The sequence below is a fragment of the Lysinibacillus sp. NPDC047702 genome (assembly GCF_050272555.1).
Lineage (GTDB): Bacteria > Bacillota > Bacilli > Bacillales_A > Planococcaceae > Lysinibacillus.
Window position 1 is genome coordinate 1 of the sequence record NZ_JBNNMG010000041.1, and the last position, 48,298, is coordinate 48,298.

General features: G+C 37.1%; 72 protein-coding genes and 1 other RNA gene. 66 read left to right on the top strand and 7 right to left on the bottom strand.

Going from position 1 to position 48,298, the window contains the following annotated elements; genetic code table 11:
- Nucleotides 1-131: 131 nt before the first annotated feature.
- Nucleotides 132-605, top strand: a complete 474-nt coding sequence (locus ACQKIM_RS17760; protein WP_427546282.1) for a GNAT family N-acetyltransferase — start codon at nucleotides 132-134, stop codon at nucleotides 603-605.
- 522 nt (nucleotides 606-1,127) lie between these two features.
- On the opposite strand, the gene ACQKIM_RS17765 is transcribed toward ACQKIM_RS17760, so the two are convergent.
- The 3 genes from ACQKIM_RS17765 to ACQKIM_RS17775 form a co-directional block, all read right to left on the bottom strand.
- The gene (locus ACQKIM_RS17765; protein WP_427546284.1) at nucleotides 1,128-2,318 is read right to left on the bottom strand and encodes a tyrosine-type recombinase/integrase; all 1,191 of its coding nucleotides are present in this window, start codon (nucleotides 2,316-2,318) and stop codon (nucleotides 1,128-1,130) included.
- A 77-nt stretch (nucleotides 2,319-2,395) separates the two neighbouring features.
- Nucleotides 2,396-2,845, bottom strand: coding sequence for an ImmA/IrrE family metallo-endopeptidase (locus ACQKIM_RS17770; RefSeq protein WP_427546286.1), 450 nt, complete (start codon nucleotides 2,843-2,845; stop codon nucleotides 2,396-2,398).
- Nucleotides 2,846-2,862: 17 nt separating this feature from the next.
- Nucleotides 2,863-3,285 (bottom strand): helix-turn-helix domain-containing protein, encoded by a 423-nt coding sequence (locus tag ACQKIM_RS17775; RefSeq protein ID WP_427546288.1) that lies wholly within the window; start codon nucleotides 3,283-3,285, stop codon nucleotides 2,863-2,865.
- A gap of 388 nt (nucleotides 3,286-3,673) precedes the next feature.
- Here ACQKIM_RS17775 and ACQKIM_RS17780 point away from each other — a divergent pair, with 388 nt between their 5' ends.
- The 61 genes from ACQKIM_RS17780 to ACQKIM_RS18080 all read left to right on the top strand — a co-directional run bounded on the left by ACQKIM_RS17780 (nucleotide 3,674) and on the right by ACQKIM_RS18080 (nucleotide 43,749).
- Nucleotides 3,674-3,856 carry a helix-turn-helix domain-containing protein gene (locus tag ACQKIM_RS17780; RefSeq protein WP_427546290.1) on the top strand — a complete coding sequence of 61 codons (183 nt, stop codon included), beginning with the start codon at nucleotides 3,674-3,676 and terminating at the stop codon, nucleotides 3,854-3,856.
- Between the two features lie 15 nt (nucleotides 3,857-3,871).
- Nucleotides 3,872-4,057 carry a helix-turn-helix domain-containing protein gene (locus tag ACQKIM_RS17785; protein ID WP_427546292.1) on the top strand — a complete coding sequence of 62 codons (186 nt, stop codon included), beginning with the start codon at nucleotides 3,872-3,874 and terminating at the stop codon, nucleotides 4,055-4,057.
- Complete coding sequence (locus ACQKIM_RS17790) at nucleotides 4,054-4,191, top strand: hypothetical protein (RefSeq protein WP_427546294.1); 138 nt, start codon at nucleotides 4,054-4,056, stop codon at nucleotides 4,189-4,191. Before ACQKIM_RS17785 ends, ACQKIM_RS17790 begins: the two co-directional genes overlap by 4 nt.
- On the top strand, nucleotides 4,188-4,541 hold the full coding sequence (locus tag ACQKIM_RS17795; protein WP_427546295.1) for a hypothetical protein: 354 nt from the start codon (nucleotides 4,188-4,190) through the stop codon (nucleotides 4,539-4,541). Before ACQKIM_RS17790 ends, ACQKIM_RS17795 begins: the two co-directional genes overlap by 4 nt.
- Nucleotides 4,531-4,764, top strand: a complete 234-nt coding sequence (locus ACQKIM_RS17800) for a DUF6877 family protein (protein ID WP_427546297.1) — start codon at nucleotides 4,531-4,533, stop codon at nucleotides 4,762-4,764. Before ACQKIM_RS17795 ends, ACQKIM_RS17800 begins: the two co-directional genes overlap by 11 nt.
- On the top strand, nucleotides 4,765-4,956 hold the full coding sequence (locus tag ACQKIM_RS17805; protein ID WP_427546298.1) for a hypothetical protein: 192 nt from the start codon (nucleotides 4,765-4,767) through the stop codon (nucleotides 4,954-4,956).
- Nucleotides 4,953-6,011, top strand: a complete 1,059-nt coding sequence (locus tag ACQKIM_RS17810) for a hypothetical protein (protein WP_427546300.1) — start codon at nucleotides 4,953-4,955, stop codon at nucleotides 6,009-6,011. Before ACQKIM_RS17805 ends, ACQKIM_RS17810 begins: the two co-directional genes overlap by 4 nt.
- A gap of 13 nt (nucleotides 6,012-6,024) precedes the next feature.
- Nucleotides 6,025-6,375 carry a hypothetical protein gene (locus ACQKIM_RS17815; protein WP_427546302.1) on the top strand — a complete coding sequence of 117 codons (351 nt, stop codon included), beginning with the start codon at nucleotides 6,025-6,027 and terminating at the stop codon, nucleotides 6,373-6,375.
- Complete coding sequence (locus ACQKIM_RS17820) at nucleotides 6,376-6,606, top strand: hypothetical protein (protein ID WP_427546304.1); 231 nt, start codon at nucleotides 6,376-6,378, stop codon at nucleotides 6,604-6,606.
- On the top strand, nucleotides 6,603-7,217 hold the full coding sequence (locus ACQKIM_RS17825) for an HNH endonuclease signature motif containing protein (protein WP_427546306.1): 615 nt from the start codon (nucleotides 6,603-6,605) through the stop codon (nucleotides 7,215-7,217). The genes ACQKIM_RS17820 and ACQKIM_RS17825 overlap by 4 nt, the downstream gene beginning before the upstream one ends.
- A complete protein-coding gene (locus ACQKIM_RS17830; protein ID WP_427546308.1) occupies nucleotides 7,214-7,471 on the top strand; it encodes an AbrB/MazE/SpoVT family DNA-binding domain-containing protein in 258 nt (85 codons plus the stop codon). Before ACQKIM_RS17825 ends, ACQKIM_RS17830 begins: the two co-directional genes overlap by 4 nt.
- Before the next feature lie 143 nt (nucleotides 7,472-7,614).
- Nucleotides 7,615-8,166 (top strand): hypothetical protein, encoded by a 552-nt coding sequence (locus ACQKIM_RS17835; RefSeq protein WP_427546310.1) that lies wholly within the window; start codon nucleotides 7,615-7,617, stop codon nucleotides 8,164-8,166.
- A 35-nt stretch (nucleotides 8,167-8,201) separates the two neighbouring features.
- Nucleotides 8,202-8,390 carry a hypothetical protein gene (locus ACQKIM_RS17840; protein ID WP_427546312.1) on the top strand — a complete coding sequence of 63 codons (189 nt, stop codon included), beginning with the start codon at nucleotides 8,202-8,204 and terminating at the stop codon, nucleotides 8,388-8,390.
- Entirely contained in the window at nucleotides 8,374-9,696 is a 1,323-nt protein-coding gene (locus ACQKIM_RS17845; RefSeq protein WP_427546314.1) for an AAA family ATPase, read from the top strand. Before ACQKIM_RS17840 ends, ACQKIM_RS17845 begins: the two co-directional genes overlap by 17 nt.
- A 14-nt stretch (nucleotides 9,697-9,710) precedes the next feature.
- On the top strand, nucleotides 9,711-10,868 hold the full coding sequence (locus ACQKIM_RS17850; RefSeq protein WP_427546316.1) for an ATP-binding protein: 1,158 nt from the start codon (nucleotides 9,711-9,713) through the stop codon (nucleotides 10,866-10,868).
- 20 nt (nucleotides 10,869-10,888) lie between these two features.
- Nucleotides 10,889-11,509, top strand: coding sequence for a hypothetical protein (locus ACQKIM_RS17855; RefSeq protein ID WP_427546318.1), 621 nt, complete (start codon nucleotides 10,889-10,891; stop codon nucleotides 11,507-11,509).
- Between the two features lie 13 nt (nucleotides 11,510-11,522).
- The gene (locus ACQKIM_RS17860; RefSeq protein WP_427546320.1) at nucleotides 11,523-13,103 is read left to right on the top strand and encodes a DEAD/DEAH box helicase; all 1,581 of its coding nucleotides are present in this window, start codon (nucleotides 11,523-11,525) and stop codon (nucleotides 13,101-13,103) included.
- 3 nt (nucleotides 13,104-13,106) lie between these two features.
- The gene (locus ACQKIM_RS17865; protein WP_427546322.1) at nucleotides 13,107-13,508 is read left to right on the top strand and encodes a replication terminator protein; all 402 of its coding nucleotides are present in this window, start codon (nucleotides 13,107-13,109) and stop codon (nucleotides 13,506-13,508) included.
- 11 nt (nucleotides 13,509-13,519) lie between these two features.
- Nucleotides 13,520-14,239: a hypothetical protein gene (locus ACQKIM_RS17870; protein WP_427546324.1), complete on the top strand. Its 720-nt coding sequence runs from the start codon at nucleotides 13,520-13,522 to the stop codon at nucleotides 14,237-14,239.
- 77 nt (nucleotides 14,240-14,316) lie between these two features.
- Entirely contained in the window at nucleotides 14,317-14,871 is a 555-nt protein-coding gene (locus ACQKIM_RS17875) for a hypothetical protein (RefSeq protein ID WP_427546326.1), read from the top strand.
- Between the two features lie 125 nt (nucleotides 14,872-14,996).
- Complete coding sequence (locus tag ACQKIM_RS17880; RefSeq protein ID WP_427546328.1) at nucleotides 14,997-17,243, top strand: AAA family ATPase; 2,247 nt, start codon at nucleotides 14,997-14,999, stop codon at nucleotides 17,241-17,243.
- 314 nt (nucleotides 17,244-17,557) lie between these two features.
- Nucleotides 17,558-17,815: a hypothetical protein gene (locus ACQKIM_RS17885; RefSeq protein WP_427546330.1), complete on the top strand. Its 258-nt coding sequence runs from the start codon at nucleotides 17,558-17,560 to the stop codon at nucleotides 17,813-17,815.
- Entirely contained in the window at nucleotides 17,805-18,200 is a 396-nt protein-coding gene (locus ACQKIM_RS17890) for a RusA family crossover junction endodeoxyribonuclease (RefSeq protein ID WP_427546332.1), read from the top strand. Before ACQKIM_RS17885 ends, ACQKIM_RS17890 begins: the two co-directional genes overlap by 11 nt.
- A complete protein-coding gene (locus ACQKIM_RS17895) occupies nucleotides 18,200-18,424 on the top strand; it encodes a hypothetical protein (RefSeq protein ID WP_427546334.1) in 225 nt (74 codons plus the stop codon). The genes ACQKIM_RS17890 and ACQKIM_RS17895 overlap by 1 nt, the downstream gene beginning before the upstream one ends.
- Nucleotides 18,425-18,442: 18 nt before the next feature.
- Nucleotides 18,443-18,841, top strand: coding sequence for a hypothetical protein (locus ACQKIM_RS17900; RefSeq protein WP_427546336.1), 399 nt, complete (start codon nucleotides 18,443-18,445; stop codon nucleotides 18,839-18,841).
- A 204-nt stretch (nucleotides 18,842-19,045) separates the two neighbouring features.
- Nucleotides 19,046-19,195, top strand: a complete 150-nt coding sequence (locus ACQKIM_RS17905) for a hypothetical protein (protein ID WP_427546338.1) — start codon at nucleotides 19,046-19,048, stop codon at nucleotides 19,193-19,195.
- A 539-nt stretch (nucleotides 19,196-19,734) separates the two neighbouring features.
- Entirely contained in the window at nucleotides 19,735-20,244 is a 510-nt protein-coding gene (locus ACQKIM_RS17910; RefSeq protein ID WP_427546340.1) for a hypothetical protein, read from the top strand.
- Entirely contained in the window at nucleotides 20,237-22,036 is a 1,800-nt protein-coding gene (locus ACQKIM_RS17915; protein ID WP_427546342.1) for a phage terminase large subunit family protein, read from the top strand. The genes ACQKIM_RS17910 and ACQKIM_RS17915 overlap by 8 nt, the downstream gene beginning before the upstream one ends.
- A 5-nt stretch (nucleotides 22,037-22,041) precedes the next feature.
- Nucleotides 22,042-22,269 carry a DUF6148 family protein gene (locus ACQKIM_RS17920; RefSeq protein WP_427546425.1) on the top strand — a complete coding sequence of 76 codons (228 nt, stop codon included), beginning with the start codon at nucleotides 22,042-22,044 and terminating at the stop codon, nucleotides 22,267-22,269.
- A gap of 16 nt (nucleotides 22,270-22,285) precedes the next feature.
- Nucleotides 22,286-23,872, top strand: coding sequence for a phage portal protein (locus ACQKIM_RS17925; protein ID WP_427546344.1), 1,587 nt, complete (start codon nucleotides 22,286-22,288; stop codon nucleotides 23,870-23,872).
- A 34-nt stretch (nucleotides 23,873-23,906) separates the two neighbouring features.
- Nucleotides 23,907-24,968 (top strand): head maturation protease, ClpP-related, encoded by a 1,062-nt coding sequence (locus tag ACQKIM_RS17930; RefSeq protein WP_427546346.1) that lies wholly within the window; start codon nucleotides 23,907-23,909, stop codon nucleotides 24,966-24,968.
- Entirely contained in the window at nucleotides 24,968-25,339 is a 372-nt protein-coding gene (locus ACQKIM_RS17935; protein ID WP_427546348.1) for a head decoration protein, read from the top strand. The genes ACQKIM_RS17930 and ACQKIM_RS17935 overlap by 1 nt, the downstream gene beginning before the upstream one ends.
- 14 nt (nucleotides 25,340-25,353) lie before the next feature.
- A complete protein-coding gene (locus ACQKIM_RS17940) occupies nucleotides 25,354-26,391 on the top strand; it encodes a major capsid protein (RefSeq protein ID WP_427546350.1) in 1,038 nt (345 codons plus the stop codon).
- Between the two features lie 19 nt (nucleotides 26,392-26,410).
- Nucleotides 26,411-26,779 (top strand): hypothetical protein, encoded by a 369-nt coding sequence (locus ACQKIM_RS17945; RefSeq protein ID WP_427546351.1) that lies wholly within the window; start codon nucleotides 26,411-26,413, stop codon nucleotides 26,777-26,779.
- 12 nt (nucleotides 26,780-26,791) lie between these two features.
- Complete coding sequence (locus ACQKIM_RS17950; RefSeq protein ID WP_427546353.1) at nucleotides 26,792-27,106, top strand: hypothetical protein; 315 nt, start codon at nucleotides 26,792-26,794, stop codon at nucleotides 27,104-27,106.
- The gene (locus tag ACQKIM_RS17955; RefSeq protein ID WP_427546355.1) at nucleotides 27,103-27,660 is read left to right on the top strand and encodes a phage tail protein; all 558 of its coding nucleotides are present in this window, start codon (nucleotides 27,103-27,105) and stop codon (nucleotides 27,658-27,660) included. The genes ACQKIM_RS17950 and ACQKIM_RS17955 overlap by 4 nt, the downstream gene beginning before the upstream one ends.
- A 17-nt stretch (nucleotides 27,661-27,677) precedes the next feature.
- A complete protein-coding gene (locus tag ACQKIM_RS17960; RefSeq protein ID WP_427546357.1) occupies nucleotides 27,678-28,187 on the top strand; it encodes a hypothetical protein in 510 nt (169 codons plus the stop codon).
- Nucleotides 28,168-28,524: a hypothetical protein gene (locus ACQKIM_RS17965; protein ID WP_427546359.1), complete on the top strand. Its 357-nt coding sequence runs from the start codon at nucleotides 28,168-28,170 to the stop codon at nucleotides 28,522-28,524. The genes ACQKIM_RS17960 and ACQKIM_RS17965 overlap by 20 nt, the downstream gene beginning before the upstream one ends.
- Complete coding sequence (locus ACQKIM_RS17970) at nucleotides 28,524-29,945, top strand: phage tail sheath family protein (protein WP_427546361.1); 1,422 nt, start codon at nucleotides 28,524-28,526, stop codon at nucleotides 29,943-29,945. Before ACQKIM_RS17965 ends, ACQKIM_RS17970 begins: the two co-directional genes overlap by 1 nt.
- A gap of 15 nt (nucleotides 29,946-29,960) precedes the next feature.
- Nucleotides 29,961-30,479: a phage major tail tube protein gene (locus ACQKIM_RS17975; RefSeq protein WP_427546362.1), complete on the top strand. Its 519-nt coding sequence runs from the start codon at nucleotides 29,961-29,963 to the stop codon at nucleotides 30,477-30,479.
- 13 nt (nucleotides 30,480-30,492) lie between these two features.
- Complete coding sequence (locus tag ACQKIM_RS17980; RefSeq protein ID WP_427546364.1) at nucleotides 30,493-30,846, top strand: phage tail assembly protein; 354 nt, start codon at nucleotides 30,493-30,495, stop codon at nucleotides 30,844-30,846.
- A 163-nt stretch (nucleotides 30,847-31,009) separates the two neighbouring features.
- On the top strand, nucleotides 31,010-33,430 hold the full coding sequence (locus ACQKIM_RS17985) for a phage tail tape measure protein (RefSeq protein WP_427546366.1): 2,421 nt from the start codon (nucleotides 31,010-31,012) through the stop codon (nucleotides 33,428-33,430).
- A complete protein-coding gene (locus tag ACQKIM_RS17990) occupies nucleotides 33,423-33,641 on the top strand; it encodes a tail protein X (RefSeq protein ID WP_427546428.1) in 219 nt (72 codons plus the stop codon). Before ACQKIM_RS17985 ends, ACQKIM_RS17990 begins: the two co-directional genes overlap by 8 nt.
- A 5-nt stretch (nucleotides 33,642-33,646) precedes the next feature.
- On the top strand, nucleotides 33,647-34,657 hold the full coding sequence (locus ACQKIM_RS17995; RefSeq protein ID WP_427546368.1) for a phage late control D family protein: 1,011 nt from the start codon (nucleotides 33,647-33,649) through the stop codon (nucleotides 34,655-34,657).
- A complete protein-coding gene (locus ACQKIM_RS18000; protein ID WP_427546370.1) occupies nucleotides 34,654-35,100 on the top strand; it encodes a phage baseplate assembly protein V in 447 nt (148 codons plus the stop codon). The genes ACQKIM_RS17995 and ACQKIM_RS18000 overlap by 4 nt, the downstream gene beginning before the upstream one ends.
- Nucleotides 35,101-35,110: 10 nt before the next feature.
- Entirely contained in the window at nucleotides 35,111-35,404 is a 294-nt protein-coding gene (locus ACQKIM_RS18005; protein ID WP_427546372.1) for a PAAR domain-containing protein, read from the top strand.
- 13 nt (nucleotides 35,405-35,417) lie between these two features.
- Nucleotides 35,418-35,807 (top strand): phage tail protein, encoded by a 390-nt coding sequence (locus ACQKIM_RS18010; RefSeq protein ID WP_427546374.1) that lies wholly within the window; start codon nucleotides 35,418-35,420, stop codon nucleotides 35,805-35,807.
- On the top strand, nucleotides 35,804-36,127 hold the full coding sequence (locus ACQKIM_RS18015; RefSeq protein WP_427546376.1) for a hypothetical protein: 324 nt from the start codon (nucleotides 35,804-35,806) through the stop codon (nucleotides 36,125-36,127). The genes ACQKIM_RS18010 and ACQKIM_RS18015 overlap by 4 nt, the downstream gene beginning before the upstream one ends.
- Nucleotides 36,124-37,242 (top strand): baseplate assembly protein, encoded by a 1,119-nt coding sequence (locus tag ACQKIM_RS18020; RefSeq protein WP_427546378.1) that lies wholly within the window; start codon nucleotides 36,124-36,126, stop codon nucleotides 37,240-37,242. Before ACQKIM_RS18015 ends, ACQKIM_RS18020 begins: the two co-directional genes overlap by 4 nt.
- Nucleotides 37,235-37,936, top strand: coding sequence for a phage tail protein (locus ACQKIM_RS18025; protein WP_427546380.1), 702 nt, complete (start codon nucleotides 37,235-37,237; stop codon nucleotides 37,934-37,936). Before ACQKIM_RS18020 ends, ACQKIM_RS18025 begins: the two co-directional genes overlap by 8 nt.
- Nucleotides 37,930-38,232 carry a hypothetical protein gene (locus ACQKIM_RS18030; protein WP_427546382.1) on the top strand — a complete coding sequence of 101 codons (303 nt, stop codon included), beginning with the start codon at nucleotides 37,930-37,932 and terminating at the stop codon, nucleotides 38,230-38,232. Before ACQKIM_RS18025 ends, ACQKIM_RS18030 begins: the two co-directional genes overlap by 7 nt.
- Nucleotides 38,229-38,873: an integrase gene (locus ACQKIM_RS18035; RefSeq protein WP_427546384.1), complete on the top strand. Its 645-nt coding sequence runs from the start codon at nucleotides 38,229-38,231 to the stop codon at nucleotides 38,871-38,873. Before ACQKIM_RS18030 ends, ACQKIM_RS18035 begins: the two co-directional genes overlap by 4 nt.
- Nucleotide 38,874: 1 nt before the next feature.
- Complete coding sequence (locus ACQKIM_RS18040) at nucleotides 38,875-40,533, top strand: hypothetical protein (RefSeq protein WP_427546386.1); 1,659 nt, start codon at nucleotides 38,875-38,877, stop codon at nucleotides 40,531-40,533.
- Nucleotides 40,533-40,736: a hypothetical protein gene (locus ACQKIM_RS18045; RefSeq protein ID WP_427546388.1), complete on the top strand. Its 204-nt coding sequence runs from the start codon at nucleotides 40,533-40,535 to the stop codon at nucleotides 40,734-40,736. The genes ACQKIM_RS18040 and ACQKIM_RS18045 overlap by 1 nt, the downstream gene beginning before the upstream one ends.
- Nucleotides 40,737-40,783: 47 nt before the next feature.
- Nucleotides 40,784-40,912: a hypothetical protein gene (locus ACQKIM_RS18050; RefSeq protein WP_427546390.1), complete on the top strand. Its 129-nt coding sequence runs from the start codon at nucleotides 40,784-40,786 to the stop codon at nucleotides 40,910-40,912.
- A gap of 21 nt (nucleotides 40,913-40,933) precedes the next feature.
- The gene (locus tag ACQKIM_RS18055; RefSeq protein ID WP_427546392.1) at nucleotides 40,934-41,119 is read left to right on the top strand and encodes a hypothetical protein; all 186 of its coding nucleotides are present in this window, start codon (nucleotides 40,934-40,936) and stop codon (nucleotides 41,117-41,119) included.
- 64 nt (nucleotides 41,120-41,183) lie between these two features.
- The gene (locus ACQKIM_RS18060) at nucleotides 41,184-41,957 is read left to right on the top strand and encodes a DNA-methyltransferase (protein WP_427546395.1); all 774 of its coding nucleotides are present in this window, start codon (nucleotides 41,184-41,186) and stop codon (nucleotides 41,955-41,957) included.
- A gap of 56 nt (nucleotides 41,958-42,013) precedes the next feature.
- Nucleotides 42,014-42,400, top strand: a complete 387-nt coding sequence (locus tag ACQKIM_RS18065; protein WP_427546398.1) for a phage holin family protein — start codon at nucleotides 42,014-42,016, stop codon at nucleotides 42,398-42,400.
- The gene (locus tag ACQKIM_RS18070; protein WP_427546401.1) at nucleotides 42,397-43,059 is read left to right on the top strand and encodes a M15 family metallopeptidase; all 663 of its coding nucleotides are present in this window, start codon (nucleotides 42,397-42,399) and stop codon (nucleotides 43,057-43,059) included. Before ACQKIM_RS18065 ends, ACQKIM_RS18070 begins: the two co-directional genes overlap by 4 nt.
- 130 nt (nucleotides 43,060-43,189) lie before the next feature.
- On the top strand, nucleotides 43,190-43,414 hold the full coding sequence (locus ACQKIM_RS18075; RefSeq protein ID WP_427546403.1) for a transcriptional regulator: 225 nt from the start codon (nucleotides 43,190-43,192) through the stop codon (nucleotides 43,412-43,414).
- Nucleotides 43,408-43,749, top strand: a complete 342-nt coding sequence (locus ACQKIM_RS18080) for an aconitate hydratase (protein WP_427546405.1) — start codon at nucleotides 43,408-43,410, stop codon at nucleotides 43,747-43,749. Before ACQKIM_RS18075 ends, ACQKIM_RS18080 begins: the two co-directional genes overlap by 7 nt.
- Before the next feature lie 491 nt (nucleotides 43,750-44,240).
- Here the strand turns inward: ACQKIM_RS18080 and ACQKIM_RS18085 are convergent, their stop codons facing one another.
- From ACQKIM_RS18085 to ACQKIM_RS18095, 3 genes are all read right to left on the bottom strand, one after another.
- Nucleotides 44,241-44,456 (bottom strand): hypothetical protein, encoded by a 216-nt coding sequence (locus ACQKIM_RS18085; protein WP_403008393.1) that lies wholly within the window; start codon nucleotides 44,454-44,456, stop codon nucleotides 44,241-44,243.
- A 105-nt stretch (nucleotides 44,457-44,561) separates the two neighbouring features.
- Nucleotides 44,562-45,185 (bottom strand): hypothetical protein, encoded by a 624-nt coding sequence (locus ACQKIM_RS18090; protein WP_427546408.1) that lies wholly within the window; start codon nucleotides 45,183-45,185, stop codon nucleotides 44,562-44,564.
- A 78-nt stretch (nucleotides 45,186-45,263) separates the two neighbouring features.
- A complete protein-coding gene (locus tag ACQKIM_RS18095; protein WP_427546411.1) occupies nucleotides 45,264-45,506 on the bottom strand; it encodes a helix-turn-helix domain-containing protein in 243 nt (80 codons plus the stop codon).
- 172 nt (nucleotides 45,507-45,678) lie between these two features.
- On the opposite strand from ACQKIM_RS18095, the gene ACQKIM_RS18100 reads away from it, so the two are divergent.
- The 4 genes from ACQKIM_RS18100 to ACQKIM_RS18115 all read left to right on the top strand — a co-directional run bounded on the left by ACQKIM_RS18100 (nucleotide 45,679) and on the right by ACQKIM_RS18115 (nucleotide 47,648).
- Nucleotides 45,679-45,870, top strand: coding sequence for a hypothetical protein (locus ACQKIM_RS18100; RefSeq protein WP_427546414.1), 192 nt, complete (start codon nucleotides 45,679-45,681; stop codon nucleotides 45,868-45,870).
- Nucleotides 45,871-45,937: 67 nt separating this feature from the next.
- Nucleotides 45,938-46,138 (top strand): hypothetical protein, encoded by a 201-nt coding sequence (locus tag ACQKIM_RS18105; protein WP_427546417.1) that lies wholly within the window; start codon nucleotides 45,938-45,940, stop codon nucleotides 46,136-46,138.
- 34 nt (nucleotides 46,139-46,172) lie between these two features.
- Complete coding sequence (locus ACQKIM_RS18110) at nucleotides 46,173-47,054, top strand: helix-turn-helix domain-containing protein (RefSeq protein WP_427546420.1); 882 nt, start codon at nucleotides 46,173-46,175, stop codon at nucleotides 47,052-47,054.
- Nucleotides 47,055-47,177: 123 nt separating this feature from the next.
- Nucleotides 47,178-47,648, top strand: a complete 471-nt coding sequence (locus tag ACQKIM_RS18115) for a hypothetical protein (protein WP_427546423.1) — start codon at nucleotides 47,178-47,180, stop codon at nucleotides 47,646-47,648.
- Nucleotides 47,649-47,922: 274 nt separating this feature from the next.
- Here the strand turns inward: ACQKIM_RS18115 and ssrS are convergent.
- Nucleotides 47,923-48,115, bottom strand: a non-coding RNA gene (gene ssrS, locus ACQKIM_RS18120) — 6S RNA.
- Nucleotides 48,116-48,298 lie beyond the last annotated feature (183 nt).

The window sequence follows — 48,298 nt, forward strand, 5'->3', positions numbered from 1 at the left end:
CGCAGCACTATAAAGAGACAATTTTACTAGAATGCAATGCCGAATGGATTCAGTATGGCTCTTAGTCAAGCACATGTTTTGGTGAAGAGCCATTAGTTTAGTTAAATTTTTACATAAATAGGGGGATTAAAATGAAAATTCGTTCAGTTAAAGGCTCAGACTACTATGTAATATCACCTCTAATTAATGAGTGGTGGGATGGCAGGAATGTGTCTCATCTGTTACCAAAATTATTCTTCGATCATTTTACACAGACAAGTTTCATTGCAGAAAAGGATGGTAAACTCGTGGGTTTTCTAATAGGATTCCTTTCTCAAACTCATTCAGAAGAGGCGTATATTCATTTTGTTGGAGTTCATCCTGAATACAGAAAGCATAATATTGGAAAACATTTATACCATAAATTTTTTAATGTAGTAAAGCGGAATAATCGAAGTATTGTTCGTTGTATAACGTCACCTGTCAATAAAGTTTCGATTGCCTATCATACCAAGTTGGGTTTTGAAATTGAAAATAGAGATAGAATTATTGATGGACTATCATTAAATACAGACTACAACGGACCAAATCAAGACAGAGTTTTATTTGTAAAAAAATTAGATTAAATTCTAGTTACTCACTGAACTAAAAGGTCTTAACTGAATAAACTAAGCGACCACTCTGTGATGGGTGGTCTTTTTTATGTTCATTAACAAATTTGTTTTGGGAAACAAGATAGATGGAAACTCCTCCACAACTATAAAAAAACTGTGGATAAAAAGAAGTATAGATTGTAGTGTGTTAATTCTTATCATTAATTATCAACAATTTTTGCAACAGTTTTGCAACAACGCTTATTTTGATATAAAAAATCACCCTCCAATAATGAAGAGTGACTCGCTCAAAAGCCTAGTGGCTGTATGATTAATTTCAAAAGCCGCGTATGCCGTAGTTATTATAGAAAGTTTTAAACCACCACTCCTCAAATGAGTTGTTACACGAAAATTATTTATAAATAATAGCAATAAATGCCGTTAATAAAAGCTTTCTAAAAAGTATTTATCATTAATTATTGTTGATTACAATTATTTATAAACAATTTTAACACCAGTTTAACACCAATATAGCACCAGTTATTTTAACTGATATTAAGATTGTTTTTTTACTTTAAAGAAGTTATCTAATTTGTCAGCAGCTGCACGATCAGCAGATTTAAAAGCATGTCCATACGTGTTCATTGTCACTGAAATATCAGCGTGCCCCAAACGTTCACTAATAATTTTAGCATGCACACCCTGTGCGATTAATAATGATGCTGAAGTATGTCTCAAATCATGTAACCGAATGTACTTAAATTTATGTCCATCGATAAAATTTTTCCAATGTTTAGAAGGGCTTGTTGGATACAAGTGAGTACCATCAAATGAATGGAATAGCCATTCTCTATCTTGTTCGATCCATTTACCACCTTTTTTCAATTTTTCTTTTGCCCAATGTATACGATATGCTTTTAATTCTTCCATAACTGACTCAGGTAATGTCACATAACGTTTAGATTTTTTTGTTTTAGTCGTTTTGATATGTGGACCTTGTTTAGTCAAAACGATAGATTGGTGAATATATATTTGTTGATTATCAAAATCTACGTCCTTCCACTCTAAACCCAACAATTCTCCTTTTCGCAATCCAGCAGCCAATGCTAAAGTGAACATCATTTTCCACAGTTCAGGTTCACTTTGTAGCATATACAACAATGTTTCAATCTCATCTTCTTCATAAATTTGCATTTCTTTACCTACATCATCGGTATCACTTGGACGAGGCTTTTCTACTCCATCCATAGGGTTGTTAGATAAAACATTCCACTTCACGGCATACTTAAATATGCTTTTTAGTGTTCTATACACATCTTGTTTACTGTGATAAGTGACAGGCTCATCTTTACCATCATATCGCTTCATGTCTCGAACAACGGACATAAGATGAAATGCATTGATTTGATCCATAGGCATATGACCTATGATAGGATTTATATGCAATTCTAATTTACGCTGATGATTTCCATACGTAGTTAAAGCAAGTGTAGAAGCAAAATCTTTCTCCCATTGTTCTGCAAAATCTTTAAAAATGATTTTTTCTACTTTTATATAATTTCCTGATAAAACTTCGTTTTTAAATTTTAGATACTCTCGATCTAAAAACTCCTTCAACTGTTTAGGCGTCATTTTTTCTTCAATAGTGATTGTTTTTGTCTCGCGTGGATATTTACCTCTAGCGTCTTTTGGTAAATAAACAGTGAAACGATACGAATTATCTCCGCGTTTTACGATACTTGCCATTTAAAATTTCTCCTTTCGATTTAACTTTCAGATATGCTTTAACTAATCACCACCTTTAATGGGAATATGTGTTCTTTTTAAGGTAAAATTTTTTTACCATCAACGACTTTTAAAGAAAGTAGCTCAATTGGAACTCCTTTTTCTTCTATAGCATCGTAGATGGTAAAACCTGAACAACATTGTTCATTAAATAATTCGTCTGGTAACAAAAACTCAACAGCAAATGTATTAGCCTCTATTTCAATTTTGTCAGTAGAAAATAAAGTATTCTTTTTTAAAAACGCCGTATTTATTTCTGGGTGTAATATAGAGTGTCCTAATTCATGAGCACACGTTAAAAATTGTATATTGTATGGTAAATTCTCATTGATATGAATTACTTTTGCCCGGTGAGATTTACTATAATAGCCGTAAATTGACCCTAATGGCTCAAAAACAACGACTATACCTAGTAAATTCGCCAACTCAAAAGGATTTATCGTACCATATTTTTTAATTAATTGACCAACAAGTTTTTTAATACCCATCAAAACATCACCGCACTTTAATTTCTATATTTCTTTGGTGTAAACTTCTGTTTTGCCATACGCTTAGTTAAACGTAAAGTGTTTTCCCAAGAAGCTATTAACAATTCTCTATCCTCTTCATCTAATTCATCTAAAATTCTTCCGTCAAAGGCTGCGAATGCGTTGTCTACGTCCTCGCCATCAATTATTTTTTTGAGTTCTCTTTGAATAGCAAGTTCATCTTTTTCAGTTAAATCGAAGTAACGCTTCTTGTCAGTGCGACCTAGTAGGTAGTCAACAGATACATCAAAGTAGTCTGCAGTCTTCTCCAAAGTTTCTGATTTAGGACTTTGTGTTTTCCATTTATAAAAAGCATTTTCGCTAAATCCAAGTTTTTGAGCAACTATTTTCAAATTTTCTCCGCGTTCTTCTGCTAATTCTTTTACTCTATCAAATAGCATAGTATCAACCTTTCTGGATACTTAGAGAAAATAAATAATACAATTGGATATTTTGTGGTTGACTAAAGTATCCAATTGTATTATCATGTTCACATAAGCTAAGTTATTAGCTAAAAGACAATAGAAAAGACGACCTATAAAAAACACGTTATTTCGTTGGGGAACGGTTTAAGTGTTGAGTTCAAAGGCTTTTTAAAGTCTTATTTAGCTATGTCTAAATAGTATACTATTGGATACTTCAAGTCAATACAATTAGCTAATAATTTAGCTCTAATATTTTCCAATTCATATGAGCGCTGTTATACCGAGCCAATGACGGTATAAAACATACGTACTTATAGCTTACATGACGGTAGCAACGTCAATTGATTCAAAAGGAGGTTCCTATATGCCAGAAGATTTAGGGGTTCAAGTAAGAAATGAACTTTTCAAACGCAATATGAGCCAAAAGAAATTGGCAGAAATGGTCGGCATTTCGAGTGTTTATTTATCAGACATCATTCGTGGTAAAAGAAATGGTCCAAAGGTTCAGGAACATATCAAGCATATTCGTAAGATTTTAGATATTTAAAGTGAGGTGAAACATATGGTAAAACTCACTATGTCAGTAGAGGAAGTTGCAAGTGAATTAGGTGTCAGTAAAACAACCATTTACACCATGGCGCGTGAAAAAGAGATTCCTCATACAAAAGTGAGAGGAAGGATTTTATTTCACAGACCTACAATTGAGCATTGGTTAATCACTAATACAGAGGGCGGTGAAACCAAATGAACACAACCAACCTAGAGTGGCGGGCTGAAAAATCTGATGATAACAGAACTGAAAAATTGCGTGAGGCAATTATGAAAACTGTTGCTATGTGGTCAGCAAGATGGGCTCAGGTAAAGGCAGGTGAAACAAAATGAAGGGTAGTTTCCATCAATCTCGTAGACAATCAAATTTTTACAATGGTATGAAACCTGATCAACAGGAAAGCTACGCTAAACAATGGGTAGCTGCTATTAATAACAAATTACTAGAGCCATTCATAAAAATAACAGGGGCTACAAAGCATAATCGTGAAGTTTTTTACGAAATTGACATTGAAAGATTATTGAAAGTCGAGGAAGAAAATCAGCGATTACGTGAAGCACTTGAAAATGTTCAAAACAAACTAATTTCGATTAGAGGTATTAATAACATTCACGATAACGAAATTTCTGGTTTATGTATTGAGATCAGAGAAGCATTGGCAGGTGAATCAGATGAACATTAAACCAGTATCGGTTGAATTAGTCAGTGAAGCACTAACAAGTGTTGTTAGTCCACTATTTGAATTACATCAAATTGCTTTATATCTTCCATTAAACGTTTTATCAGATGTGAAACAGCGTATAGGTGACTGGCTTGCCAGTGGTGGTAAAGAAACAGATCCATACATTAGGCAGCAAGTCGATTATGCGAAGAAAGTTTATGCAGCTTTGAGGGGAGGTGATTGATTGCGTATAGGTTATTCACACGCAGAAGAATATGATCGTGAATCAGAATACTGGCAAGACATCGAGGATGCACAGAATGCCCAAATTGAGGCGCAAAAAAGCTTATCAAAGGCGGCAACCGATGATAAGCAGAATAAAAATTTAAAACAATCAAATATCACTGGTATTTTACCACAGGAGGATGCGAAATGACAAAGTTTAATGTAGGCAGTATTGGGGATAAGGTTCGTATTTTAGATGGACAGGCGTTGATAGGTAATCACCGATACAAAGTAACTACTGGAAAGGAATATGAAATCCTTTCGTTTCATGAAAAAACGGAAACTGCAGTAGAACATATAAAAATTTTTGATAATCACTCTAATCCATTCTCTATTTGTGATTATGAATATAAATACATCGAGTTAGTTGAAAAGAAACTTACAAAAAATGAACGCATCACAGTATTAGAAGATACAGTTGCAAAACAATCAGAAGAAATTAGTGAATTAAAGCTAATTGTTCATGAATTACGTGGCAAAAAACCGATGGAGCCTTCCACAACTGTTGGGGACATCATCGAATTTGAAGGTGATAAATATCGCAAGGTTGATCGTGAAGCGCAAGTTGGAGATGTGGTGATTTTTAGAAATCAAACAAATAACCATATTCCAAAAAACAATACACCTTATCTAATGGATATTGATGATGATGAATGTATTGTGATAGGTACCGACGAATGTTGTGTTTATAGTGAAATTCATAACCGCACTTTGGAAACAGTTGATGTCTATGAATTAATCGAATCCAAGTCACTAACACCAAATCAACAACGTGCTGAAATTATTGAGAAGGCTAAGAAGTTCGTTGATGAACATAAATCTAAATATCGTACTGAATGGAATATTGTTGGTCATACCGTTCAAATTTTAATTTATGACAGTAACGGAATGTTAATGATGTTCAGACAAGCAAATTGCAATCCAAATGACGTATTCAACGAACACATTGGAAAAGCCATTGCATTAGGACGAGCGCTTGGTCTTGACGTTAGTGAGTTTGAACAGGCGGTGCAGCCGAATGAAATTGTCCTAGGACATATTATTGTTTGGAATGAAGTTCTTGACGAACCTCACAAGGTTGTTGAAAGGAATGGAGATTGGTTTGATTTCGTCAATCTAAAAAACAATAAAAATTACAACAACTTTGAATACTGTGAGATTGAAGAAGTTACTACAATCATCAACGACACTAACGCTAAATATTAAATGGGGTGATTGAATGGACAAGGTACAAGTCACACAAGAAATAGCAGATGCTGTAAAGGCATGTGAAGTGCTTAATAAAGCCTTCTTAATACGTGAAATTGGAAATGTATTTTATGGAATATCTGCTTCTAGTGTTCATGCAGGTAATCTCGCAGATTTATTAAAAGCACATTATAGCCTAGAAGAAGCCGTTCAAATTTGTTTCGGTGAGTATGTGGTCATAAAAACACCCGAAGAAGAAGTTGCTGAAATATATAACTTAAAGGTAAGTAACTTTTGGAAGCCTCATCAGGAAGGTGTAAGGCAAGGAATTCGTTACGTAGCTGCAGCATTCAACATAAAAATCAAAGGAGTGAATTGTTAATTGCGAAACACATTAGGCGATTTAAACAACCATTTATTTGCACAGTTAGAGCGCTTAAGTGATGAGGATTTGAAAGGACAAAAATTAACTGAAGAAATCGATCGTGCTCGAGCAATAACAAGTGTTGCTAATCAAATAGTATCGAATGGAAGTTTGGTGTTACAAGCACAAAAATTTCACACGGAATTCGCATCTAAAGAATTACAAAAACCAAAAATGTTGGAAGGGTGAGGTTATTGCGACATACCTGGACACATGAGCAAAAAGAGTTTTTACGTAAGTATTATGCATCAAATAGTCAACGTGATTTGTTGGTTTTATTCAATCAACAATTTCAGTTAAATATCAATCTGAGACAATTAAAAGCTTGCCTAAAAAATCACAATATCACTTGTGGACGTACAGGATATTTCAAAAAGGGTAGCACGCCTGTTAATAAGGGTAAAAAGTTCCCTGGCCAAGTAAATAAAACATCATTTAAAAAAGGTGACAAGCCTAAGAACTATAAACCTGTTGGCTATGAACGTGTGGACCGTGATGGTTATGTACTAATTAAAGTATCTGACACAGGTGCTTGGCATGAACGTTGGAGACACAAGCACAAAGTTATTTGGGAAAAAGCAAATGGTCCAATACCAAAAGGTCATGTTCTGATTTTCCTTGATAGGGATAAACAAAATATCTTGTTAGAGAATTTACAGTTAATTTCTCAAGCGCAGCTGGCGAGGATGAATCAAAATAAATTATTTAATAGTGATCCTGAGCTCACTAAATCTGGATTAATTATTGCTGAAATTTACGGCAAAGTTGGAGCTCTTAAACGAAAGGAGAAAACAAAATGAAATCAACAGGTATTGTTCGTAAAGTAGACGAGTTAGGTCGTGTGGTACTTCCAAAAGAATTACGCCGCACATTAGGAATCGAGGAAAAGGATCCAGTAGAAATCTACATCGATGGCGACAAAATCATCTTGAAAAAATACCAGCCAAATACTGAAAAGGCCGAAGTTATTGCTAATTTGCAGAAGATGGCTGATGGTGCTAAAAATCCAAATGTGCTCGAGACAATTGAACGCGCTATTAAATTAATACGGTAGGTGAAGAAAATGAATGATTGTCTTCTAGAAGTCCTGGGCGATTACTTTGTAGCTAACAACCTACTATACAAAGGTTGGGAGTTTCATGAGTTTGTAGTTGAATGGCAGCGCGGCACTATAGTAATGACGAAGGGGTGATATAAATGACTCGAAATCCTTATGACTACTACATTACGGATGAAGAGTATGAGTTTGCAGAAGCGAGAGGTATCTCACAAAAAACGCTTGATTACAGAATCCGAAGACTGGGTTGGAGTAAATCGAAAGCATTAAATACACCTGTCAAAAAACAACGTAAGTATCCAAAACACATCATGGATAAGGTAAAGGAAAATAATATTCACCCTAATACATTTCGTTGGAGAGTTCAATATGGATGGGATATAGAAAGGGCATGTACGGAACCAACCCTACCACCAAATCATCCATTGCGTAGGAGTGGAAATGTTGAAAAAAGAAGAAAGTATCCAATTGAACTGGTGCTTTTAGCAGAAAAAAATGGCATATCATATCAGACATTCCGAAGACGTGTAAAAAGTGGGATGGACATGCATACAGCTGCTGTCACTCCACTTATGTCCAAAGATGAGTCCTTGGCAAAAGCTCGACAAAAGAGTTCGTTTTATTTAGGAAACGAAATCTTTTGGAACATAAAAAAGTCACTCCGCAAAAGTGACCTAGTACAAACCAATTAGGAACCTATTATAACACGAATGGGGTGTTTATGGTAATGGCTGAAAAAGAAGTTACAACAGTAACAATCCCTGAAAAACGACTCAATGAAATGCTTAATTCTTTAAGAGAAATTGAATCGATTACTAGGGGATTAAATAGCTTCAATCCTACGTATGAAAAAATTCATGCTCTAGCACGTCAGGGGTTAAATATAAAGGAGGATAACGATGGCAATCAAAATTAATAAGCTTCAAATAGAAAATGTGAAGCGTGTAAAAGCAGTAAAAATTGAGCCAACACCTAACGGATTGACAATCGTTGGTGGTAATAATGGACAAGGTAAAACAAGTGTATTAGACGCGATAGCATGGGGATTAGGTGGTAATAAATATAAGCCTTCAAAAGCAACACGTGAAGGTTCAGTTGTCCCACCAAATCTACAATTAACTTTATCCAATGGACTTGTAGTCGAACGTAAAGGTAAAAATTCAGACCTTAAAGTAATTGATCCGAATGGTCAAAAAGCAGGCCAACGCCTACTGGATAGCTTTGTAGAAGAATTAGCTATTAATTTACCAAAATTCATGAATTCGACTAGCCAAGAAAAGGCGAATATCTTACTTCAAATTATTGGTGTAGGTCAGCAATTACATCAACTAGAACAACAGGAAAAAGAGCTGTATAACGAAAGACTTGCTATTGGTCGAATTGCAGATCAAAAGAAAAAGTTTGCAAAAGAGCAGCCATATTTTCCAGACGTCCCGAAAGAACCTGTTTCCATTTCTGAGTTGATTCAACAGCAACAATCAATTTTAGCAAGGAATGGAGAAAACCAACGTAAACGTGAGTCGCTTGCAAATTACGAGCGCCAATATACATTTCAGGCGCAAGAAGTCGAACGGATTAAGCAACAATTAGCCAATGCTGAGATGGCTCTAGCAAAAACGGCACAAGATTTAGAGATTGCTAAAAAGTCGGCACTCGATTTATTTGATGAATCGACAGAAGCGCTTGAGGCGAATATCCAAGAGATCGATGAACTCAATCGTCGTGTACGTGCAAATCTTGATAAAGATAAAGCTGAAATGGACGCGAATGAATGTGTCAATCAGTACAACCTATTGACTGCCAACATTGAAGATATTCGCCACCAAAAAACAGAGTTGTTAGGAAATGCGAATTTACCGTTACCTGGTCTATCGGTTGCTGAAGGTGAGCTACTTTATAACGGCCAACGTTGGGATAATATGTCGGGTGCTGAACAGTTAAAAGTATCTACAGCGATTGTGCGTAAGCTTAAACCGGATTGCGGATTTATATTACTCGATAAGCTTGAGCAAATGGATATGGCGACGCTACAAGAATTTGGACAGTGGCTTGAGCAAGAAGGTTTACAAGCAATTGCAACTCGAGTTAGCACAGGTAACGAATGCTCAATCATCATCGAGGATGGCTATGTAGCAGGTCAAGACAGCGCAGCATTTACTGAGCCAGTGCAACAACAGGCAACAGTTGCAGAATCACCTAAATGGACACCAGGTGAATTTTAAAAGGAGGATTATACATGAATATTACGCGAGGTAAAGTTGCTACTGCTCAAAAAGTTGTTTTATACGGACCAGAAGGTATTGGCAAATCTTCACTTGCAGCAAAATTTCCAGAACCAGGATTTATCGATACTGAAGGTAGTACAGGGAACATGGATGTTGCTCGCTTTGATAAGCCGACAAGCTGGACGTTTATGTTACAACAACTTGAATATGTAAAGCAAAATCGACCATTCAAAACATTGGTAATTGATACAGTCGATTGGGCGGAACGTATGGCAATTGAACATATTTGCAATATCAACCAAAAGGCAAGTATCGAGGACTTTGGCTATGGTTCGGGCTACATTAAATTAGAAGAAGAAATGGGTCGTTTCCTTAACTTATTACAAGACATCGTAGATCAAGGAATTAACCTTGTTTTAACTGCACATGCACAAATTCGTAAATTTGAGCAACCAGACGAGATGGGAGCCTATGATCGCTACGAATTGAAGCTCGGTAAAAAGACATCAGCTCGCACATCATCGCTTGTAAAAGAATGGGCGGATATGGTTCTCTTCATTAATTATAAAACGTACAGCGTTGCTACAGACGATAAGGGACGTAAACACAAAGCACAAGGTGGTACACGTACAATGTTTACCACACATCATCCAGCTTGGGACGCTAAAAACCGTCATGGGCTTCCTGATGAGCTTCCTTTAGATTATGCACATATCTCTCATATTTTTGAAAACAATGTTTCTCAGAAACAGCCAGTACAACAATATCAACAGTCACAGTCCGCAATGCCTATACAACAACCGACACAAGTAACAGAAACATGGTCGTCACAGCCGACTCCTGAACAACAAGCCCAATATCAACAACCAGTACAAGAAACAATGCAACAGCCTGAGCCACAACAACCGACACAACCAGTTCAGCAACAGGAGCCGGTACAACAACCTCAATTAAATCCTGCAATTCCTGCATCGTTACGAGACTTAATGATGCAGTCAAATGTTGCAGAGCATGAAATACAGGCGGTTGTTGGTCAAAAAGGGTATTATCCGCAAGACACACCAATGACCAATTATGATCCAGGTTTTATAGATGGCGTACTAGTAGGTGCATGGCAACAAGTATATGGAATGGTTTTAGATTTAAGAGAACAAAACCTACCATTCTAAAAAACTAGGAGGAACAAGAAATGAATCAAGAAAGAGAATTACAGTGGGATGACCAAATTGTTAAGGATGGACCAGAATTTATTTTACTACCTGAAGGTGACTACGATTTTACAGTAACAAAATTTGAACGTGGACGATTCCAAGGCAGTACGAAAATGCCGGCTTGTAATCAAGCTAAAATTGAATTAACGATTCACACACCGAGCAACGGTGACATTAAATTAGAGCATAGTTTATTGCTGCACACTCGTACAGAAGGATTCTTGTCAAACTTCTTTGGAGGTATTGGTCAGAAGAAAGAAGGCGAACCATTACGCATGAATTGGAATGCAGTAATTGGCGGAAAAGGTCGCTTGAAATTAAAAGTTGAAAATTACACTAAGAAAGATGGGTCGCAGGGGCAAAGCAATAAAGTTGATATGTTCTATACGCATGAAGAGCTTGCTAAAAAAGGCATTCAGGTACATTCAATGCAACCTTCACCACAACAACCAATGCAGCAAGCACCACAATATCAACAACAGCAACAGCCTGCATATCAGCCGCCACAACAGAATACGCAACCGCAGTATCAACAACAGCCTTTTCCTACCAATAATCCACCACAACAAGGCGGCGGATTTACACCAGGACAGTTTTAGGGGGTAGCTGATTATGCAATTAAGAGATTATCAAGAAGAAGCTAGACAGTCGATTCAACAACAATGGGCAGAGGGCGTCAAAAAGACGCTCCTTGTCCTACCAACTGGATGCGGTAAAACAATTGTATTTTCTAAAGTAATTGAAGATCGCGTGAAGTTAGGTGAACGTGTTCTTGTATTAGCTCATCGAGGAGAATTACTCGAGCAAGCTGCAGATAAATTAGAAAAGAGTACTGGCTTAAAAACAGCTACAGAAAAAGCACAAGAAACTTCAGTTGGTAGTTGGTACCGAGTAGTCGTGGGTAGCGTACAAACGATGATGCGTGAAAGTCGATTAGAGCGTTTCCCAAAAGATTTTTTTGACACAATCATCATTGATGAAGCCCATCATTGTATTTCTGACAGCTATCAACGCGTTCTGAAATATTTTGAAAGTGCCAATGTATTAGGTGTAACAGCTACACCTGATCGTGGAGATATGAAAAATTTAGGGACAGTATTTGAGAGCTTAGCTTTCGAGTACACGTTACCCAAAGCTATTAAAAATGGCTATTTAAGCAGTATTAAAGCTTTGACAATTCCATTAAAACTAGATTTATCAAAAGTCGGTCAACAGTCAGGCGACTTTAAGGTGAGTGATTTAGGCTCAGCATTAGATCCGTACTTAGAGTCAATTGCAGATGAAATGGTAAGGGTAGCAAAAGATCGGAAAATAGTTGTGTTCCTACCTTTGGTTGCGACGAGCCAAAAGTTTACAGAAATCTTAAACGCGAAAGGTTTCCGTGCTGCTGAAGTAAATGGAGAATCGAAGGATCGTGCTGAAGTATTGGCAGATTTTGAAAATGACAAATACAACGTACTCTGTAACTCCATGCTCCTAACAGAAGGTTGGGACTGTCCATCGGTTGATTGTGTAGTAGTTCTTCGACCGACAAAAGTACGAGCGTTATACAGTCAGATGGTTGGGCGTGGTACCCGATTACATCCTGGTAAAAATGAATTATTATTGCTTGATTTTTTATGGCATACAGAGCGACATGAGCTATGTCACCCGGCTCATTTAATTGCGCAAAACGATGAAGTGGCCAAGTTGATGACGCAGAAAATTGAAGAATCCGAAATTGCATTAGATTTAGAGGAAGTCGAGCAACAAGCAGCTGAGGATGCAGTTGAACAACGTGAGGAAGCATTAGCAAAACAATTAGCTGAAATGAAAAAACGTAAGCGTGCTTTAGTAGATCCATTGCAATTTGAAATGAGCATACAGGCAGAAGATTTAGCTAATTATGTTCCTTCATTTGGTTGGGAAATGGGACCAGCTAGTGATCAGCAAATTAAGAAGCTTGAAAAAATGGGTATCTTCCCTGACCAAATCGATAATGCCGGTAAAGCTAGCAAGCTATTAGACCGCATTGAAAAGCGACGCGAACAAGGGCTTACTACACCAAAACAAATTCGTTTCCTGGAAAGTCGTGGTTTCGACCATGTAGGAACGTGGTCATTTGATAATGCAAAACGATTAATTGACCGAATTGCTGCTAATGGATGGCGCATTCCAGATGGGATTAATCCAAAAGAATATACAGGAGGGTAAAACATGTCACAACATAGCATTGATTTAAACACATTTGCCGATGGTGCTGTTGCACAAAAGGTTGAGCGTGAATTAGAAAAGGTTATTGCAAACATTCACGACCCAAATACGGAGGCAGACAAAAAACGGAAAATTACAATCACACTAACACTTTCTTCAGATGATAAACGTGAGTACATCGACACAGAAGTTGAAGTGAAATCTACATTGGTTCCAACGAAAACAGCTTCATCAAAAATGATTATGGGTAAGCATAATGGAAAATTGACAGCGCGCGAATTAGTTAGTGGTAAAAAAGATCAAATGTTTTTTGACCCAACAGAAGGTGTTGTAAAAACAGACATTGGTGAAACAGTAACAGAAGATGGGAAAATTAAACCAGTAGCCTTTAAGGGCGCGAATTAGGAGGGCATTTTATGTTAACAGCAGCAATTGAAAAATTATTGAATTTGGCTAAACCAGAGTCCATTGAAATCGAGGGACGTTCTTTTTACGACCCATCTTATCGTGAATTATCAGCTGAGCAAGATGTAAATTCATTTACTGTAAATACGTTAACAGGTTTAGTAGATTATGTGAAATCAGAATTTGATACAGAGCGAAAAATGATGATTCACGTTGAATCGCCAACAAAAATCCGTTTATTCGATGCATTAAATACAACAAATGACCGCCGGACATATTTACGTGCAGAAGCATTATTGCCTGAAATTCATTTTGGAAATTGGGTTGAGCGTGAAATGTTCCAAATCGCTTTACAGGCTAATTTCTGTCTTAACGATGACAAAGCAGAGTTACTAAAGGTAGTTAGTCATATGACCGTGGGTGAAGGCGCAACGGTTAAAGATAGCGGGGTTACACAAGAAGTGACCGTTAAACAAGGTATCGAATTGGCACATGTTGATTTAAAAGAACGCTATACGCTTATGCCATACCGTACGTTTGTTGAAGTAGATCAGCCAGCAAGTGAATTTATTTTCCGAGTGAAGGATGATGGTCAGAAGAAAATTTACTGTAGCTTACACGAAGCTGATGGGGGCGCTTGGGAATTAAATGCGATGCATTCAATCAAATTATATTTATTTGAACAATTGAAAGATGCAATTGAAGCGAAACGAATTTATATCGTGAGCTAGTAAGTAGTACAGGCTGCATGGTTAATCGTGCAGCCGTATTTTTTCTAAATAAATTATAAACGAATGGGGATGTATTTATGAAAATAAAAATCAATTTATTGAATAGCAAAATTTCTGCTGAAGGTGTACAAAGTGAGCAAGTAAATAAAGTAATTGATGGTTTTTTTAATTTTTTAAATGGACCAACAACATCTGCAGTTAATCTACAATCAGTAGTTACAGTAGAATCACCAAAGACAATTTCAAAACCAATTCCAGCACCACCAAAATCTCAATCAATTGTTAAAAAAGAAGAATCAAAAGGCAACAGTATTCCAGTTTCAAAAGTATTACCAAAAATTAATGATCAGCGCACGTTAAATACGACGATTGGTGAGCTAGTAGCAATGACACCACATAATATTCGCGTAACAGACGATGGAACAAAATTATATCAAACACATTACACATGTGATTGTGGCCATACAGGTAAGCGTTATATCCGAGAAACAAATAATTATACGAAATGCCATAACTGCGGAGATAAATTATTAATTGAGCCAGCTACATTAGAAGATGATGTAAATGGCATTCCGAATCCTGATATAGATGGGAATTTCTTTATCGCACGTGAGTTGTATGAGGGGGAGTGATCTCCCTCATTTTTTATAACAATATTGAGCAAGTAAAGCATTTAAAAACACTCAGCATTATAGGTAGTGAACCAATGATGAGTAAGAAATCAGTTCAAAATTAAGAAACAAAGTAGGTGAGAACCTTGGAAAATAAAATGGATTTAATCCCTTTACTAAAATTCATAGATCCATCCAGTTTAGACTATCAGGAATGGCTCAATGTTGGAATGAGCTTAAAGCATGAAGGTTATACGGCTAGCGATTGGGATACTTGGAGCGCTAGAGATGGTGCAAGATATCATTCTGGTGAATGCTTCAAAAAGTGGACAAGTTTCGAAGGTTCCGGTATCACCGGTGCAACGATTACCCAAATGGCAAAAGATAACGGATGGCAACCGAAATATTTAAACGATGAAAATGCTCATGAGCTTGATTGGAATGATGAAATCAGTGCAGATGCAGATTATAAATTCATCGATAAAAACTGGATCGAAGGTAAAGAAATTCATGAACCTATCAATTGGAATCCAGTTCGTGAAATTACTCGCTACTTAGAAACACTTTTCCAATCAACTGAAAATGTCGGATATGTAACGCAAACATATGAAATTGATGATGAGAAGTCGGGAGAAAAAATATATAAGCCGACATCAGGAAATTACGATCGCACAGCTGGGCAATTAATAGAAGCACTAAACCAATGTAACGAAGATATAGGGGCCGTACTAGGTGACTATAAAGAAGAAGCTGGTGCTTGGATCCGTTTCAATCCGTTGGACGGAAAGGGCGTAAAAAATGAGAACGTATCAGATTACCGATATGCGTTAGTTGAGTCCGATAACATGGCCATTGATAAACAGAATGCTATATTACGAGAATTGGAGCTCCCTATTGCAGTACTTGTACACAGTGGAAAAAGAAGTGTGCATGCGATTGTACGTGTCGATGCAGCCAATTATGAAGAATATCGCAAGCGTGTTGATTACTTATATAACGTATGTAAAAAGAATGGCTTGAACATCGATAACCAAAATCGAAATCCGTCTCGATTAAGTAGATTACCAGGCATCATTCGTAATGGTAAGAAACAATTCATTATCGATACTAATATTGGTAAAGCCGACTGGGAAGAGTGGCACGAATGGATTGAGGACCTTAACGATGATCTTCCAGACATTGAAAGCTTAGAAGATGTATTCGATAATTTACCAGAGCTTTCGCCGCCAATCATTGAAGGCCTACTTCGACAGGGGCACAAGATGTTAATTGCAGGTCCATCAAAAGCAGGGAAGTCGTTTTCGCTGATTGCACTATCAATCGCAATTGCCGAGGGACACAAGTGGCTTGCTTGGCAATGTACGCAAGGAAAAGTATTGTATGTCAACCTTGAATTAGATCGGCCAAGTGCCTTGCATCGATTCAAGGATGTTTATAAGGCGATGGGCATTCGTCCAGATAACATTGCCAATATTGATATTTGGAACCTTCGCGGGAAGGTAGTACCGATGGACAAACTTGCACCAAAGTTAATACGTCGTGCTCAGAAAAAAGGCTTTACTGCCGTTATTATTGACCCGATTTATAAAGTCCTAACGGGTGACGAAAATAGCGCTGAACAAATGGCACACTTCACCAACCAATTCGATAAAGTAGCAACTGAGCTAGGTGTAAGTGTGATTTACTGTCACCATCACAGTAAGGGTGGACAAGGTGGGAAGAAGTCAATGGACCGTTCATCTGGTTCTGGTGTATTTGCTAGGGATCCAGATGCCATTATCGATTTAGTAGAGTTAGAGTTAAGTGAAGACGTAATGAAACACCAAATTGAAAAAGTGACGTGTAGCATCTATACCAATGCAATAAAACAGCTTGATTTCAACTATTTCGACCAATATGTTACTCAAGATGATGAGCAAAGTATATCTCAAATGTACTCACATGCAAAACGTGTGTTAACGGATCCGGTACATGCAGCAAAAGCCGAAACTGAGATTAGTAGAGCAGCTCAAATTATTAATATGCGTTCAGCTTGGCGTGTTGAGGGGACCCTTCGTGAATATCCAAAATTTGAGCCAGTCAATATGTGGTTCCAATACCCAATTCATCGTATTGATGAGACTGGCATTTTGAAAGATATTAAGTTAGATGAGCCGAACAAACCTAACTGGAAACAAAATTTTGATAAGAAGAAAACACCTGAGGAAGCAAAAAGAGCACGAATCGATGCAGTGGACGCTGCATTTGAAGTGTGCGGTATTGACGAAACGATTACATTAAAAGCAATGTCTGAATACATGGGGGTATCTGAAAAGACAGTTCGAAACCGCATTAAAGAACATCAAGGATTTACGATAGAGGACGGAAAAGTTACAAGGAAGGAAAAGAAATAATTTCGAGTTTTTCCTTCCCTAATAATAGAGGGAAAGGAAGGAAATTCTCGATTTCATTTCCGTTGAAATTCTCGGTGTTTTTCCCTCCCTTCCTTCTTTCCTGACAAGGTAGCTAAGGAAGGGAAATTCTCGGGAAATTCTCGACATTTTCCGAGGGAAACGGACCAATATTATCTCCAATAATATTGTGATTTCCCTTTCTGTCAAAAGGTCAAGAGAAAAAAGTGGTGGGCTTAGCATAGGCCCGCCACACACTTTTCTCTTTTCTTGACTAAGCGCGCGTAAAAAATAAAAAGTGAAGGGTGGGAATAAAAGTGGTCTTTAAGAAAACAAAAACCAAAACTAGAAATGCCAAATTGATGACTGCTGCAGGTATGCCACCGCTTTATCATACGTTACCAGGTGAGTCGTTCGATTATCGTAAGAGCGAAGTCTTAAAATGGTTTGCAGCACGACCTGCATTAATCGATTACTTGTTTGAGCAGGCAAAAAATAAAGGTGAGATTATTTACGATAAAGAAACCGGCAAATGGCAAGGCGCAGATTGGGAGGATGACGAAGATGACAACTGAATTTTTTATGCCGATGCAACCACCAACTACGACACATCAGCAGAAGCAAGTAACAGTGCGAAATGGAAAGCCAGTATTTTATGAACCAGAAGAGTTAAAGGCAGCACGTGCAAAATTAATGGCTCATCTTGGCCAACATGCTCCAGCATTGAAATATAAATCAACTTTACGCTTAATGGTGAAATGGTGTTTTCCTATTACAACAAATCATCATGACGGCGAGTACAAATATACAAAGCCTGATACAGATAACCTACAAAAACTACTAAAGGATTGTATGACTGATTGTGGTTTTTGGGAAGATGATGCCCTAGTCGCTTCTGAAATTGTAGAAAAATTTTGGGCAAAGATACCGGGCATCTATATTCGAATCGAGGCGATTTGATGGACTACAAAGCTTTTTATGCAGAAGTAGCAGATTGGATCATGCAAGTGAATCAGGTAGCTGTGCAGCATGGAATGGACAGTAATGAATTTTGGAATTGGGTTTCGAGTTCTATGGGGCAAATAGCAAACAAGTACAATAACAATAAATTAGTACAAAAACAAATGGTTATGCTTTTTTCCTGGTTAGAGGATGTTTATGCAGAAACGAAAAGTAAAGCGTAATAAAGGGCGGTGCTGCACATGTACGAATGGTTGAAGGATTATAGAAAACTTGAGGAACAAATTACTTACCTTGAATTTAATCTTAGTAAGACCAAACGTGAATTAAGACGTTGGGAAAATCCTTATGATTTAGGTAAGTATAAGCTTGAAGCCGAATCACTTGGTTCAAATGTAGAAGGAAAAATTGAAGCTATCGAATACGAATTAGCTCATAAATTAAATGACCTTTATGATTTAAAAAAACTCATTAGTACATTTGATGGGCTTGAATACAAAATACTTTATCGTAAGCATGTGGAAGGCAAGACGCTTGAAACAATTGCTAATGAATTAAATTACAGTACAAACTATATCAAGATTAAACATGCTAATGTTATGCGTATGATGGCGTATGCTGAAAAAGTTGCATCAAAGTAATGTATTAAAAAAGTACCTTACTAAGTAGTGGCTGAATCTATTGAAAATCCGTTATATTATGGTAGTGTAATAGTTTTCGGAGAGACTATTTCTAGGTTTGCCATAAAAGGTTACTCCATGTAGAGACTACTAAATTGGTAGTCTCTTTTTATAATGACAATACGTTCCATTTATCCTATGATGTAGGTAGATGGGGGTGAACATGTGAAAAGCAAAAATGAAATCTATAATTATGAACTCAGAAAAGAAGCTAGTGAGATGAAGATGTCATCTGAAGAATTGGGTAAGTTGAAGAGTTTAATGAGAGGCAGCAAAGAAAAAAGAACCAATCAGGTTGATAAGAATCCAAAATAATATATATACGTTTTCAAGTCACACTCTAAATGAGTTGTGGCTTTTTATTATGACTTGAGAGGTGGTGAGAAGAACGTGGTCACGATGGTATACATGACTATAGTGTTGGACTTAATCATACGTGCACTCATGATGTTGTTGTTGATTGCTGGCATCGTCTATACAGTCGTTGCTATAGACGAGAAAAAGAAAGCTGTTAATGAACTCACTGTTATATCTAAACGGTTGCACATCCTTATGGACATCCCTATTAAGAAAGCTAGAGAGTTTATGAGGGGTAATGATAATCATGAATAGGTTATAGAGTAGTGAGAGACCTATCATAAAACCAGTCATACCAAGGCTTTGGGTCCTTCCCAGGAGGGTAGGGCTATGCGGGGCTCGCGACGCCCATGGATCGTCTATTTTTTATTTAAAAATTTTACTTTCGCTTTCGCTTGTGGAGGCTGAAAGTTACGACTTCTAAAAAAATCCTTCATCTAATGCTCTGAAAAGTGAAGCAAGAATATAAGTGTAAAAGCGAAAGTGAGGTGTGAGATATGACAAAATCTAAAGCGAAAGTAGATGACCTTACTACTTTGGAAATGGGAACAAGCGAATTTGCAAAATTGGTAGGGAAAACGCCGCAATGGATTCGTCAGTTAACACGTGATGGTGTACTCACACAATGCGGTCGTGGTAGATATAATTTGGCAGAAAATATTCTTGCTTATATTGAACATGCTTCAGGTGGTAAAGAGGAAGACGGAAAACCACGTCACATTGATGTAAAAACTGAGCATGAAATTTTAAAGAAGGAAAAAACGGAGCTACAGCTTCAACATTTACGTGGACAGTTGCATGCTGCAGAAGATGTACGGCTAGTTATGGGTGATATGATTTTAAGCGCTAAATCGAAATTATTGACGTTACCTGTGCGGATGGCTGGGCAATTAGAAGGTGAGTCTACTAAAACGATTGAACAAATATTAAAAACAGAAATTGAAGATACTTTGACCGTTTTAGTAGATTATTCATCAAAACTTTTTGAGAAAGAAAGTAGTGAATAAGTTGGTTGCAGAAAAAACAATCAATTTATTTAAAGATTTAGCGCAACTGTGGTCCCCTCGTCCAAATTTAACAGTTTCAGAGTGGGCTGATAATTATCGTATTTTAACGTCTGATACATCTGCTGAAGCAGGTCCATGGCGTACAAGTCGTGCACCATACATGCGTGAAATTATGGATTGTATTACAGATTCAAATACTGAAGAAGTAGCGGTTATGGCGTCAGCTCAGGTTGGTAAAACAGAATTTATGTTAAATATGGTTGGCTATCATATCGACTATGATCCATGTCCAATAATGTTCATGTTGCCAAATAAAAAATTGATTCGTTATTTCTCTACAACAAGACTTTCAACGATGATTGAAGCAAGTGAGGCATTACGAGATAAAGTAGCCAAAAACGCTGGGAATACTATAGACGAAAAAACTTTCTTAGGTGGCTCGATTGCGATAGTCGGTGCAAATGCTGCAACTTCTCTATCCAGTAGACCGATTCGGATTTTATTATGTGATGAAGTAGACCGTTATCCAGTGTCAGCTGGTAAAGAAGGGGATCCGATTAATTTAGCTAAAATGCGTACAACAACCTATCCATCCAATCGGAAACTTGTCTATGTGTCAACGCCCCTAGATAAAGGTACATCTCGCATAGAGCAATTGTATGACGATAGCACAGCGGAACAGTGGTCAATGGCTTGCCCATCGTGCGATACCTTCCAGCCGATAAAATGGGGACAAATAAAATTCGAATATCACAAAACAGAAGATAACGAATTTATAATCGACGAAGTAAATCACGCTTGCCAAGAATGCGGCTGTTTACATAGCGAACGAGAGTGGAAACGTGCTAACGGGAAATGGATTGCACAAAAGAAGCACTCACACCGTCGGGGATTTCACTTAAATCAATTTGCGAGTCCTTGGGTTACGTGGGATAAAATTGTTCGTGATTTTTTGGAAGCGAAACGAGATGGGCAAGAAAAATTAAAAACATGGGTTAACACAGTTCTTGGCGAATCATGGGAAGAAAGCGGCACAAAAGTTGATGAGGAAATTTTATTCGAGCGTCGTGAAAAATATGATGCTGAAGTACCTGAACAAGTTAAAGTACTCACTGCAGCTGTGGATGTTCAAGATGATCGTTTTGAAATAGAAGTCATTGGTTGGGGAGCTGGCCGTGAATCATGGGGGATCGAATACAATGTTTTATATGGAGATTTAAATATTGAGCAAACATGGCTGCAACTTGATTTATGGCTTCAAAAACGATGGAGCAAGGCGAACGGGAAGCAGTTTGGTATTACCTGCACGTGCATCGACTCAGGCGGTCACTTTACACAGGAAGTTTATCGTTTCACGAAAGCTCGTGAAGCGCGGCATATTTATGCAATTAAGGGTGCGAACGCTACGAAAGGTGAATATGTGCCATTGCTTGCACGAACGTCTCGACCAAAACCATTGAAATCGTTACTGGTTACATTAGGTGTTAATGATGGTAAAGCTCGAGTAATGTCCAGCTTGCAAGTAAATGAAGTCGGGCCAAACTATTGTCACTTTCCCAAAGGTAATGGTTACGAGCTTAATTACTTTTTAGGCTTGACTGCTGAAAAATTAGAGATACGGCATGAAAAAGGTGTACCGTACCATATTTGGGTGAAGGTGCGTGCTCGAAATGAGCCATTCGATTTACGTGTTTATAATACTGCAGCAATTGAAATCGTAAACCCAAATTTTGAGAAAGAATATACAGGCGCAATTCCGAAGAAGAAAAAACGCGTACGGAAAGGACGATAGTAATAATTACATTAGAACGAGCACGAGTGCATTTACAATCATGGTTAGATGCAGAGTTAGCGATTAGTACAGCACAATCTTATAGTGTGGGAAGTCGCACATTAACTCGAGCGAATTTGTCAGAAGTGCGAAAGCAAATTGACTATTGGCGAAATAAAGTTGCTGAATTAGAAATTACTGAATCTGGGCGAAAAGTTCATCGAAGTAAACGTTTCATGCCACGAGATTTGTAGAAAGGAGGGAATGTGATTGAATTTTCTCGAAAAAGCAATTCAGATAATTAGTCCAAAAATTGCTTTGTCCCGTTCAATAGCGAGACAAAAAACAGATCTGATTAATAGTATGGGCAGCAGTGGTTACGGGAATCATGGAGCAAGTACAAAAAAGAAGAGTCTTGCCGGTTGGTTGGCATCTGGTGGATCTGCAATAGAAGATATTGAGCATAATATTCCAGCACTACGAAAACGCTCACGTGATTTATTTATGGGTGCTCCAATTGCAACCGGAGCATTAAAAAGTACAGTGACGAATGTTGTTGGTTCGGGTTTGAAATTAAATGCTCAAATCGATTATGAATATTTAGGTATGACACCTGAAGAAGCAGATGCATGGGAAACCAATACCGAGCGTGAATTTGAATTTTGGGCATCTAGTAAGGATTGTGATGTTACACGTATGAACAATTTTTATGAATTGCAACAGCTAGCTTTTTTATCAGAATTACAGAGTGGTGATGTATTCGCATTATTACCGCTTGTTAAACGTGTTACAACACCATATGAATTGACAGTGCAGTTAGTTGAAGCTGATCGTGTATGTAATTCATCAATTAATGCGATGTCATTGGATAATAAAATCGTGAATGGCGTTGAAATAGATTCAAAAGGTGAAGTTATTGCTTATCATATCGCTAATTATCATCCAGATTCAGCTATGGCTGTGCATAATAAATGGCAGCGTGTCGAAAAGTTTGGAGTGAAGACCGGACGCTTAAATGTACTTCATTTAATGGAAATGGAACGTCCTGAACAACGTAGAGGAGTTCCAGTTCTTGCTTCTGTATTTGAGCCGTTGAAACAATTAAATCGTTATAGCGAAGCAGAATTAATGGCATCTGTTATTTCTGGTATGTTTACGGTATTTGTAACGACGGAAGCACCACAGGGCGGAGATTTTGGTGGTATTAGTGCAGGCGATGAAATCGATCCGGATGATGATACAACTGTTGAGTTAGGAAATGGATTAGTCAATTATCTTAATGAAGGTGAAAAAGTCGAAACAACGAATCCAGGACGCCCTAATACAGCTTTTGATGGATTTGTTACTTCTATTTGTCGTCAAATTGGAGTTGCGTTAGAAGTTCCATACGAAGTGCTGATGAAACATTTTACTTCTTCATATTCAGCATCACGTGGTGCGTTATTAGAAGCATGGAAAATGTATAAACGCCGTCGTGATTGGTTGGCCAATGATTTTTGTCAGCCTATTTATGAGGAATTTCTAGCTGAAGCAATAGCAAAAGGTCGTATTCATGCACCAGGCTTCTTTGATGACCCGATTATTCGTAAAGCTTATGTAAAAGCTGAATGGAACGGACCGACACAAGGACAACTTGATCCAAAGAAAGAAGTTGAAGCTGCTGAATTACGCGTGCAAGGTGGATTTTCTACCCGTACTAAGGAAACTATTGAACTTACAGGTGGGGATTTCTTTGGGAATCATAATTTACGAGTAATAGAAGAAAAGTTACGTAGAGAAGCTGGATTAAATGTGACTAATCAATCATCACAACAAAATAATAAATCTGATAAAGAAGACGATGCTGACGATGAATAGCACCGTCTTTTTATATTGAGAGGAGGTGAGTGAAGTGAAAAAAATCGAAATTAAGGGGCATATTGTTCCAGATGATCACTTGATTGTTTATCAATGGTTTGGTTATACAGCTACAAGTCCAAATTTAGTTAAAAATGCAATTGCTGAAGCAGAAGCTTTAGGCGAAACTGAACTTTTAGTTGAAATTAATAGTGGTGGCGGTTCTGTTTGGGCAGGTGCTGAAATGTATTATGCATTGAAAAAGTTCAATGGAACTGTAAGAGGTGAAATTCCATCGATTGCTGCATCAGCTGCAACATTTCCAGCAATGGCATGTGACCATTTAGCAATGTCTCTTCTAGGTCAAATGATGATTCACCGAGCAAAAAATGGCATTGATGGCAATCAGCAAGATATGCGTAACAATGCTGATTTCTTGAAAAATATCGATGACAGTATTGTTAGTGCATATTTGACAAAAACATCATTATCCCGTGAAGAATTAAATGAAATGATGAAAAAAGATAGTTGGATGACCGCACAACAGGCGCATGAAAATAAATTTATCGATGAAATTTTGTTTGCTAACGAAGCTCCTGACGCTGTAGCAAGTGCTGCACCATTAGATAATAGTACGTTACTTCCACAAGATGTTATCGATAAAGTAAAAGCTGAAATTTTAGCAAGTAAACAAGCGACATCTGATCCATTAAACAGTGTAGAACCTCAAAATCAAACGAAGGAGGATTCACTCATGAATCTGGAAACATTACAAAATGAGCATCCCGAACTGTTCAATCAAGTAAAACAGTTGGGATATGACGAAGGGCAACAAGCTGAAAACGCACGTATTGCCGAGATTGAAGAATTAGCAACACCTGGTAACGAAGCATTAGTTACTGCGGCTAAACAAGATTTAACTCAAAATGCAGCAACATTAGCGGTGGCAATTGTCAAAGCCGAAAAAGCAAAGGGTGCAAATTTTTTAACTAATCGTGAAGCAGATGCTGAGACGGTTAATGCAGTACCTGCTACCCAAGAAGATCCGATTGATACTGCATCAGCTGATGCAAAATTAGCAGCTGAATTAAAAAATATTTGGGGAGGTAATCAATAATGCCAAACTTACGTTCAACAGCCGGTGAGTTTACACCAGACTCACTTATTCCAGATACTTCGTTTCCAGTACAAACGGGTGGCGTGAAATTAGCAAAAGGACAAGGCGTATTATTACGCGGCACCGTGGTTGGTAAAAATACTGATGGTGTATTCGTTCCAGCTAATTCAGCGTCATCTATCGCACCATATGGTGTGTTGGCTGATGATGTTGATACTGGTGGTGAAGATGCTACAACAGATATTGTTGCCGTTGTATATGTATCTGGTCCATTTAATCGTGAAGCGTTGATTTTTGGTGGTAGTGACACAGCTACAACACATGAAGAAACCTTGCGTGAAAAAGGTATTTACTTAAAGGCTGTACTATAAGGAGGAAAGCTTAGATGAATTTATATAAAACGTACACATTATTACAAGCAATCGTAAGTATGCCAAAAACGCATACTTTTTTACGTGACACGTTCTTCCCTAAAAACGAAACATTCGTGACGGAAGAAGTGTTAATCGATTACAAAAAAGGTAAACGTCGCATGGCTCCATTCGTTGCACCACGTGTTGGTGGTATTACGATTAAGCGTGATGGTTATAAAACAGAACGTTTGAAAGCGCCACGTTTAGCACCACAGCGTGCGATGACAATCGATGATGTGTCTACTCGTATGGTTGGGGAAAATATTTTCTCTAATAAAACACCTGCTCAGCGTCAAAACGAGCTTTTAGCCACTGATTTACAAGAGCTTGGTGAATCGATTGATCGCCGCGAAGAATTCATGGCTGCTCAAGTATTATTCACTGGTAAAGTCGATTTAGCTGGTTATGCTGATGATAAGTTAACTGAAAAAGTAGATCAAGAGCTTGATTATGATTTCACACAAAAAGAAACATTATCTGGTGATGATTTGTGGTCAAATTCAAATTCGAATCCATACAACTATTTAGCTGCTGGTCGTAAGCAAATCATCAAAGAGTCTGGGGTTTCACCAGACGTTGTAATTATGGGCGAAAAAGCGGCGGAAGTATTTGTTAATCATCCAAAAATTAAAGAGCTTTTTGACAAATTAAATATCAATTTAGGCTTAATCCAACCAACACTAAAGAATGAAGCTCTAACATTCATCGGTAAACTACCTGGGCTTGGTTTAGAAATTTACACATATGATGAATATTATGAGGATGAAGTGGGCGAGTTACAGCCAATGGTTCCTGTAAATGATATTTTAATCGCAAAAACAGCTCAAGGCGCAATCGCTTATGGTGCAATTACACAACTTGAAGATAAGCGATTCAATACGTATGAGGGCCGTTTAGTTCCGAAACAATGGGCAGATGCTGCAAATGAAACAATTATGCTTCGTTTATCGTCACGTCCTGTTCCAAAGCCAGGCGATGTAAATGGTTGGTTAGTAGCAACTGTACTTTAATCGATGAGGAGGACTTAATGTGAAAGGCTATGTAGTTAAATCAACTATTCGTCATAATGGTTTGCGTTACAAAAAAAGCGATTTTATTCCCGAAAGCACATTAGATGAGCAGTCAGCGAAAAGATTGCTCTTTTTAAATGCCGTTGAAAAGTCATACCAGGATGAAGAGGAGCGAGTTGTGACCAACAATGAAACTGTTTCCTTATCAAAAGTCGTAGAAGAAACTGTTGAGGAAACATTAGACTTAAATTTTGAACCGGAAGAATTGAAAGCTGGAGCAAAAAAGCTAGGGCTTGAGTTTGCAGGTAACATATCGAAGAAAAAATTAATTGCTCTAATTGTTGAAAATGATAAAACGGCATATTTCTTAGATCAATTAGAAGACTAGGAGATGGATCGAATGAATTCTTCATTTAAAGATTTCTTGATGCAAGATATTGATAATGTTTTCGTTAATCAGAATGAATTCTCTGAAAAAGCTATTATTAACTTTGAAGAAATGGAAATTGTATTTGATGATGATGAGGTCAACCCAGCAGATATGAGTAAAAAAGTTGCTACATATGATGTATTATTTCATGTAGCGAGTTCTTATTTTGAGTACATTCCTTTGCCTGGCAAAATGATGGACTTCAACGGAGAAGAATACTTCATTAAACGAGTTAGTGAAAACCTGGGTATGTTAACAATAGGCCTTTCAAGGAATGAATCATGACAATTCGTATCACTGTTGATGCTGCAGCTGTCAGAGAGGTTGAAAGAAAGCTAGGACCATTAGCAAGGAAGGCACCTAATGCAATTTCTAATGCACTTAATCGAGCTGTTACAAATATCAATTCCAATGTAAAAAAAGAAGTGCGTTCTAAATACCATATAAAGGCTGGGGATGTATCGGATACTTTAGATGTGCGCAGGGCAAATGCAGCGGACTTATCAGCCCATGTCATTTCTAAGGGTAAAGTTATTGGACTAGATAAATTCAAGGTTAGTCCAAAAACAGTAAATCCAAAAAGAAAAGGGCAGCTCAAGATTGCCGTAAAAAAAGAAGGAACAAAACAAATCCTCGGTGCATTTGTAGCGAATTTACACGGCATTAAATTATTTGAACGTGATGGTAAAAAACGATCACCAATATCACGTTTAATGGGTCCGTCTGTACCACAAATGATTGGTAATGAAGATATAGTGGCAAAAATAGAGCGTGAAGGGCAACTTACTTATAATAGGCGCTTGGAGCATGAGATTAACTATCTATTAAGTAAACTTTAAAGTTTGGAGAGATTAACATGACCATTTTAAACGTTATGGATGGCTTAGTGGAAAGGTTGGAGGAAGCTTTAAAGGACTTTCCTCTTAGGTTACCTGAGACTGACCAAGTACCATTTAAAATTTTTCGCCATAAAGTACCTGAGCGATTAAGTAAAAAAAATGACTATTCACAAAAGGATGCAGATAAAGAACTGTATCCTTTTGTTGTGATTAAGATTGATCGTGGAAAAAAAGATGCCAACGTTTCCAATCAAGATAACATTTTCAACTTAATTATCGGTTTACGAAATGATGGGAAAGATGGTGAAGGCTATGATGATGTAGCAACTTGCATTCAGACTATCTGGGATGACTTAAACGAAGATCCAATCATTGCGAAATTCCACAGATTAAAATACGAAGCAGAGTGGGCATTTTCAGATGATGACGAAAAACATCCATATTATTACGGTGTTATTCAGCTCATAATTGAATCCCCATCGATGCAATTTGTAGGAGGTTATGAAAGTGGCGAACGAAGGTATTAAAGAAAAAGCTATTGCTATTGGGGAACACACAAAAACTACTACTGAGCAGGTAAGTAAAGCATTAAAGGATGCTGTACCAGTGTACAAAGGAAAAGTGTCACAAAAAATTTATGTCGGTCCTAATTTGTTAGGATTACCTAAATATACGGTGGTTGAATCTATCAAGGTACCACATATTCAAACTTTTATAAAAGATTGCTCTGAGATTGAAAAACTTTTTGTAGCGATTGATGCAATGGCAGAAACTGAAGTACGTATTCAGCAAAAAGGTACACTGGAACATCGCTATTACAATAAAGTGTTTGATTTTTTTAGAATTGGAAAGGGTGATCAATAATGGCTGGATACAAACACGGAGTATATAGCTATGAATTGCCAACATCTATCATCCCTCCTGTCGTGTCTATGGCTGGTTTAACGGTGGTTTTTGGAACAGCTCCGATTCATCTATTAGATGAGCCACAAAAGGCTGTAAATCGAGCAGAAATGGCTTATACGTACAGTGAAGCAGTAAAAAAAATGGGATATAGTGCTGACTTTGATAAATATACAATTTGTGAGGCTATTAGCTCTCATTTTGCGTTATTTGCGGTAGCGCCACTTGTTATGGTTAATGTACTCGATCCTATTAAACATACTGTTACCGGTTCTGAAACTGTGAAAATTACAAAAGGTGAAGGCGTTTTGCAAGCAGATGGTGTACTAAAAGCAAAAGTTGTTGTGAAAAATGGCTCGAATGCTATTGATAAAAAAGATTACGAATTGGAGTTTGATGACGAAGGAAGGCTACACATTTATACAAGTAATGATGGTGAAGTGACTGTAGAATTTGAACGATTAGATCCTTCATTAGTTACAGCATCTGATATTGTAGGTGGGGTATCATTAGACGGATCATACAAGGGTATAGAATTAGTAAATACAGTATTCCCACGTTTCCGTGAAGTACCTGGTATTTTAATCGCACCAAAATTCTCGACGAATCCATTGGTTGCAGCTGTATTAAAGGCAAAATCAAAAAATATTAATGGTCTGTTTCAATGTATGGCGATTGTTGATGTTCCAACATCAGAAGTCACAGATTATACAGCGGTGCCTGAGTATAAAAATATGAAAAACTTAGATGACCCGAACATGATTGTTTGTTGGCCAAAAGTTTCAATCGGTGGCATACAATATCATAAATCGACACAAATGGCGAGTTTGGCCAATTTGATTGATGCTCAAAATGAAGGTTATCCTTACCATGAACCGTCTAATAATAATTTACAGATGGATGCAGCTGTCTTGGAAGATGGTACAGAGATTTTACTTGGCTTGGAACAAGCTAACTATTTAAATGGCCAAGGTATCGTTACTTCTCTTAATTTCATAGGTGGTTGGAAACTTTGGGGACATCGTACAAGTTGCTATCCAGGCAATACAGATCCGAAAGACGCGTTTATCTCTGTGAGACGTGTCTTTATTTATGAGCAAAATCAGTTCATTTTGACGTATTGGCAAAAGGTAGACAAGCCAGGTAATCGTAAATTAATCGATAACATTGTGGATAGTAAAAATATTGATTTAAACGGTAAAGCAGCACGTCAATTTATCTTGGGGGGCCGTATTGAATTTTTACGTGAAGAAAATCCATTAACGGACCTGATCGATGGCATTTACAAATTCCACATTTTCATCACACCTGCTACACCAGGGCGTGAACTTCGAGGATTATTTGAATTTGATCCAAACTATTTTGAAACATTATTCGCATAAAAAGGGGGATAAACGGTGAAAAAAACTGATCAAATTTTAACCAACTTCACGGTTTGGGAAGATGCGGTAAACTGGCTTGGTGCTGCAGATGTTGAGTTACCAAATTTTGAGGCACTGACAGAAACGCTTAAAGGTGCTGGTATCGCAGGTGAGTCTACTACACCAGTAATCGGACATTTTGGATCACAAACAACGAAATTAAATTGGCGCACACTTTCTCTTGATGCAGCAAAATTAGCAGAACCGAAAGTACATGCTCTAGATTTTCGTGGTAACCAACAAATTTTTGATCCATTGAGAGGGTATATCAATCAAGAAGTTGTTGTAAAAACACGTTGTGTACCTACCAACTTCACACCAGGTAAATTTGCCGTGGCAGCTTCTACAGAAACGGCCAATGAATTTGAAGTTCATTACATCAAAATAATGATTGATGGTAAGAGAACAATTGAATTTGATAAATTCAACTTTGTATATTTCGTCAACGGAAAAGATGTCATGGAAGAAGTACGAAAAAATTTAGGATTATCTTAGGGAGGCATTATAGATGACTAAAAATGAAATAGTTTTAAATAAAGATCAAAATGAAGTGCAAGAGGAAGGATTAGAAAATGTAATTACCCTAACCCGCCCAATCACTGTGGAAGATGTAACTTATACAGAGCTAGTTTTAGATTTTGAGAGTTTGACAGGTGCTGATATTGAAAAGGCAGAAATGCAATTCAATGCCGAGAATCCTCAAAATGCAATTACAATGGTGAAAGAAATGGCGAAGGGTTTTGTGGCGATTGTTGCAGCACAAGCAACAGGCGTACATGTAGGTGTTATTCGTAAATTATCAGCATCCGATTACTCAAAGGTGACAATGCGAACAACACTTTTTTTAATGGGTGGAAAATAAATAGTCAACCAACAAGGACCATTCAGCTGATTTGTTTGTACTGTGCTAATCACAGTCATTCATCAGCTGAATTTTTTTTAAATATGACGTTGCGACGTTTGTTTTCCTGGAAGGAAACCATTGAATTTGCACAAGAGATGGCAAAAGAAGGGGGCAAAAGTTAGTGAGCAAAGTTTTTGAATTAGCTTTTAAACTCGGTGCTGAGCTATCAAGTAGCTTTCAACGTTCTTTTGCAGATGCTCAAAGAAGCATGGCTGGTTTGCAAAAATCAGCAGATACATTAAATAGTGTAGGGAAAACTTTGTCTGTTGGTGTAACAGCTCCTGTTTTAGGTTTGGGGGCTGCTGCATTAAAAATCGGTTCAGAATTCGAGGCGTCCATGTCTGAAGTTGCCGCTATTTCAGGTGCTACGGGAAAAGATTTACAGGCATTGGAAGATAAAGCTAGGGAAATGGGTTCCACTACCAAATACAGCGCGAGTGAAGCCGCACAAGCATTAAAATTCATGTCGCTAGCAGGATGGGATAGCGAGAAATCTATCAGTGCTATCGGTGGAGTGCTTAACTTAGCCGCCGCATCGGGCATGGAACTAGCCGCCGCATCTGATTTGGTAACCGACTACATGAGTGCATTTGGTATTGAAGCTGAAAAAAGCGGATACTTTGCCGACGTCATGGCATACGCTCAGAAAAACGCGAATACTTCTGTTGTGCAATTAGGCGATGCCTTTAAAAATACAGCGGCTGTGATGAATGCAGGTGGTCAAGACGTTGAAACGACTACGGCATTTTTAGCAATGATGGCGAACCAAGGATTTAAAGGTGCTGAAGCAGGTACGGCTTTAACTGCAATCATGCGTGATATGACTGCTAAAATGAAAAACGGCGCGGTTGCTATTGGTAAAACAAATGTACAAGTAATGGATGCGCAAGGTAATTATCGAGATTTAACAGACATTTTAACTGATGTGTCAAAAGCGACGAACGGTATGGGTGATGCAGAACGTGCAACGGCTTTGTCCTCCACATTTACAGCCGACTCAATTAAAGGTTTAAACTTAATACTTAATGCTGGTGTAGATGAAGCTGCAAAGTTTGAAGATGGTTTGCGTGGGTCTGCAGGTACTGCCGATGAAATGGCAGCAGTAATGAATGACAACTTACAAGGTCGAATTAAGTCGATGCAATCTGCATTAGAAGAAGTTGCAATTGTGATATACCAAAACATTCAACCTGCGTTAGAAAAAGGCGTAGCATTCATTCAGAATTTAGCGGATAAGTTCAACGGGCTAACACCCGCTATGCAAAATACCATAATCGTATTAGGTGTTACTGCAGCTGCTATTGGTCCTGTATTAGTAGCAATGAGTGTATTAATTAAATCATTTATGACTGTACGTTCAGCTATTGCAGGTGTTAGAGGTGCTTTAGCAGGATTGAAATTAGTTATGATGGCTAATCCAATCCTACTCGTTGTAGGTGCATTAGCGGCTCTTGCAGCTGGGTTATATTTTGCGTATCAAAAATCAGAAACTTTTAGAAATGTTATAAATCCGCTATTAGATGTTTTAAAAAATGTATTCGTTTCAGGTGTATCACAGATTGGTTCGACTGTTTCGGAGATCTTGCCAAAAGTCATTGAAGCTTTTAAATCTTTGGCAACACCAATTAAAAATTTAGGAGCTATGGTTCTACCTCTATTAATTTCTGCAGCGGAAAAAGTTTTTCCAACACTTGTAATGATTGTTGAGACAGCAGCACCGATTATTAAATCGCTCATTTCTTCCCTTGCAGAGATTTTTACAAACGGTATCATTCCAGCTATAAAATCGTTACTTTCAATTGTTGAGGCAGTTTTTCCAATTATCCAATTTGTCATAGAAAATGCACTTACATTAATCACTGGCATTATTCAGGCAGCGATGGCACTTTTGCAGGGAGACTGGTCTGGAGCATGGGAAATCATAAAAGAAACAGCTACAACAATTATGGATAATATTGTTTCATTCTTCTCTAATATCAACCTTTATGATATAGGTGTAGCCGTTATTAATGGCTTGATTGAAGGCATCAAATCAATGGGTGGAGCTGTTTTAGGAGCGATTGGTAACTTAGTACCCGAACCTATAAAAGGAGTTGCTAGTAAACTCTTAAAGAATCTACCTGGCTTTGCTGAAGGTGGTATTGTGGGCAATCCAACATTAGCATGGATTGGTGAAGGTGGCGATACAGAGGCAGTAATACCATGGAATAATAGTCAACGTAGTAAAGATTTATGGTTACAAACAGGGCAGCAATTAGGCATGCTAAAAGATAATGGTGTATTTGACAACATGCAGCACCAGGTATCCATGCAGATGCAAGCAAATGAAAGTCCTGCTATAAGCCCTGGTCAAGTTGCACAATCTGTGCCAAATCAAAATAATTCAAATGTGATTCAACTAACTTATAATCCACAATACAACGTACAAAGACCTGAGGACCTAGAACAGGTGAAACAACATGCGGATAAGGACAAAGATGATTTAGAAGCACGTATAGCTGAGTTTGATCGTGATAAGAGGAGGAAGTCATTTGGTGACTAATACGTATACAACAATTTCTGGCGATGAGTGGGATGGTATTTGCCATAAGTATTATGGACCAAATGGTGAAATGCTAATGGATAAAGTTATGCATACGAATCCTACTTATATGAATATTGCAGTATTTCCAGCAGGTATCAAATTAATGATGCCTGTTTTTACTTTAGAAGAAACCCAAAATACAGATGATTTACCACCTTGGATGAGGTGATTCTAATGACAAATACAAGACGTGCCATTGCTAATATTACGTACATGGGTGTAAATATTACACAAGATATTGCACCATACTTGAAGTCCTTCACATTCAATGATAATGAGGGAGAAAGTGACGATATTTCAATTGAATTGGAAGATAGAGAACGAAAATGGCAAGGTCCTTGGTTGCCGCGCAAAGGCGATAAAATCAGTGCTTCAATTGAGTTACGCAATTGGTATAAAGAAGGTGCATCAGTCAAGTTAAATTGCGGAACGTTTTTTGTTGACGATGTCAGTTTTAAAGGACCACCAGATACAGTATCAATTAAAGCGTTGTCTGTACCATTTACAAAAGGGGGCAAAGACACAAAAAAAACAAAGGCTTGGGAGAATGCAACATTGCAAGGCATTTTAACAGAAGTTGCAAAAGAAGCAGGTTTGAAATTAGTGTATGATGCGCCCACATTTCTGTATGATCGTGTGGAACAAGATAAAAAAACACCACTTGCATTTGCAAAGTCTTTAGCAAAACGTGAAGGTCTAGCGACAAAAGTAACGAAAGAGCAACTCGTTGTTTATGATGAGTTGCGATACGAACAAAAAAGCACTGTAAGAACAATTACACGTGGCGAAGATGATGTGAAAAGTTATGATTTTAAAGAGACAGCTGCTGAAGAACAATATGCAAAAGTGGAATTGTCATATTTCGATAGTAAAACAAAAAAGAACATTAAATATGTTTACAATGTACCCGGCGTAAAAGATGGTCCGACATTAAAAATAAACAAGCGTGCTAAAAATTTAGAGGAAGCAAAACGTTGGGCACAAGCTGAAGCACGTAATAAAAACAAAGGTTCCAAGAGTGGGAAAATTACACTAATGGGGAATGAAAAGATGGTTCAAGGTGTAACTGTGAACATTAAAAATTTCGGAGCTTTTGACGGAAAATATTTCATTGAATCATCGAGCCATAATGTAACAGGCGGCTATACAACAGATATTAATTTGCGGGAGGTGCTTAGCTATTGAGTAAAGGCGGAATGGAAAATACACCATTTGAAACAATTCGAAAAGGGCTTGTTTCCTCCGTAAATCGCAAGAATTGCACTGTTAGAGTGTATTTTCCTGATTGGGATGAAAAAGTGTCAGATGAGTTACCAGTCATGCAAAAGAACACTCTTAATACCAAATATTATTGGATGCCAGAAGTTGACGAGCAAGTTATTTGTGCATTTTTCGCAAATGGCACAGAGGAAGGCGTAGTGCTTGGTGCAATTTATTCTGAGGCAGATAAAGTTCCACAAGAGTTTCTTGAATCTGATGATTGCGATGGCGTGCTTTTTTCGGATGGCACACTTATTCGTTACGATGCTACAAATCATATCTTACTGATTGATGTAAAAGGCGAAATTGAAATTAAAGCTGATAAAAATATTCGAGCAAAATCCGGAGAAAAAATTTATTTAAATTAGAGGTGATAGTATGCCCGAAGCAATACGTTTTGGAGATATATGTACAGGACATGATGATTGGGGACCTAGACCAAACGATGAAGCTTCAACAAACGTTTTAATCAATGATCTAGGGGCACATCGAAAAGGGGATCATTGGATTCCTCATTGTAATAGTGTACCTGAATGTCATGATTCCACAGCAGCGAATGGTAGTCCTGATGTATATGTGAATGGTAAGCCATTGTGTAGAGTTGGCGATCCAGTCGCATGTGGCTCATCCATGGGATCAACACATAGCCCAGACGTTATCGTAAATGGTTAGGAAGTGATGAATTATGATAGGTGTATGGGGTGATGTAGTATTTACAGTATCAGATCAAAAAATCAATACGTTTGATAATTTTAAACGCACTGAAACGGCACGCTGGTCAAAGCATGATATTCACGGTCAAAAACAGAAATCAGAATTCATTGGATTAGAAGCAGGAAATATTTCGTTTACAATGCATTTTTCAGCTTTCCACGGAGTAAACCCAATTGCGGAACTGGATAAATTCATTAAATATGCAAGAAGTGGTGTAGCCCATACTTTAATAATTGGAACAAAACGTGTGGGTGTTGGAAAATGGTACATGCCTGGGACGGATCAATCGTGGGATTATATTGATAATCGAGGGAACATTTTAACTGCAGGTTTAAATATAACAATGGAGGAGTATGTATGACGAAATATACATTAACTTATAATCCATCTAATATAAATTTTAGACCAGAGAATGTGCTCGAAGAAATATTTCAAAATATCAATACAATTTTAGGTACGTACAAATTTAGCGTTCCACTATTTCGAGATTTTGGTTTTGCAGCTGAATTCATCGATAGACCAATGAGCATTTTACATCCACTATTTGTACGCGAGGTTGTGGAAACTGTGGAAAAATACGAACCACGTGCCATTGTAGAAGAAGTAAAAATGACAGCTGAAATAGACGGTAAAGCTTATCCAATTATTATTTTTAGTTTGAAAAGTGGGGTGAAGGTATGACACAAGTTGTTTTGCCTGAAATAAATTTTTTAACCACTGATGCACAAGAATTAGTCAATGAAATTATTACATTATATGAACAAGAAGAAGGAAGAAAACTCAGTCAAGCAGATCCATTACGGCTCATTTTCTTATCGTTAGCATCAGTCATTACTAAGCAAAATGTTGCAATTAATGACGCTGCCAAACAGAATTTATTGTATTATGCACGCGATAAAGTGTTGGATCATAAAGGTGCTGAAATGACGACACCACGTTTGGAAGCAACAGCAGCTACGACAACATTACGTTTACATTTATCGGTACCTCTTACTTCATCAAGGATAATTGAACGAGGCGCACTGGCAACTTCCAACGAAGGGGCTATTTTTTTTGCAACGGTTGAAGAAACGGCTATTAGTCCAGGTGTAGATTATGTAGATGTGGAACTAGAATGCACAACAAAGGGTGAAATAGGAAATGGATTTACGATTGGTCAAATTAACACCTTGGTTAAGCCATTGCCATATGTTAGTCACGTTGAAAATATATCCGTATCTGAGGGTGGTGCAGAGCGCGAAGCTGATGAACCTTATCGTGAACGCATTTATTTAGCACCAGAAAGCCTCACAAATGCAGGAAGTGAAGGAGCATATATGTACTTTGCTAAAAGTGCTTCTGCATTAATTAGTGATGTTTATGTGTATATGCCAATGCCAGGTTATGTTGATATTAAAATTTTATTGAAAGACGGCCAGTTACCATCAGATGAAATGATTGATAAAGTATTAAAAGCTGTCAGTGGAAAAACTGTTCGCCCATTAACTGATAATGTAAGTGCTGGTGCACCAACCGTTATTTCATTTGATTTAGACATGACATATTTCATAGAAACAAATGCTGTAGATAAAACGCTAGTACATCAAAAAATACAAACGGCTGTAGCTGAGTGGCTAGTATGGCAGCAATCTAAAATCGGTCGAGATATTAACCCTTCAAAATTAATTTCATTGTGTATTAAAGCAGGAGCAAAACGGGTGGATATTAGAAATCCTGCATTTACGGTAGTTGAACAGGGAGAAGTAGCACAATTGGATATGTCAAATGTGCATTTTGGGGGTGTAGAAGATGATTGATTTAAAAAAGAATACTCTTTTACGCGAAATTCCCGATAACTTACTTCATGATAAAAAAGTTGTCAATCTAGCAAAAGCTTTACAAAATTCGTTAGATAAGATGCTTGGATGGACTGACAAAATCAATTATACGATGAATCTTGAAAACCTAGATGATGCTGTGTTAGACCATTTACTGTGGGAAAAGCATATTACCTGGTCAGAAGGGTTAGAGCTAGTAAAGACTCGCGATCAAAAAATTAAATTCATTGAAAAAGCGATTGCCTTACATCGTTTAAAAGGGACACCAGCTGCATTAGAGTTGGTGTTTTCTGTTTTAGATAAACCATGTGAACTGCAAGAATGGTTTGAATATGATGGAGAGCCCTATCATTTTAAAGTGGAAATCAATACGTTGACTATCACAAATGATGAATTGAAGTTGTTGCGAAAGTTAATTCATGAATATAAAAATGTTCGTTCCTGGCTTGATTTTGTCTCAATTAAAATGCCACAGACACACTATATCGAATTGGAATCAGACCAATATCAATACCCTATTTATTTACCAATCTGTGGAACCTTCCATTGCGAAGGGATGCCAGGGAAAATACAAGAAAAAACATTGGAGTTACAAAAGGTAAATTACACATACCCTGTCTATTTACCGATTTGTGGCGAGATATATCTGAATGAGGTGATGGACGAATGGTGACTCGTATAGTCATTGACCGTACCCTAGATTTTTTAAAAAATATGGCTAAGAAAGCAATTGTTACTATCGATGATCAACAAAAAGAAATAGAGTTCCATTCTCAATTAATTGAAAGTGACACGGTGAAGACATATGTGTATTTAAATGATGGGCATGGTGTAGTGACAGAAGCCAAATTGGTAGATGAGCATGGCATTGAATTAGATAAGTACGCTGTACAGATAGAGCAGAGTGAGGACGGTTTAATGATTGTATTTACCTTATCTGTTGTATTGAAAGGAGTGATACAAAATTGAGATTTTCATTTAAAAACGATTATGTCTTACTACATTGGAAAGACCGTATATGGAAGATTGGTCCTGGTGGTAAATTAATTCCCAAAAAAGATGATGTTGGCGAGGTTATGCTCAATCCATTAACCGGGCTACCCTTTTACGAAACAATTGAGGAAGGTACTCGTGTAGCAGCAAAGCGCCTGAATCACATGGATTTAGGTATTTATATGGCACATGAATTTTTAGTAGAATTAGCTTCTTTGGTCAGACGGATGCAAATACAGCTCGAACTTGATGGACGTGTACCAGGTAATTCGGGTACGTTTTCAGATACTTTGGACGGTAACACAAATAAAATCACGTTAGATAAAACATTGACTGATATAATCGAGCCCGTTGTTATTGGGACCACAGTATTAAAGGTTGCAAGTATTGATGGTTTTACACCATTTACGCAAGTAACTATTTTTGATGATCTGCATAGCGAGAACGTCATTATCACATCCGTTGGAACCAATACAATCACTGTCCAAGCACTGCAGCATAATTATAAAAAAGGTGCAAAAGTAGCTCGTAGTAATGTAGCCATCGATACAACATTGTCAGAGATGGGTATTGGTAATTGGCAGACATACAAGGTTGATTTAGTGGAGGTGGTTTAGGATGGCTTTATATTATTGGAATAGATATTTTGCTTCAGCAAAAAATACTTTTGCATTGCAGTATATTTCAGCAGACAATCTTATGGGTTTTAGATGGGAAGATGATTATTTGATAATATCTCCTCCATCAGAAAATATCAAATGGACAAATGATGGCGATATTTACAGTTCTTATGGTAGAAGTAGAAAAGTTACTCAATATGATGTGAATCAATTTGCTGTTTCAGGACGTACCGTATACTATCTGACAAATTATATACATTCCCAAAGTAGTAGGGAGTATTTCAACACTAATATATATGAACTGAAACTTACCCAAACCAACTACGAAAAAGGTTCGTTCATTTCAACATTTCAAGCGGACGCAAACGCCTATACAAACAACGCAAGAAACGCAGATGGATATTGGTATGAAAGAGGTGCAAAAGTAAACACTGCACCTACATCTACACAAATACCTACACAATCAACTAAAAAGGATTTAACTGTCACAATTAATCTAGCCAATTATTTTAGTGATCCGCAGGGAGATGCATTAACCTATTCTGTATCGTCAGGCAATCCAAGTGTAGCGACAGCAACAATCTCAGGTAGCACATTAACCTTGATTGGCAAAGAAATTGGTAGTGTATGGATTACAGTCGATGCAAATGATGGCGAATTTACTACTTCACAAGGCTTTGCATTAAATGTAACTAATACAGCGCCAACGGTATCTGTAACTTCTCCAACCGCAAATATGACACTGTATGAAAATGATGTATTTAACATCGCTGGATCAGCAGCTGATGTAAATGCCAATCAATCTGTGACGATATATGGCCAAGTTAATCTTGAGTCAAAATTTGTAATGGGAATAGGACTAAGTAATGCTGCCATTCCGTTTAGCAAACAGCTTAAATTTAAAGGTGGCAGGCTATTTGACGGTGATATAGGTGTTACAAGGAATTTAACCGATGGCATACCACATACGCTAAAAATATGGGCTCAGGATAGTGATGGTGGGCAATCTACAATAGTAGAGCATGCATTTTACGTAGTACCAAACCGTCCGCCAATCTTAACAGTAGATGCTGTGCAACCGTCAGGCATCATTAATACAGACAAGTTTTCAATATCAGGTACAGCGAGCGACCCAGACAAAAATCCTGTTACAGCTGCTTATCGATTAAATGGAGGCAATAGCGTAGAGTTGGAAATTGTAGAAGGTAAATGGGCTTTTGATATTACACTAGCTCAATTGCAAGTTGGTCAAAATACAATTGTTGTAGAGCTGATGGACAGTTACGATTTTAAGGTTTCTAAAACCATCAAATTAAATAAAAATGAAGTCAACACGCCTATTTTGCAATCTGTTGCTCGCTACAAAATCGAGCCACCAAAGGGATCTGCAAAGGGCGTTTTATTATTCCTGGAACGTGACGAAGATATGGAGCTTGAAGTCTCGTTATCAATGACGTTAGCTGGTGAGCAGGAGCAATATGTTATTTTAACACCTGAAAATACAGCACCTATGCCAAATCAAAATAATGTCGTAGAGGATACCTTTTACCATGAAGCAAACGAGCCGAAAAACAATATCATTCTCAAGCTTTCAACATCGCGTGAGACTGTAGACATCCATCACAAAATCCACTTAATATCGGGGGTTGTTGAGTAATGGCGTTAGAGTATAAAGAGCGTGATCCAAGTGGTGAATTAGGTGCACCAAAAAAGGCTGGAACCGATGAAACAACAGAAGAAAGAGCTGCACGTTTAGAGCAAGAAAATAAAATACTGAGGCTACAAAATCAAGCCAACACAGAGCGCATGGATTTCATGGAGGACCTGATTGCAGAAATTGCAACGAAGGTGTATGGATGATGCGCTTTTTACTATGGATTTTGTTGTATTTGAAGGGAGGTGAAACCATGATGGCTATGTTTTTCGCACAACGAGTAATCTTAGAAAAAACAAAATTCAGTGAAGTACCTTCATCTTTACAAGAGGGTGTTAAAGAAATCTTAGAGGAATCAGGAGTAGGTTTTTTAGCTGAATAAACAAATGCAGGAGGTGCGGTTATGATTGAGTTTTTTGCCGACTTGATTAAACTTACGCCAGTACAACATTTATTAAAACATTGGAGTTATTGGCTTATGTACCTAGTAATGCTATTTGGCATGTTAGCTATATCATCCAAATTCCCAAGCGTTTGGGAATTTACCTCAAACGTAAAAAAGAGGCTTGCTAAAAAGCGAGCCTCTTAAATACTTAATAAGAACGAATGTTCCTATCCGATATTCATTATTACATATCGGAGGGAAAAAGTATATGAACATTAACAAAAATACGATTTACAACATGGATTGCCTAGAAGGTATGAAATACATACCTGACAAATCGGTTGATATGATTCTATGTGATTTACCTTATGGAACTACAAATTGTAAGTGGGATTCTATCATTCCGTTTGAACTTTTGTGGGAACAGTATGAAAGAATAATTAAAGACAACGGAGCAATTGTATTAACAGCAAGCCAGCCATTTACAAGTAAATTAGTTATGTCTAATCCTAAACTTTTTAGATATGAATGGATTTGGAAGAAGGGTAATCACGTTACAGGGTTTCCAAATGCTAATAGGATGCCTTTAAAAAACCATGAAAATGTATGTATTTTTTATAAAAAGCTGCCGACTTACAATCCGCAAGGTGTAGAGTATGTTAAACCAAAAGTCGTTATTAAAAATTCTCCTAGAATGCAAGTGTTAGGAAAAAATAACGATACCTTGAATAAACCACATGTTATTAAGAAGAAAAACTATCCTAAGTCAGTTGTAGATTTTCCGCGTGACAGTGGTACTTGGCATCCAACACAAAAGCCTTTAGCATTATTTGAATACCTGATTCGTACTTATTCAAATGAAGGTGAAACGGTGTTAGACAATTGTATGGGTGGTTTTACAACTGCGGTAGCCTGTGACAGCACAGGACGTTCCTGGATTGGCTTTGAATTAGAACTTGGTTACTGTGAAAAAGGGCAAGAACGTATTAATGCAAATAGACAAAATTTAAATCTACATCAAGTAGAAATTATAAAAATATGAAGTCACAAGTCTATGGAGACTGTGACTTTTTATTATGTAAAAAAGGAAGGTATCTTATGGACATTACACAATTAATTCAACATCCGATTTTATCGTTAGTACCAAAGCCAATACTTTATATGTTTTTAGCTTATTTAGTGTTCAAAGTTCTAGATTTTACGACAGGTCTTTTAAAGACTTGGAAAAAGGTTGTCGGGTATAAATCAGCAATTATGCGTGACGGTATCATTAGATGGATTGGCGAGTTAGTAGGAATTGTTTTTGTGATTATTTTAGATTTAATGTTTGGTCTTAATTTTTATTTAACAGGTTTTACATTAGCTCTGTTCTTATATAAAGAGGGTGGCAGTATTGCAGAAAATCTTCAAACCATTGGAGTAGATATGCCTGGTATCGTTGATGAAACATTAGAAAAACTGAACAAGGAGAGTGAACGAAAATGACCAGCGTAACTACTACATGCCGAGATCTTGCCGAGTTATTACCCGTTTCGCAAACAGCTTGCCGATTACTATTTCAAGAGTGTTTTAAAGCTGGTATTAAAAACATTTTCATCACTGAAACATATCGCTCACAAGAACGCCAAAAATACCTATATGCTCAGGGTCGTACTAGACCTGGGCAGATTGTAACATGGACTTTAGATAGTAATCATAAGTCACGTCTAGCTTGGGATATTGCCGTAGGTCCTCCACAGTCTTTATATGATGTAACAACACTTGCTCGAGTAGGTGCCATTGCAAGAAAGTTAGGTATTACGTGGGGTGGTGATTGGGTTGGTAGTATTGACCGACCACACTTTGAAGTTAAATCATCATGGAAGATGCCTGCAGGTTATAAGTTAGGAAAAATAATCGTACCAAGCAACAGCAAAATGCAAGTACAACTAATCGTAGAGGATAAAAAGGAGGAAATAAAAGTGGCTCAAACATGGAACCCTGGTTCACCAGCTATGAAAACTGAAACAGAAAACTTTATTGCACAGGCGGTTAAAGACGGCATTATTCAGGAATCTCATTTGAAAGATTTACAGAATGGTACAATGACGACTGATCGTTTAATTGGGTTATTTATTACGATTCAACAGCGACGTAGCAAATAACTGCAAAGCCCAGGTACTCAATTAATTTTGAACCTGGGCTTTTTTTATTTCCAGAAATTACACTTGCTAAAATACAAACATTTGTTCTAAAATAATACAAACAAACGTTCTTGTAAGGGAGTGTAATGACATGAAAGAACAACTGATTAAATCAATGAAACATAATCAAATTGTAAGTATGATGTACATTGCTCAAGATGGGAAAGTGTCAAAACGTAGTATAAAGATTATTAAAATTATTGGTGACTCGTTTCAGGCATACTGTTTCAGCAGAAAAGCCAAGCGTACATTTACAATTAGTAATGTCTTGGCGGTTGTTCCAGTCATCCATAAAGAATGTGAAATCATATGTTAAAAGCAGAACAACGCAGTTTGTTACACAAATTTGTAATACATGATTTAGCTATTCAATCATTACAGCGTGACTTTGCTGTTATCGAAAATTTAAAAATGGTGAAAGTATATGCACCAATAATTGATAGTCTATTAAAGGCAATAACAAATGATTATTACAACACCAAAAGGCTATTGGCAAAGGAAAAAATAAAGTTTGTTAAGTGGGAAAAGGTAGGGGAGTATTTCAGTGATTTAACTGTTACCACACCTGGAGAGGATGAAGTATTACGCTATGCTAATCAAGCCTTGAAAACACAGGTTGAAGAATTACTTTTAAGCCATATAAACAAATGACCAGGACTCACTTCATAAATGAGTACCTGGTCTTTTTGTATTTATTCATCATATGGTCTAAACTTTTTATAAAGCTCAATTCCTTTTTAATGTGTGTTTCACAATAAATAATACTAACCATAACATGGAAACTGTAAAGCCTACCCACTTGATTACACTCATTGAATCAAAATCCAAGTCCACTAAAAAAATAGCAACTATGATGAATACTAACCAGTCAGTCGATGATATTCTTTTCATATAATTATGGAGGATGTTATAATTTCAATAGAGAGGGAGCTGTAACTCCCTCTGCTACTTTGCTTATTCCTCGTCCTCGTCTTTGCGTTTCATCCAGTCGATTATATCAAGTGAGCCCTTGATACTTGCGATGATTGCTGCAATTATAAGGATGAGGTTTTTTAATTCCTCCATCTTGTTCACCTCCTTTCTATACTTTAATTATACATCATTTGATATATAAATCAAGTGATTTATAAAAACTTTTTTATTTATTTTGCAAGATGATTGTCATAGTATTCACCAAGCTTTTCAGCTACACCTAATCCCATACGACTGATGTCACTAACACCATCTACATAGCGTTTAATTGCCCCCTGTGTAAGCCCACACTCTTTAAAGATTCGATACGATGTATGTTCACCCTCACCATTTTTAGCAGCCTGTGCAGCCTTAACAACTGCCTCAACTTTTTCTGTAAGTTTCATGCCTAACACTCCTTTTTTAAATTTAATTATAAATCATATGAAATATAAATCAAATGATTTCTATGCCAAAGAAAAAAGCCACTCACTTGAGTGACTAATTTATGTTTACCAAGAACCGATTGTTTTGCCGAAAATCTTCACATCGTCCGTCATAAATTCAATCTCAGAAGCCGCAATCACAGCATCAGACATCGGTTCATCATCATTGGGCACGAATTTATCTGTATAAACAGTGAACTGTGCAATTTTATTAGCGCCTTGTTTAACGTTTATTCCGATAGTTTTGGCGCCCTTTACATCGACTTGTTGTACGAAATCATACATTTGGTTCACGACGTGCTGTGTAGCTAAGCCAGGACTAATAGCTTCGCTCATACTGATAATCAGTGTAACATGATTGTTCAAGTCAATGGCATCTGTCACATCAACGGCTTGCGCGTATTCAAAAACAGATGTATCAATTATGTGATTCGATTTTTCAGCGGTAGTAGGCTCTTCCTTTACAACTTCCTCCTCTTTCGATTTTTGCTCAGCAATAGCCTTTTCCTCAGCTTCTTTAGCTTTTCGTTCTTCCTCTTCTTTCGCCTTTAACTCAGCATCTTTTTTAGCTTGTTCAGCCTCTTTTTCATCTAATTCTTCCTGAGCCGCATCTGTTTCTTCAGCTTTTTCCTCACTACAAGCAGCAAGCAATAATGCTGACATAGCTCCTATGTATAAAAATTTTTTCATTAGTGTATTCCTCCCTTTATATTTCCATTTTAGGAAATTGAGAGTGAAAAGTACATATAAAAAAACAGACAACCAATATTAGTTATCTGTTTCCTCAGTTTCTTCTACTTCAACAATTTTAAATAATTCATTCATATCAGTTATATCAAATGCATTCAACAATTCGTTAAGTGACGCCTTTGGATAGCTTTTTTGTTTACCATTTACCATTTCACTTACAGCGCGGTTTGTTAGATTCGTACGTTCCACTAAATCTTTTTGTTCCCAATCACGTTCCGCAAGTAACACACGTAATCGTAATTTCAACTCTTTTTTTCCCAAACAATCCACCTCTCCCTCAATATGTATTGCATAATCCAATTATAAATTAAATTAATCAATTACGCAATTTGTAATTGACTTATCTTTTTGTTTTATTTATTATGTAATTAAGTTATAAGATGCATAGTTTATTTACACATTTAAAAAATTAAATACGAAAGGCGGAATTGGAATGAAAAAATATTCAATTGAAGAAGCATTAAAAGCTTCTGGTTATACGTGGGTAGAAATTGAAGAAATGTCGGAACAGGAAATTCAACAAGCAATAGTCGAGAACAACTTCCGTTATTGCGAACGTTGTTGGAATTATGTACACACTGATGATTTTAACGGTGAGCAAGACCTATGTGATGGTTGCATTTAAAAACTGAACAGGGGGCATTCATTGAGTGCTCTCGATTGAGTTTTTAAATTTAAAGGAGGTTACCAATATGGTTATTTACGTAATCCATTTATATGGAAGCAAAGGAACAGCAACTGTTGTTGATACTGGTTATAAAAAGTTAGAACGTGCTCAAAACATTTTGAAAAATATTGGCTTTGAAATGGTAGATGAAACTAATTTTAGAAAGTCAATGGAATCTGGTAACGTGCAAAAGGCTCAAATTGTTGAAGTGCATTTTTATGATTAGTAGTAAGTGAAATGGGGAAGCGAGGTGAAAAACGATGGCATTCGAATACTTAGCACAATATACAACATTTAATAGTGTAATCGATATGGATCAGCATGTGGAAGAGCATATCCAGCAACATTTTTATGAGCTAACAGAATCAGAACGCGCCATCGTTTTCAAGCTTGCTAGTCATAGCCTTGAATATCCAGGTGCATGTCATCTTAAAGCGAGTACCATTGCTGCAGCATTGGAGATCAGTACAAAAACGGTTTATCGTAGCGTTAAAAAGTTAGAGGAATTAGGCATCATCGAAAAGGTACCAGGTACAAAGTTAAACGGCATTAAAGGGGCTAGTATTTATCGTATTTTACCTTATGTCCTATCGAGCGTGTCCCAACGAGAGACAGCCGATAAAGCTAGTAGTATCAAGGGTACCGGACATTTTTCAGAAAACCAACCATCTAGTTCTTTTAATCTTTTAACAAGCACTTTACAGCAAGTATATAATAACGCTCACGCTGAAAAAGAAGCTCGTAAGGAATACATGAATGAGTACCAAGTGATGCTATTTGATTTTATGCACTCACTGCCTTTACGTGATGATTTAAAGGACCAACTACATAAATGTGTACTGGCTACAAAAATGAACGATATACGTGATTTTGTGAACGCTAAAGACGTTTTAGCTAACATTATCCGTGATATTGTGAACGGTACATTAACGATTACTAGTACATTAAGAGCCGTATTTGTAGGGGCATATAGTAAAGCTGTGGAGCGTTTGAGTAGGAAGGTGAATAAATCTCCTTATATAGAAGAAACTCCTTATAAAGTGCGTCCGGTGCCTTTTTATAACTGGTTGAATGAACGTGATAACCTTTCACAATCAATGGTGCATAGTGAACCATCGTTAGATAATTGGCTAGAGTGGTAAGGTGGGGAAATAAATCTAAATGAAGGTAACACAGGGTATTATTAAACTTACGTAGCAGGATTGTTCCATTATGTTACAATTTAGGATATATACTTTTGATTTATAAAGGAGGGTAGGTCGAATATGAAAGGATTGTTCAAATTATTTATAGGGTTATTTTTAATCTCAATATTAACAGGTTGTATTGGTGAAGATTATGATGTGGGGGTGCCAACTGCTCATATATATTTTGAAGGGTTATCTTTAGAGTTTCAATTAACAGAAGCAAATGTCAGTTGGAAAACGGAAAGTGAAGAAGTGGAGAAAACAAAAGAAGATATTATTAAATACGCATCATCATTGGATGAGATAAAGGTTTTTCCAGGTGAAAAGGCGAAGTTGGACTTTAGAGAGAATAAAAATAATGGTGGGGATATATGGACTGATCCAAAAATAAATATTGCCTTATTAAAAGATGGCAAACGAACAGAACTTATTTTGGATGACTTTAGAGAATTCCAATTCCCAACAGATAAAGGGAATTATGTATTGGAAGTTGAATTTATTATTTCATCTGGATATGCTCAATATTTAGGGAATGTTCTAATTCAGTGATTAGCACATAGCTATTGTTTAAGTAACGGATGCTTTAATTAAATAATCCATAAAAGACCACTCCGTGATGGGTGGTCTTAATTTTTATATGGTGTTACATGGTGTGGAGATAATTAAAAAGACCACCCATAATTGAGTGGTCTGTGCTATTATTTATCATTAATTATCGTGAATTTTAACACCAATTTAACACCAAGTGAGGTTTTTGCAATATTGTTAAATGGTTATTGAACTTTCATAAGTAGCCCTAAACCCTTGGTACATCTAAGTTAGAGAAAAAGCCGCGTATGCCGTAGTTATTATAGAAAGTTTTAAACCACCACTCCTCAAAGTGGGTGTTCGCAGAAGCTTTCCTGCATATCCTCATGCACCTTGGTGTGAGGCCCGTCATTCCAACTCCAATAATAAAACTCCCTTTTACAGCTTAAAGGTTAAAACTTAATATTATACGAACAATGCAGCCTTTAAAGATATAATAAGGGATGATAAACAAACTTGCAAGTAAGATGGTTTAGGTAAAAAAGTCAATGGGCAAGCATCCCAATTCATATTACTTTACTCTAAATGAGCATTTTTAAATACAAAAATTACCATACGCGAATCAATGACAGGTACCCTAAGCTACTTGTAACTCATTTTTGATTTGTTCA

Coding starts and splice junctions, on each gene's coding strand:
- ACQKIM_RS17940 (WP_427546350.1), top strand. CDS start 25,354: ATGAATTTATATAAAACGTACACATTATTACAAGCAATCGTAAGTATG.
- ACQKIM_RS18085 (WP_403008393.1), bottom strand. CDS start 44,456: ATGAAACTTACAGAAAAAGTTGAGGCAGTTGTTAAGGCTGCACAGGCT.
- ACQKIM_RS17840 (WP_427546312.1), top strand. CDS start 8,202: ATGGCTGAAAAAGAAGTTACAACAGTAACAATCCCTGAAAAACGACTC.
- ACQKIM_RS17865 (WP_427546322.1), top strand. CDS start 13,107: ATGTCACAACATAGCATTGATTTAAACACATTTGCCGATGGTGCTGTT.
- ACQKIM_RS18015 (WP_427546376.1), top strand. CDS start 35,804: ATGACGAAATATACATTAACTTATAATCCATCTAATATAAATTTTAGA.
- ACQKIM_RS18045 (WP_427546388.1), top strand. CDS start 40,533: ATGGCGTTAGAGTATAAAGAGCGTGATCCAAGTGGTGAATTAGGTGCA.
- ACQKIM_RS17895 (WP_427546334.1), top strand. CDS start 18,200: ATGGACTACAAAGCTTTTTATGCAGAAGTAGCAGATTGGATCATGCAA.
- ACQKIM_RS17875 (WP_427546326.1), top strand. CDS start 14,317: ATGAAAATAAAAATCAATTTATTGAATAGCAAAATTTCTGCTGAAGGT.
- ACQKIM_RS17830 (WP_427546308.1), top strand. CDS start 7,214: ATGAAATCAACAGGTATTGTTCGTAAAGTAGACGAGTTAGGTCGTGTG.
- ACQKIM_RS17910 (WP_427546340.1), top strand. CDS start 19,735: ATGACAAAATCTAAAGCGAAAGTAGATGACCTTACTACTTTGGAAATG.
- ACQKIM_RS17800 (WP_427546297.1), top strand. CDS start 4,531: ATGAACATTAAACCAGTATCGGTTGAATTAGTCAGTGAAGCACTAACA.
- ACQKIM_RS17815 (WP_427546302.1), top strand. CDS start 6,025: ATGGACAAGGTACAAGTCACACAAGAAATAGCAGATGCTGTAAAGGCA.
- ACQKIM_RS18005 (WP_427546372.1), top strand. CDS start 35,111: ATGCCCGAAGCAATACGTTTTGGAGATATATGTACAGGACATGATGAT.
- ACQKIM_RS18055 (WP_427546392.1), top strand. CDS start 40,934: ATGATTGAGTTTTTTGCCGACTTGATTAAACTTACGCCAGTACAACAT.
- ACQKIM_RS17810 (WP_427546300.1), top strand. CDS start 4,953: ATGACAAAGTTTAATGTAGGCAGTATTGGGGATAAGGTTCGTATTTTA.
- ACQKIM_RS18010 (WP_427546374.1), top strand. CDS start 35,418: ATGATAGGTGTATGGGGTGATGTAGTATTTACAGTATCAGATCAAAAA.
- ACQKIM_RS17900 (WP_427546336.1), top strand. CDS start 18,443: ATGTACGAATGGTTGAAGGATTATAGAAAACTTGAGGAACAAATTACT.
- ACQKIM_RS18065 (WP_427546398.1), top strand. CDS start 42,014: ATGGACATTACACAATTAATTCAACATCCGATTTTATCGTTAGTACCA.
- ACQKIM_RS17870 (WP_427546324.1), top strand. CDS start 13,520: ATGTTAACAGCAGCAATTGAAAAATTATTGAATTTGGCTAAACCAGAG.
- ACQKIM_RS17995 (WP_427546368.1), top strand. CDS start 33,647: ATGACAAATACAAGACGTGCCATTGCTAATATTACGTACATGGGTGTA.
- ACQKIM_RS18090 (WP_427546408.1), bottom strand. CDS start 45,185: ATGAAAAAATTTTTATACATAGGAGCTATGTCAGCATTATTGCTTGCT.
- ACQKIM_RS18060 (WP_427546395.1), top strand. CDS start 41,184: ATGAACATTAACAAAAATACGATTTACAACATGGATTGCCTAGAAGGT.
- ACQKIM_RS17835 (WP_427546310.1), top strand. CDS start 7,615: ATGACTCGAAATCCTTATGACTACTACATTACGGATGAAGAGTATGAG.
- ACQKIM_RS17850 (WP_427546316.1), top strand. CDS start 9,711: ATGAATATTACGCGAGGTAAAGTTGCTACTGCTCAAAAAGTTGTTTTA.
- ACQKIM_RS17770 (WP_427546286.1), bottom strand. CDS start 2,845: ATGGGTATTAAAAAACTTGTTGGTCAATTAATTAAAAAATATGGTACG.
- ACQKIM_RS18025 (WP_427546380.1), top strand. CDS start 37,235: ATGATTGATTTAAAAAAGAATACTCTTTTACGCGAAATTCCCGATAAC.
- ACQKIM_RS17950 (WP_427546353.1), top strand. CDS start 26,792: ATGAATTCTTCATTTAAAGATTTCTTGATGCAAGATATTGATAATGTT.
- ACQKIM_RS17785 (WP_427546292.1), top strand. CDS start 3,872: ATGGTAAAACTCACTATGTCAGTAGAGGAAGTTGCAAGTGAATTAGGT.
- ACQKIM_RS17790 (WP_427546294.1), top strand. CDS start 4,054: ATGAACACAACCAACCTAGAGTGGCGGGCTGAAAAATCTGATGATAAC.
- ACQKIM_RS18110 (WP_427546420.1), top strand. CDS start 46,173: ATGGCATTCGAATACTTAGCACAATATACAACATTTAATAGTGTAATC.
- ACQKIM_RS17980 (WP_427546364.1), top strand. CDS start 30,493: ATGACTAAAAATGAAATAGTTTTAAATAAAGATCAAAATGAAGTGCAA.
- ACQKIM_RS17960 (WP_427546357.1), top strand. CDS start 27,678: ATGACCATTTTAAACGTTATGGATGGCTTAGTGGAAAGGTTGGAGGAA.
- ACQKIM_RS18030 (WP_427546382.1), top strand. CDS start 37,930: ATGGTGACTCGTATAGTCATTGACCGTACCCTAGATTTTTTAAAAAAT.
- ACQKIM_RS17795 (WP_427546295.1), top strand. CDS start 4,188: ATGAAGGGTAGTTTCCATCAATCTCGTAGACAATCAAATTTTTACAAT.
- ACQKIM_RS17845 (WP_427546314.1), top strand. CDS start 8,374: ATGGCAATCAAAATTAATAAGCTTCAAATAGAAAATGTGAAGCGTGTA.
- ACQKIM_RS17935 (WP_427546348.1), top strand. CDS start 24,968: ATGCCAAACTTACGTTCAACAGCCGGTGAGTTTACACCAGACTCACTT.
- ACQKIM_RS17860 (WP_427546320.1), top strand. CDS start 11,523: ATGCAATTAAGAGATTATCAAGAAGAAGCTAGACAGTCGATTCAACAA.
- ACQKIM_RS18040 (WP_427546386.1), top strand. CDS start 38,875: ATGGCTTTATATTATTGGAATAGATATTTTGCTTCAGCAAAAAATACT.
- ACQKIM_RS18070 (WP_427546401.1), top strand. CDS start 42,397: ATGACCAGCGTAACTACTACATGCCGAGATCTTGCCGAGTTATTACCC.
- ACQKIM_RS18050 (WP_427546390.1), top strand. CDS start 40,784: ATGATGGCTATGTTTTTCGCACAACGAGTAATCTTAGAAAAAACAAAA.
- ACQKIM_RS18115 (WP_427546423.1), top strand. CDS start 47,178: ATGAAAGGATTGTTCAAATTATTTATAGGGTTATTTTTAATCTCAATA.
- ACQKIM_RS17765 (WP_427546284.1), bottom strand. CDS start 2,318: ATGGCAAGTATCGTAAAACGCGGAGATAATTCGTATCGTTTCACTGTT.
- ACQKIM_RS17955 (WP_427546355.1), top strand. CDS start 27,103: ATGACAATTCGTATCACTGTTGATGCTGCAGCTGTCAGAGAGGTTGAA.
- ACQKIM_RS18020 (WP_427546378.1), top strand. CDS start 36,124: ATGACACAAGTTGTTTTGCCTGAAATAAATTTTTTAACCACTGATGCA.
- ACQKIM_RS17780 (WP_427546290.1), top strand. CDS start 3,674: ATGCCAGAAGATTTAGGGGTTCAAGTAAGAAATGAACTTTTCAAACGC.
- ACQKIM_RS18075 (WP_427546403.1), top strand. CDS start 43,190: ATGAAAGAACAACTGATTAAATCAATGAAACATAATCAAATTGTAAGT.
- ACQKIM_RS18080 (WP_427546405.1), top strand. CDS start 43,408: ATGTTAAAAGCAGAACAACGCAGTTTGTTACACAAATTTGTAATACAT.
- ACQKIM_RS17775 (WP_427546288.1), bottom strand. CDS start 3,285: ATGCTATTTGATAGAGTAAAAGAATTAGCAGAAGAACGCGGAGAAAAT.
- ACQKIM_RS17970 (WP_427546361.1), top strand. CDS start 28,524: ATGGCTGGATACAAACACGGAGTATATAGCTATGAATTGCCAACATCT.
- ACQKIM_RS18100 (WP_427546414.1), top strand. CDS start 45,679: ATGAAAAAATATTCAATTGAAGAAGCATTAAAAGCTTCTGGTTATACG.
- ACQKIM_RS18105 (WP_427546417.1), top strand. CDS start 45,938: ATGGTTATTTACGTAATCCATTTATATGGAAGCAAAGGAACAGCAACT.
- ACQKIM_RS17760 (WP_427546282.1), top strand. CDS start 132: ATGAAAATTCGTTCAGTTAAAGGCTCAGACTACTATGTAATATCACCT.
- ACQKIM_RS17890 (WP_427546332.1), top strand. CDS start 17,805: ATGACAACTGAATTTTTTATGCCGATGCAACCACCAACTACGACACAT.
- ACQKIM_RS17855 (WP_427546318.1), top strand. CDS start 10,889: ATGAATCAAGAAAGAGAATTACAGTGGGATGACCAAATTGTTAAGGAT.